A 56,156-nucleotide genomic window follows, 5' to 3' on the forward strand; every position below is an offset into this window, starting at 1 on the left:
GACGCAATAATGCAGGATGCCGTCGACGTCGTAGATCGGGTCTTCGTGCGTGGTGGCATGGCTGGTTTCGAAGCACCCGCCCTGGTCGATGGCGATGTCGACCAGCACGGCGCCCGGCTTCATGGTCGAAAGCTGCGCGCGCGAGACCAGCTTGGGGGCGGACGCGCCGGGGATCAGCACGGCGCCGATCACGAGGTCGGCTTCCTTGACGGCTTCAGCGAGGCTGTGGGCGGTGGAATACATGGTCTTCACCGAGCCGCGGAACTGTTCGTCCAGTTCGGCGAGGCGGTTATTGTCGCGGTCGAAGATGGTGACATCGGCGCGCATGCCGACCGCGATTTCCGCCGCGTGGGTGCCGGAGACGCCGCCGCCGATAATGATGACTTTCGATGGAGCCACGCCGGGCACGCCGCCGAGCAGGATGCCGCGTCCGCGCGTCGTGCGCATCAGGGCCCAGGCCGCGACCTGCATCGACATGCGGCCAGCCACCTGGCTCATCGGGCGGAGCAGCGGCAGGCCGCCGTCATCGTCGGTCACGGTCTCGTAGGCGATGGCGAGGCAGCCGGACTTCATCAGGCCGGCGGCCTGGACGGGGTCTGGCGCCAGGTGGAGGTAGGTGAAGAGGGTGTGGGCGGGGGTGAGGCGCGCCGTTTCTTCGGGCTGGGGCTCCTTGACCTTCACGATCAGTTCGCTGGCAGCGAAGACGATATCGGCATCGGGCAGGATTTTTGCGCCGACAAGGGTGTACGCCTCGTTCGGGAAGCCCGACCCGAGCCCGGCGCCGGACTGGACGTTGACCTCGTGGCCGGCGCGCGTGAGTTCGCTGACGCTTTCCGGTGTCAGACCGACACGGGATTCCTGTTTCTTGATTTCCGTTGGAACGCCTATGCGCATGATCGCTCTCCTCGCGGCAAGGAATGCCTATAAACCCGGGATACGCGAAATTCCAGCCTGTGTCAGGCAGCTTCCCCGACAATCTCGTCGACGTCGATTTTTTCCTCGCCGCTGGAGGCGTCGCCAATGGCGAAGCGTTCGGCTTCTTCTTCCATCCACTCGCGGACTTCGGGTTCGGGCACGTCGAGCGTCAACAGGATGTCGGCAACCATTTCGATTCCCTTGGGCTGGCCGCCCGCGAGGTGGGCGCGCACGCCGATATCGAGATAGCGTTCCAGATCGAGGCGATTGTCGACGGCGACGAAGCGCTGGAGGTCCGGGAAGCGGCGCGTGATGGTCGGGGTGACCTCCCGGGAGACTTCGTAACGCGCGAAGCCGAGCACGACGGCGCGTGCATTGCTGCCGCCGACGGCCTCGACCAGTTTCATGTTGGACGCGTCGCCAAAGGACACCTTGTAGCCATCGGCGACCGCCGCGAGGAAGCGGTCCGGGTCTCCCTCAAGGGCGATATAGGGGATGTGGTGGTCGACGAGGGCGTCAATGGCCAGGCGACCGGCGGACGACATGCCGATGACGATGACCGGGCGGTCGGTGACGCCGGCGGGGGCCGTCTCGACGGCTGTCTTGCTGCGCTCGGCGAGGCGGCGCGAGAGGCGCACGCCGAGGCCTGCCCAGCTGGGCGCGAGCGCCAGCGACAGGGCGACCGCGGCGACAATGCTGCTCATCAGGCCGGACGAGATGCCGGCCACGATGGCGCCGAGCGACAGGACGACGAGGGTGAATTCCGAGCCCTGCGCCAGCAGGAAGGCCATCTGCGTGGCGCCCGGGACGCTCCAGCTGTTGACGCGGGCGGCGACGTATCCGAGCGCCGTCTTGACCACGAGGATGCCGACTGCGCCGAGAAGGACCAGCCCGAGGTGGGACATCAGGGCGGGCACGTCGATGGAGAGCCCGACGCTGATGAAGAAGAAGGACAGCAGCAGGCCGCGGAACGGGCCCATCTCGGTCTGCACCTGGTGGCGGAATGGCGTGCCCGATACGGCGAGGCCGGCCAGGAAGGCGCCCAGCGTCAGCGACAGGCCGATCACCGCCGTGGCACAGGCAGCCGCCAGGACCAGCAGCAGGGTGAAGGCCGTGAAAGCCTCGTCATTGCGGGTGGCGACAAGGGTGCGGAAGACCGGGTTGATCAGGTACTTGCCGACCAGCAGGGCAGCGCCGAAGGCAATCACCGTCTGCACCAGCGACAGGCCAAGGGCGACCGCCAGGGGCACATCCCCGCCACCCAGCAGGAGATCGGAGACCAGGCCCGCGAGGCCCTGTGCCCCGACCTCTTCGCTGCCGAGGGAGCTGGCAAAGATCATCAGGAAGATGGCGACGATGTCCTGGAAGATCAGGACATGCGTGGCCGAACGGCCGATCGGGCAGGAATTCTGCTCCCGCTCGGTCAGGATCCGCGCCACGACGGCCGTGGAGGACAGGCCGAGGCTGAGACCGACAGCGATGGCGATGGGCCAGTCGACCCCGCTCATGGCGAGGGCGGCGGCGCTGATCAGGCCGGTCAGGAACAGGTGCAGCGGCGCCAGGCGCAGGAGATCGCGGCGGCTCTCGTTCAGCTCACGCAGCGAGACGTGCATGCCGATGTCGAACAGGAGGAAGACGACGCCGAGTTCGGCCAGCAGGTGGGTGGCGCTGCTGATCTCGATCAGGCCAAGGACGCCGGGGCCGATCAGGATGCCGACCAGCAGGTAGCCGACGATCGGGCTGAGGCGCATGGCCTTGGACGCCAGCGCAGCCGACGCGCCGAAGCCGAGAAGTGTGATTGCGGGAATCAGGGCTTCGACGGGCGTCAGTTCTGCGGCCATGCGTGGTCTGAGTCTCCCGGGGGGCTGAATTGTCCGTATCGCTTAAATCTAGGGTGATTGCGGCAAAATTACAAAGGCCGCCAAATCCATTTCGGATTGGCGGCCTTCACGGTGCTGTGCATGGAGGAGGGCAATCACGTCCACGCCCAGTCCGGGTGGAGATAATTTCGGCCTAGAGGCTTTTCGAGAGGGTCAGGACGACCCGTTCGTCGGCAATGTCGACGTCATCGACATCGGTGCCCCAATAGCGCAGGTCGACATCAATGCCGATCGGGAGGCTGTAGGTGCCGCCGAGCGACCAGTTGGTATAGTCGCCACCGCCGTCGAAGCTGTAATTGCCGACGCTCACGTCAGCCGCGAAGGCCTCGGTGAAGCCGTAGCTTGCGGTACCCTGGACATAGACGCTTTCATTGTCGGGATCCCAGAAGACCGCGCCGCCGACGCCCACGCCGCCTTCGAATTCGTAGCCGAGTGCGGCTTGCAGCTCGACGAAGTCGAGGTCTTCATCGTCGGCATCCGGATAGGCGTAATAGATGACGCCGACGTCCCAGGTCACGCCATTGGCAAACTCGCTGGCGATGCCGCCGTAGAAGTCAGCTTCCAGGTTGGTGTCCGAGCTGTCCCCGAAATCCACGTTCGACGCCCATGTGCCGGCGTAGAAGATGCCGTTCGAATAGTCGAAACCGCCCGAAATGGCCGGGTCCTCGTTCGTTTGCGAAATCCCGCGCCAGACATAGTCGCTGGTAAGCGCGACATTGCCTGACCATTCGCCTTCAGCCGCAGCCGTGCCGGCGACCGCAAGGAGTGCAGCCAGGGCGACCCCCGCTCGTGATACCTTGAGTTTCATTGTGTATACCCCGCTTGAATTCCACTCCCCGATGGAGCGCAAGACCGAGGGTTGCCCGGGTTGCGGGCCGGGCAGAAACAAAAATCACAGGGTCAACTGACTGAGGGCCGAACGCCAGCCTTTTGGGCACGCTTGCCGGGGTGTTGCCCGCGCTTTGTGCGGCTTCAACAAAACTCAGCGGGCGACAAGCGGTGCGTAACCAAGGTGCATGCCGGCGTCCACGAGCAGCGTCTCGCCGGTGACATGGCGCGAGGCGTCGGTCAGGAAAAACACGGCAGAATCGGCGACATCGTCCGGTCCGCTGGCCACGTTCAGTGGCACGGATGCCGCGACGCCCGCCTCCATGCGCGCGTACTGGTCAGCGTCCATCGTGTCCTTGAACCAGCGCGTGCCGATGAAGCCGGGACAGATGGCGTTGACCCGGATGGCCGGTGCCAGCGCGCGGGCGAGCGACAGCGTCATCGTGTTGAGCGCGCCCTTCGTTGCCGCATAGGCGACCGAGGAGCCGATGCCGGTGACACCGGCAATCGACGAGACATTGAGCACGGCGGCGGCCCGGCCCGACTGGGCATGGCTGGCGACGAGCAGGTCGCGGCAGGCCTGCATCACCAGGAAAGGGCCGACGACGTTGACGGCATAGGTGGCGAGGAAATCGTCGCGGGAGAGTGCATTCAGGTCTGAATGGTCGCGGGCGTGGCGCGTGATCCCGGCATTGTTGACGAGAATATCCAGCCGGCCGTGCGTGGCGGCGGCCTCGGCCAGCGTTGCGCACCCGGCTTCGGTCGAGACGTCCGCCTGGACAAGGCGGGCCTGCGCACCGAGCGCCTGGCAGTCGCTGACAGTGACTTCGGCATCTTCGACCGAGCGGCTGCAATTGATGATCACGTCGGCGCCACGTTCAGCCAGCTTCAGCGCGATCGAGCGGCCAAGGCCGGTTGCCGAACCTGTGACGAGGGCGATCCGCCCGGAAAGGTCGCGTTGGTCTGCCATGTGATGATGTCTCCTGTCCCGAATGCCTTGAAGAAGCTTGCCCTGACGTAAAGTCAAGCAGCGGGCAGGTTCAAATTGGATGCGGTTTTGTCAACCATGCGGAAACTGTTGTGGAATAAACAGGATGCGCAAGAAGAGGTTGAGCGCATGGATCAGGGGTTCGAAGGCCTTATCGCGCAGATCACGAGCGTCGTGAAGGTGTCGGAGAGCGACGCCCAGCGGCTTGGCGCGGAGCTTTACCGGGCTGGCGTACGTTGCCTGAGCGACGCCGATGGCCTGTTTGCGATCAACCGCACGCTGGCCGGCACGAACGTGATCTGGGACCGCCTGTTCGTCGCCGCGATCAAGGACCACGTCCTGTCGAATACCGAACCGAAGCACTGGGTGAGCGACGAGGATGCCATGTGGCTGATCGATCACGTCTCGCGTGACGGCGAAGCGCCGCTTGCCTCGGAAGTCGACCTGCTGCTCCAGGTGATCCGCTATGCTGAAGGGGCGTCCGAACGGCTCGGCCGGTTCGTCCTGCAGGCGGCCTGCGCGCGCATCACTGCGGCTGGCGCGGCGTCGCGCGAAGATGTCGAACGTGTCCGCCGGGCCCTCATTGTGCCGGCCACCGACCAACCCATGTGGGTGACAGGAAGCGAAGCGGAGATTCTGGTGCAGACCAATGATTCCGTTGCCTTCGCGCTGAATGATCCCTCGTGGAACGACCTGTTCGCACGCGCCATATCGAATCACCTTGTTGCGCGGGCGCATCCCGACCCTGCCGCAGCGCAGCGCCTGCTGGCCCGTGAAACCTGTCTTGGCGACCTCCGGCCGGAGCCGGGCACGTTCTTCGAGGCGTTGACACCGGCGTTTGATGAAGGTGCCTGGTTCGAGGCGATCAGCCGGAATTCCATCAAGGCGGCCTTTGCGCGGCGCACGGCGCAGCGCTGGGCGAATGGCGACATCGATCTCGCAGAAGACGGTGAGGCCGACTGGTTCCTCCGCCGTGTCGGCCCGGACGCGAATATCAGCCTGGCAGAGCGGACGCTGATCGATTTCCTGAAGGTGGAGGCCCCCGGCCTGACACAGGGGCTGGCAGCGGCGACCTGATCAGGTCCGCCGGGCCACGAAGGCGCGGGTGCCGCCGACGGCCAGCGCCACAAGCACGACCCCGCCGATCAGCAGCGTTGTCGCATTGGCGCCGAGCACCTCGAAATATTGCGTATACCCGTGGATCGCCAGGAAGACGATCGATGTGACCGACAGGAAGCCGCCGCGGCGCGCACGGAAAATCACGGCGACCAGGAACGCGGCCCAACCGAGACTGAAGACGGCTTCGGGCACCTGCAGCGCCGACTCGCGCCAGTCGTGACGATCCGACCAGTCGCGTGGCGCCAGCCAGTGCTCGCCGAGGCGGTCGCCCCAGAGCGAGCCGACCCAGAAGGCGAAATTCACCATGAACACGGCTGTGCGGGCGGCAACCGTCGTCACGAGGGCGCAGGCCGCTGCGATCCTGGGGCGCAGGGCATAGATCGCGCCTGCGAGCGCACCGAACACGATGATCGTGAAGGTCGGTTCCTCGACAAAAATGGCATAGCTGGCGTGCCAGTAGCCTGTGCCGGAGCCGAGCGTTGCGCCAAGGGCGAGGACGGCCGGCGCGGCCAGGAAGGCTGACCGGAACCACAATGCGGCGGCGCCCAGCGCCGCGGCGATGGCGAGCGCGGGATAGGCGCTGTCGACCTCGCGGAATTCCCAGCCGATCCAGCCGGCAATCCCCATTGCGCCCATGATTGCGAGGCCCGCGCCGAGGACTTTCAGCGACGCATCCCCGTCGATCCGGCGCAGCGTCTCGGCGCCGGCGAGTGCCAGCAGCGCCAGGACGAGGCCCGTGGCGGCATTGGGAACGAGTGCAATGGTGCCGGCGGCAACCGCCAGCGCACCGAAGATCAGAAGGATATTCACCAGCAGGCTGCCCTTGTGGTCCGGCAGGGCCAGGGCCTTCAGGCGCCGGGCCTCGTCCGGGGAAATCTGGCCGGACCGGGTGAGGGCTTCAAGGTCGAGTCGGATGGCAGGCATGGCTGGGCTCGCAATTTGAATGTGAGCGCTCATTAACATAATCGGGTGGCGGTGGCAAGCGGCTTGACGTTTCGGTAGTGTAGACAAGCGGGCGAAGGCCGCTTAACTGCGGGGCCACAATGATTTGCCAGCCAGGCCAGGGGTGAGATGTTCAAGAAAATTCTGATTGCCAACCGGGGCGAAATTGCCGTCCGCGTCATCAAGACTTGCCGCCGTCTCGGCGTGAAAACGGTGGTTGTCTATTCCGACGCCGATGCAGGCTCGATGGCCGTCGAAATGGCCGACGAGACGGTCTATATCGGCGGGTCAGCCGCTTCTGAATCCTACCTCGTTGCCGACAAGATCATCGATGCGGTCAAGCAGACCGGCGCCGAGGCGATCCATCCGGGGTTCGGCTTCCTGTCCGAGAACCCCGCCTTCGCCAAACGGCTGGAAAAGGAAGGCATTGGCTGGATCGGCCCGAACGCGCACGCCATCGAGGCGATGGGCGACAAGATCAGTTCCAAGAAACTCGCCGCCGAAGCCGGCGTCTCGACCGTGCCGGGCCACATGGGCCTGATCGAGAGCACGAAAGAGGCGGTGAAGATTTCGAAGGAGATCGGCTATCCGGTGATGATCAAGGCCTCGGCCGGCGGTGGCGGCAAGGGCATCCGCGTGGCGGCCAATGACAAGGAAGTCGAAGAGGGCTTCCCGGCGGTGAAGGCCGAGGCGAAATCCTCGTTCGGCGACGACCGCGTGTTCATCGAGAAGTTCATCCTCGATCCGCGCCACATCGAGATCCAGGTGCTGGGCGACAAGCATGGCAATTGCGTCTACCTGTTCGAGCGCGAGTGCTCGATCCAGCGCCGCAACCAGAAGGTCATCGAGGAAGCGCCTTCGCCGCTGCTCGACCCCGAGACGCGCAAGAAGATGGGCGAACAGGCCGTGGCGCTGTCCAAGGCCGTCAACTATGACAGCGCCGGCACGGTCGAGTTCGTCGTGTCGGGCAAGGACAAGGGGTTCTACTTCCTCGAGATGAATACCCGCCTGCAGGTGGAGCACCCGGTCACGGAGATGATTTCGGGGGTCGACCTGGTCGAGCAGATGCTGCTGTCGGCCTATGGCGAGAAACTGAAGATCAGGCAGTCGGACCTCAAGATCAATGGCTGGGCCGTGGAGACCCGTGTGTATGCGGAAGATCCGTATCGGAACTTCCTGCCCTCGATCGGGCGCCTCAAGCGCTTCAGCCCGCCCGCCGAAGGAAAGCTCGGCAACGGCACGGTCCGCATGGACAGCGGCGTGCGCGAAGGCGACGAGATTTCGATGTTCTACGATCCGATGATTGCCAAGCTGATCACGCACGGCAAGGATCGCGACACGGCGCTGGACACCCAGGCCGCCGCGCTCGACCGGTTCTACATCGAAGGCATCCAGGACAACATCCCGTTCATCGCTGCCGTGATGGACGAGAAGCGGTTCCGCTCCGGCAACATTACCACGGCCTATATCAAGGACGAGTTCCCTGACGGCTTCCGCGGTGTCGAACCCACGAAGTTGCAGGAAACCCAGCTGATCGCGTCTGCGGCCTATGTCCACGGGTTCGTCTCGCGCCGCGCCCAGATGGTGTCGGGTCGCATGTCGCCGGTGCCGACCGCCCGTGAGGACTGGGTCGTGATACTGGGAGACAACCATCACCCGGTGCATCTTGAACTCGGCGAGGATGGTGACGCGCATATCACCATCAATGGCGGCAAGCCGCACGCGCTGGTCACCGACTGGCATCCCGGCCAGCACCTTGTCGAAGGCGTGTTGGACGGCAAGCCATTCGCAGTGAAGTTTGCCGACCGCACGGAAGGGTACCTGTTCCGCCATCGCGGCGTCGCCCTGCGGGCGCTCGTCTGTACACCGCAGGTTGCCGACCTGCATGCGCGCCTGCCGGTAAAGGAAAAGCCGGACACGTCGAAACTGGTCATCTCGCCGATGCCGGGCCTTGTCGTGTCGATGGACGTCGTCCTTGGCCAGGAAGTGCAGGAAGGCGAAGCGGTCTGCGTCGTCGAGGCGATGAAGATGCAGAACATCATCCGTGCAGATGCGACCGGAACGGTGAAGGCAATCAATGTAAAGGCCGGCGAAAGCGTTGCGGCCGACGCGATCATGGTCGAGTTCGCCTGAAGCCCGGTTTCCACTGGAAGCGCTGCGCAAACACAGCTATCGTCCCCGGACTGGAAACTCAGGGAGGACAGCATGAATCTATTTCTCAGCCCGAACGGGCGTATCGACCAGCCGACTTACTGGCGCGGGGTGATGATCCTGTTTGCGATCAGCGCATTGCTAAGTATTATTTCCGCCTACGTATCGCCAATCCTCGGCATGCTGGGCATCGTCTTCGTCTGGCCTTGGATCGCGATCCACGTGAAGCGGTTCCATGATGCAGACATGACAGGCTGGATCACGATCGCGATGGTTGTGCTCGCGATCGTGGTATCGATCGTCCTGAGCATGATCCTGCCGGCGCTGTTCGGCGTGAACATGGCTGAGATGCAGGCGCAAATGGTCAGTGACATGGAAGATATTTCGTCGAGCAATGATCCGAGGGCGATGATGGCCTTCACGATGGAGCACACGAAAAAGATGTCGCAAGCCCAGTTGCTGCCGAACATCGTGACGACGGCCCTGGTGACCGGCATTGTCGGGTTCGTGATGAGCCTGTTCAAGTCGACGCCCGGCCCGAACCAGTATGGTGAACCGATGGGTGCTGGCGCCGGAACGGCCACATTCGAGTGAATCCGAACGCGATGGCCGTTTGATCCTATCAAAGGAGCCGGAGGCGGTCCTCCGGCTCTTTTTTCTTGCATGGTTTTATCGTTTATTGATAAGGACCGCATAACACGCCAAACAAGGCAGCGCTTGTGCGCGGCCGCAGGAGATTTCGCCCGATGGACATCAAGACTGTCCTGTTCAATCCGAATGGACGTATTGGCCCGCGCGAGTTCGGCCAGGGCCTGATCCTGTTGACGGGTGCGATGATGATCATCCAGATTCTCCTGGCGCTGGTGTCGCCCGCTTTCGGGGTGCTGCAATGGGCGATTGTGTTTTCCTATGTCTGCGTCTTCGGCAAGCGGCTGCATGATGCCGGGCAGAGCGCATGGCTGTATCTTGCCTTCCTGGTGGGATATTTCGTTGTCTCGACCGTTTTCAGCGCCCTGCTGATGCCGATCCTGTCGCCCGACGCGCTGGCGATGCGGGGCGATTTCGAGAAGCTGGCCGAAGCTGGCGATTTCGCTGCGGCCTTCGAGGAAATCGCGAAGAATGCCGCAGAGCTTGCCCGCGAGTCCGTGGTCACGACGCTGGTGTCGTTCCTGCTGGCCAGCGGCACGCTTGGCCTGATCGCCGGGCGCCTGCCATCCGATCCTTCCACCAACCGCTACGGTCCCCCGCCGAACGGGCCGGACCAGGCCAACACCTATTCCTGACGCCCCTGCCGAGGACATGCCCGAGATGCACGACACGCATACGCTGATTGACCCGCACCGCCCCTGGATTGCCGACAAGCGCGATGATCCGGGCGAGATGAAGTGGCTCGAAACCCTGTTCAATCCGTTCGGCGAGACGACCAAGCTGCATTTCAGCCGGGCCTGGACATTCATGTTCCTCGGCCGCGTCCTCCTTTACATCGTGCCGACCGTCGTGGTCGCCATACTCGGCATTGCGGGCTTCCAGACCGCAGCCCTGAACGAGCCGGTCAAGCTGGGCGCCATTCCCGTGCCGGCGATGCTGCTGCCATTTGTCGTGTTCGTCCTGGTCACCGAGTTCACGTCCTTCGTGGCGCACATGCGCCGCTTTGCCGAGGCGCGCCGGTCGACCCTGCTGGCGGCCGTGGTGCTGGTTCCCTTGCTGCTCGGGCTTGGCGCCTTTGCAGGCGGCGCTGCCCTTGGCATCGGGCAGCACGAGGCCATGGCGGCCAAGGCGGCTGCCGAGCGCGAGATTGCTTCAGACCCGGTCAAGGCCGAAGCGGCCCGCAAGGAAGCCGAGGCGGCAGCGAAAGCGAACCCCGACGCAAAGGCAGCCCCACAGCGCCATGGGCCACCGTCAGAGCCGCAGACTGCGATGGAGATGGCGCTTGGCACGGGACTCGGCATGGCGATCCCGATCTGGATGCTGGCGTCGTTCTGCGTGATGCTGTGGACGCTGCTCTACGTGGCGCGGATTCCGAATGGCGGCGTCGGCACGTTCCGCACCGGCAGCGACATTCCTGAAGAACAGATCGAGGGCCGGCCCTATCAGGCGGTCTGAAGCGGGCAGGGCACGGGCTCAAGCGAACTGGCGAAAACCTGCTCGAAGGCGTCCCTGAGGGCAATGTCGGCGTCCGCCAGGCTCGCCGGTACGCCCAGGTCAACCAGGCTGGTCACGCCATAGCGCGGGTCGGCGATGCCGCAGGGCGTGATTCCGGAGAAGTGCTCCAGGTCAGGCTCCACGTTCAGCGAAATGCCGTGATAGCTGACCCAGCGCTTCAGGCGCACGCCGATCGCGGCGATCTTGTCCTCGCGCAGCGGCCCGCCAGCCCGGGTCCGGTCAACCCATACGCCGACGCGGCCATCACGGGTGCCTGCCTCGACATTGAACGCCGCCAGCGCGGCGATGATCCAGGCCTCGAGATTCTGCACGAAAGCCCGCACGTCACGCCCGCGGGCACCGACATTCAGCATGACATACGCCACCCGCTGGCCGGGGCCGTGATAGGTGTACTGGCCGCCCCGCCCGGCATCGAACACGGGAAAGCGGCCCGGATCCTTGAGGTCTTCAGGCTTGGCGGACGTGCCGGAGGTGTAGAGCGGCGGGTGCTCGAGGAACCAGACCATTTCGCGGGCGCTGCCCTCGTGGATCGCCCGTGCGCGGGCCTCCATGACGGCAACGGCTGCCGCGTAGGGCACGGGGGCATCGGATACGGCCCAGTCGATGGCGGGAAGTTTCTGCATTGCAAGTGGCATATAGGCGGTAATCGGGGCTTCACAAAGGTTTGCGCGCGCCTTATACGGCCCGTCTGCCTCTATGAGACCAGTGTGCGGTCATGGCGGAATTGGTAGACGCGCAGCGTTGAGGTCGCTGTGGGGCAACCCGTGGAGGTTCGAGTCCTCTTGACCGCACCAGGGTATTTTCTCTGCCCGGCTCAGTGGCCTGAAAACAAACGATATTTTACGCAGGGCTTGGGCTGTGCGGGTCTGGTATCCGCATGCGGGACCGAGCGGTCGCGCCGCGTGATGCGGGAGGCGCAATGCATTCCTGCGCCAGTCCGCCGCGTTCAAGCGATTCCAGGTATCCGGCCGTCAGGCGCCAGCCGCTGCGACAAATCTCGAGGATTTCACCGCATCCATTCGCCGTTCGCCCGATATGACGGCGATCGCTTGTTGGGATGTTGGCCGGTGCCGCGTGGCGCCCGGGGGATCAGCCCGCTTCCTAGAGGCCTGTCACGGGATCCATGATGCCGGGCAGTCGGAGCCCTTTCTCGCGGGCGCAGGCGAGCGCGTCTTCGTATCCCGCATCGGCGTGGCGCATGACGCCGGATGCCGGATCGTTCCACAGCACGCGCTCGATGCGGCGGGCCGCGTCTTCCGTGCCGTCAGCGACGATGACCATGCCGGCATGCTGGGAATAGCCCATGCCGACCCCGCCACCATGATGCAGGCTGACCCATGTCGCGCCGGACGCGGTGTTGAGAAGCGCATTCAGGAGCGGCCAGTCGGAGACAGCGCTGGAGCCGTCCTTCATGGCTTCGGTTTCGCGGTTGGGGCTGGCAACCGATCCGCTGTCGAGGTGATCCCGGCCGATCACGACAGGGGCGCTCAATTCGCCGCTGGCGACCATGTCGTTGAAGGCCAGGCCCAGCCGGTGACGGTCGCCCAGGCCGACCCAGCAGATGCGGGCCGGCAGGCCCTGGAAGGCAATCCGGTCGCGGGCCATGTCGAGCCACCGGTGCAGGTGGGTGTCGTCCGGCATCAGCTCCTTCACCTTCTGGTCCGTCTTGTAGATGTCTTCCGGATCGCCCGACAACGCGACCCAGCGAAACGGCCCCACGCCCCGGCAGAATAGCGGGCGGATATAGGCGGGAACGAAGCCCGGAAAATCAAAGGCGTTTTCGAGGCCCGCATTGAAGGCGACCTGTCGGATATTGTTGCCATAGTCGAGTGTCGGGACGCCCGCGTTCCAGAAATCCAGCATGGCCTGGACCTGTATTTTCATCGAGGCGCAGGCGGCGCGTTCGACAGCTTTCGGATCGCTTTCCTGCTTCTCCTTCCATTCGCCTATGGTCCAACCGATGGGCAGGTAGCCGTTGATGGGATCGTGGGCAGAGGTCTGGTCCGTGACAAGGTCCGGGCGAATACCGCGGCGGACCAGTTCGGGAAAGATGTCTGCCGCGTTGCCGCAAAGGCCGACGGATTTGGCCTCGCCCGCCGCAGTCCACGTCTCGATCAGGGCGAGCGCTTCGTCGAGACTGTCGGTTTTCTCATCGAGATACTTTGTGCGCAGGCGGAAATCGATGCTGTCCGGGTTGCATTCGACGGCGAGGCAGCAGGCCCCTGCCATGGCAGCTGCGAGAGGTTGGGCGCCGCCCATGCCGCCGAGGCCGCCAGTGAGGATCCACTTGCCCTTCAGGTTGCCATCATAGTGCTGGCGCCCGGCCTCCACGAATGTTTCATACGTGCCCTGAACAATCCCCTGCGTACCGATATAGATCCATGAGCCGGCCGTCATCTGGCCGTACATCATCAGGCCTTTCTTATCGAGTTCGTTGAAATGGTCCCAGGTCGCCCAGTGTGGCACGAGGTTGGAATTGGCAATCAGGACGCGCGGGGCATCCTTGTGCGTACGAAAGACGCCGACGGGCTTGCCGGACTGGACCAGAAGGGTCTCCTCGTCTGTCAGCGTCTTGAGAGTTTCTGTAATCCTGTCGAAGTCTGCCCATGTGCGCGCTGCCCGGCCGATCCCGCCATAGACGACAAGCTCGTCCGGGTTTTCTGCCACGTCGCGGTCCAGGTTGTTCTGGATCATCCGGAAGGGCGCTTCGGTGCTCCAGGACAGGCAGTTGAGGTCCGGGCCTGTCGGGCTCTTGATGTCGCGTCGGTTCTTCAGGGGCTTGTCCATGTCAGATCTCCGTCATGAGGCTTGATTTCACCGTGTCTTCGACGGCGGTCAGGATGGTGCCCAGCAGCTGTCGCAGGGTGTTCGCGCGGCTCGCGTCATAGGCAAAGGGCGGCGCTTCCGATGCGAGATAGCAGCGCTGGGCCAGTTCCATCTGGATGGCGTGCACGCCGTCTTCCGGGCGGCCATAGTGGCGCGTTGTCCAGCCGCCCTTGAAGCGGCCATTCACGACGTGGCTGTATGTGGGCGATTGAGCGCAGGCGGCTGTGACGGCGGACGTGATGGCAGGGGCGCAGGTCTGTCCGCCATTGTTGCCGATATTCAGGTCTGGCAGCTGGTTGTCGAACAGGTGGGGGATTCTGGATCGGATGGAGTGGCAGTCATAAAGGACGGCCAGGCCGTGATCGGCTTTTACACGGGCGATCTCGGCTTCCAGCGCTGCGTGATAGGCGCGGTGGTATGATTCGAGGCGATGCGCGATGTCTGCTTCTGTCGGATTGGTGTGCCAGATGAGTTCGTTGTCAAACGTGCTGGTGGGCACGAGTTCGGTGGTGTTCTGGCCGGGATAGAGACTGGTGCCGCTGGGGTCGCGATTGGCATCAATCACGTAGCGGCTGAAATTGGCCCGTACGATCGTGACATTGGCCAGCAGGCCGTCATAGAGCCGTGGCACGTGCCAGTCGGTATCGCGCAATTGCTGGCCAAGGTCATTGAGCCGGGCGAAGATATCGTCCGGAACATGGGTTCCCGAATGAGGCTGGCCCAGAATGATCGGCCCTGTGCCGCGGATGACGGTGACCGGGTTCATGCCATCAGTCCGATTGAAGACACTCCACCGTTCACCTCACTGAGCGCTCCGCTGTCGTGGACAAGGCGCGCGAGGGCCTGGATGTCGGCGCTGACCATGCGGTCGTCATCGAGCGCGGCGCAGTGTTGCCGGATAGTGCTGATCACGCTTGTCAGGCGCTCGCTGGTTTTCAGGGGGGCGCGCAGTTCGATGCCCTGCGCACCGCACATGGCTTCAATGCCGAGAATGCCGGCCAGATTGGCGTTCATCTCGAGCAGGCGGCGCGCAGCGTGACAGGCCATGGAAACATGATCTTCCTGATTGGCTGACGTTGGCGTGGAATCGACCGAGCGCGGATTCGAGAGCGACTTGTTCTCGCTCATCAGGGCCGCGGACGTGACTTCGGCGATCATCAGTCCGGATTTGAGGCCCGGGTCGGGCGCAAGGAAGGCCGGGAGGCCAAAGCTGAGAGCGGGGTCAACCAGCATGGCAATCCGTCGCTGGGCAATGCTGCCGATCTCGGAAATGGCGATGGCGGTCTGGTCGGCTGCGAGGGCAACCGGTTCGGCATGGAAGTTCCCGCCCGAGACGATTTCGCCATTCGACAGGACGAGGGGATTGTCGGTCGCGGCGTTGGCCTCGATCTGCAAGGTCGCGCCGACCTGACGGAACTGATCGAGGCAGGCGCCGATAACCTGCGGGGCGCATCTCAGGCAGTACGGGTCCTGGACCCGCTCGTCGCCGCTCATGTGGCTCTCGCGGATCTCGGATCCCTGAAGGAGTTCGCGCAGGCGACGGGCACTGTCGATCTGTCCGCGATGCCCGCGCAGTTGATGGATTTCGTCGCTGAACGGTGCGCTGGACCCCATGGCGGCGTCTATGGAAAGCGCCGCCGTTGTGAGGGACGATACCGCCAGGCGCCAGGCTCCGAACAATCCGGCGAGCGCGAGTGCAGTTGATACCTGCGTGCCATTGAGCAGCGCGAGCCCTTCCTTGGCCTGCAGGTCGATGGGCGCGATGCCTTCAGCCTGCAGTGCCTTTCCCGAAGGCATTCGCTCACCGCGATACAGCACGTCACCTTCACCAATCAGGCTGGCGGCCATATGGGCGAGCGGGGCGAGGTCGCCGGATGCACCGACTGACCCCTTGGCCGGGATGACGGGCAATATGCCGGCTTTTGCCATGTCCTGGATCAGGTGAATGAGTTCGGGGCGAACGCCCGATGCGCCGCGTCCGAGGGAAATGCATTTGAGGGCCATGACCAGGTGGACGACATTGGCAGGGAGCGGATCACCGACACCCGCACAATGCGAGCGCACAAGGTTTTTCTGGAGCGCCGCAAGCTTGTCGTCGCTGATGCGGATCGAGGCGAGCTTTCCGAACCCGGTGTTCACGCCGTAGATGGCATCGCCGCCCTTGATCCGGTCGGCCAGCGTGGCGGCCGATTCCGCGACACGCGCATAGGCGGACTGATCGAGCTGGAAAGCACCGCCCTGCCGGTAGATCGCTTCGAGATCGCCGAACGAAACGTGGCCGGGATTCAGTGAAATCGTCATGTTGAAATCCCGTGCGAGAGGCGTTTGTAGAGCGGAGAGCCGCCCATCCAGTATGAAAGTTCCGAAGGGTGCCCGGCATCCCAGACTGCCAGTTCTGCCCGGGCGCCGACTGCAATCTCGCCATACTCGCCAGCCAGCCCCAGCGCCCTGGCCGCACAGCGTGTCGCGCCGGCGAGTGCCTCTTCAGGCGTCAGCGTAAACTCGGTGCAGGCCATGTTCATGGCTGTCAGGATGGATGAGATGGGCGAACTGCCCGGATTGCAGTCGGTTGCAATGGCGATATCGACCCCATGGTGGCGCAGGGCGTCGATCGGTGGCAGCCGGGTTTCCTTCAGCGTGTAGAACGCGCCGGGAAGCAGCACGGCAACCGTGCCGGCAGCGGCAAAGGCCTCGACGTCCGTGTCGGCGAGGTATTCCAGGTGGTCGGCCGAGAGCGCCGAATAGCGGGCGGCCAACAGCGCGCCTTTCTGATCCGAGAGCTGCTCGGCGTGAAGTTTGACCGGGAGGCCCAGTGAGGACGCGGCCTTGAAGACACGTTCGATCTGGGCAGGCGTGAACGCGATGTTTTCGCAGAAGCCATCGACGGCATCGACAAGGCCTTCGGCGGCCGCCTGGCCAAGGCCGGGGACTGCGATCTCGTCAATGTAGGCGTCCGGCCGGCCCGCATATTCAACGGGGATTGCGTGCGCTGCGAGCCATGTTGTCATGATCTTGACGGGGCGCAGCGTTTCCAGGTGACGGGCGACACGCAGCATGCGCATTTCGTCTTCAATTGTCAGTCCGTAGCCGGATTTTATTTCAACAACGGCAACGCCTTCCCGGAGCAAGGCGTCGAGGCGGCGCAATGACTGTTCGACGAGTGCGTCAAAAGTGGCGGTACGCGTTGCCGTGACGGTCGACACGATTCCGCCGCCACTGCGCGCGATCTCTTCATAACTGGCGCCACGCAAGCGCTGTTCGAATTCGCGGGCGCGGTTGCCGCCGAAGACCAGGTGCGTGTGACAGTCGATGAGGGCGGGCGTCACGAGGCGACCCCCGAGGCGCTCCGCCGTGGCATGCCGAGTCTCCGGCGGCCTGTGCGCCAATTCGCCTGCCCAGATGATACGGCCATTCCGCACGGCGAAGGCGGCATCAGAGACAAGGCCGTAGTCTGGCACCCCCTTTTTCATCGAGGCCAGGGTGCAGTCAGAGAAAAATCTGGTTTGCGTCATCGTTCTTGCACAACAGCCATAATTCGATATGTTGTATGCACATAATAATCTTGGACGCAAGCCGGATGCCGATCAGAATAGCTGCGAAACAGATGCTGACCGCTGATGGCTGGCGGCAGGATGCGATGCTGGAAATCGGCGATGACGGCCTGATTTCAGCGATATCCGATGCGGGCCCAACTGCAGACCAGACAATTGGAATCCTGCTTCCCGCGCTGTCGAATGTGCACAGTCACAGTTTCCAGAGAGCGATGGCGGGACTGGCCGAAACGCGCGGGCCGACGGCGACCGATGACTTCTGGACGTGGCGGAAGGTCATGTACCGGTTCCTCGACATCCTCTTGCCGGACGATATCGAGGTGATCGCGGCGCAGGTTCAGATGGAGATGCTGGAAGCGGGCTTCGCTGCCCAGGCGGAGTTTCATTACCTTCACCATGCGCCGGGAGGGCAGGCCTATGCGCAAGTTGAGGAAACCTCTCTTCGCCATATGGAGGCTGCCCGGCTGACCGGAATCGGATTCACGCACTTGCCTGTGCTGTACATGCAGGGCGGCCTGGACGGGCGTGCGCTTGAGGGCGGGCAGTTGCGCTTCGGGTGTGACCTCGACGCATTCCAGGATTTGCATTCGCGGCTGGCCCGGCACTTCGCACAGGTGCCGGATGATCATGTGCTGGGTGTAGCGCCGCATTCCCTGCGTGCGGTTTCGCGCGAAGGGTTGAGCGCGGTGGTGACGCTGGCGCTGGGCAGGCCGGTGCACATCCATGCGGCAGAGCAGGTCGGTGAAGTCGAGGAAGTGCTGGAGGCGCTGGGCGCGCGCCCTGTCCGGTGGCTTCTGGACAACATGCCGGTGGACGAGCGCTGGTGCTTCATTCACGCGACACAGATGGACCCGTCCGAAACGGTGGATCTCGCGCGGTCGGGCGCCGTCGCCGGCCTGTGTCCGATCACCGAAGCCAATCTGGGCGACGGCATATTCGACGGGGCGCGGTTTTTCCAGGCGGGCGGCCGGTTCGGGATCGGTTCCGACTCGAACGTGCGGATCGCGCTGGCAGAAGAGCTGCGCATGCTGGAAGTGTCGCAAAGGCTGCGCGACAGGCGGCGGGTGATCCTGACCGATGCCGCCACGCCGTCGAACGGGCGGTACCTCTATGAGCGCGCGGCACGCGGCTCGGCGCAGGCGATCGGTCGCGACGGGGGGCGCATCGAGGTCGGTGCGCTGGCGGACCTGGTGGCGCTCCATGACGACCATCATGCGGTCTGCGGGCTCAAGCAGGACGCGGTGCTGGATGCGTGGGTCTTTGCCGGATCGGAAGATGTCGTCAGCGACGTGTGGGCGGCCGGGCGCCACATGGTCAGCGGCGGGAAGCATGTTCACCGCGAGAAAATCGCGCGCGCCTTTGCGCAGACGATTTTCCGTTTGAGAGGGGCCCTATGAGCAGCCATTCACACCATACGATTCGCCAGGCCATTCTCGATCGAATTCAGACCGGTGAGTGGGCGCTGGGCGAGCTTATCCCGGGCGAGGCCATGCTGGCGGACGAGTATGGCTGTGCCCGCACGACGATCAATCGCGCGCTGCAGGGGCTGGCGAACGATGGCGTTGTCATCCGGAAGCGCAAGGGGGGCACGCGCGTGTGCGACATGCCGGTCCGCCAGGCGAAGTTCAATATTCCGGTCGTGCGCGAGCAGGTCGAGGCGCTTGGCAGCGTGTATCGCCATCAGGTCACCCGGAGGGTCGAGAAGGCCCCGCCGACCGCCGTGCAAAAGCGGCTGGGCCTGGCGCCGGGAACCAAGTCGCTGCAGCTCGATACGGTCCATCTCGCGGACGACCGGCCATTCGCCTTCGAAACCCGCTGGGTGAACACGCGCGCGGTCCCCGCCATTCTCGATGCGCCGCTTGACGAGATCAGCGCCAATGAGTGGCTGGTGCAGACGGTGCCGTTTTCGTCAGGCGATGTCGTGTTCTGTGCCGTGAACGCCGGCAAGGATGTGGCAGAGGCACTCGGGGCGCGTGAAGGCGCAGCGGTTTTCGTGATCGATCGGACAACGTCACTTGCCGGCGAGTTCATTACGACGATGCAGCTGTACTATCGTGAAGGCTATCAGCTGCACTCGCAATTGTAGTGCGCGGGATGCAGCGCGAGGCCGGTGCATCGCCCCGCCGACACGCACTAGGCGAATGGGATGTTATGCCCGACGCCTGGCATCTGCTGGCCTGTGGAAATCAAAGGGGTGTTCGCGTGATTGTGACCGCAGCCCAGCAACTACCCAGGAATTGAAGAGAACAACGCCGCGTGTTTTCCACACATTTGCGGCGTGAAGCCACGTGCAGGAGCCATGATTGCACGGAAAATAATCGTCAAAACTATTGACAAAAACGTATCCGGCAATCATCGCTATTCCGAAGACAATGCTCAACCGCGGGGATAGAATGACGCATCAAAGTCATAGCAGCCCAATTCTAGGCGTTCATCATGGCGCTTTCAGGTGCAGGGATGCCGAGCAGACTCGCTGGTTCTATGAAGACGTACTTGGATTGAAAACTGAAGGTGCGGTCATGATCGAGACCGTACCGGGGACGGGAGAGATTGACCCTTACCTGCATATATTTTTCCGCATGAAGAATGGTGAATATATTGCCTTCTTCGATGCGCCCGGATCGGCGGATCCAGATTGGTTCAAGCGGAAGCCGAGCTTCGACATGCATTGGGCCTTTGAGGTCGCAGACGAAGCCGAGATGCTGGAAATGCAGGACCGGATAAACAAGCATGGCGTATCGGCGCTCGGCCCTGTGGACCACGGCTTCGTCAAGTCGATCTACATGTACGATCCCAATGGAATCCAGATCGAGGTGACGTGCCGCGCTCCAGACCACGACAAGATCTTCGAAGATGAGCGGGCGTCTCTGGGCGAAGCGCTTCGCGAATGGTCAGAGCGGACCCGCGAGGTCAAGAACCAGAAGTTTGGAGCGGATGCCGTGAACAAGCGCGGGCGCGTGCGTCCTTAACCCTTGTCCCATGTCAACGAGAACTTCAGGAGCCGGTCGATGGATCGAGAGGGCGCCCTTGCGGGATTAAAAGTCATTGAACTGGGGCAACTCATAGCAGGGCCCTTCTGCGGCCAGCTGCTGGGCGACATGGGCGCAGACGTGGTCAAGGTTGAGGCCCCCGGTGGGGGTGATCCAATGCGCAATTGGGGCAGCGGGGAGCACAAGGTCTGGTGGGACGTGATTGCGCGCAACAAGCGCTCTGTCACAGCAGATCTTCGGCGTGCGGAAGGCCAGGACCTGGTGCGCAAGCTTGTGGCAGAGGCCGACATTGTCATCGAAAACTTTCGGCCAGGAAAGCTGGAGTCCTGGGGATTGGGCCCCGAGCAGCTTCTGGAGGGGAATCCCCGGCTCATCATAGTGCGAATGTCCGGCTATGGTCAGACGGGCCCCTATGCATCACGGCCCGGATTTGGTGGTGTCGCCGAAGCGATGGGGGGATGGCGCGCGATCGTTGGCGAACCCGACCGGCCGCCCAGCCGGATGGGAGTGTCGATCGGCGACACGTTGGGAGCGACATTCGGGTGCATGGGTGTATTGGCAGCCCTGCATGCGAGAACTCGCACGGGGCGCGGTCAGATAATTGATGTCGCGCTTTATGAGTGCGTCCTGCAGGTGATGGAGAGCCAGATCGCGGAGTATGATGTGTCGGGCCTTGTTCGCCAAAGGTCCGGGTCCATACTTCCCGGGATTGCGCCGTCCAATGTCTATCCTTGTCGTGATGGAGAATACATGATTGCAGCCAATGCCGACGGCATATTTGCGCGATTGTGCGACACGATGGGACAGCCGGAACTCGCCCGGGATCCGAGGTTCGCCGATCATGTGTCGCGTGGACGCCACCAGTCGGACCTGGATGGAATCGTCTCAGCATGGACGGGGCAGTTCCTGATCGCCGAGCTTGAGGAGAAGATGATCGACAACGCAATTCCTGCCGGTCGCGTTTATTCCCCCGCCGACATTGTATCTGATCCTCACATCGCAGCGCGGCAAGCCGTGGTATCGGTTCCACACGCCGTACATGGCTCGATAAAGATGCAGAACTGCGTTCCCGTCCTGTCCGACACACCGAGCCGGATTCGGCGTTCGGCACCAACCAGGCCCGGCCAACATAATGCAGAAATATATACGGAGCTTGGAATTGACGCATCGGATCTTCGCACGCTGGAGGCAGGCGGGGTCATTTGAAAAGGGTGCGGCGGGGAACTGTTTTGGACCCGCAACTCGTCCACGAACTGAGGGCCCGATCGCAGCGGGTTTGATTGGCTGATTGATAGAAGGCAGGCGAAATGCGAATTACACAGGCCTTGGTCAGGGCAGCAACAGTGAGGTCGGAAGGGGTCGCCACCATCGATGGCGAACGCACTCATTCCTGGGATGATATCCTGCAGCGCGTGTCCCGGATTGCCGGCGCGCTTCGCACAATCGGCGTTGCCAAGGGCGACCGCGTCGCAATTCTGTCCAACAATAGTGACCGATTTTTCCAGGCCTACTTCGCCATTCCGTGGGCAGGCGGCGTGATGGTCCCGCTCAATACGAGATTGGCAGTTGCCGAACTTGATTTCCAGCTGCGTGATGCGGGTGTTGGCCTGCTTCTTTACGGCCGCGATTTTGACGAGACGGCCCGCAGGCTCAAGGCCGCAGGCGCGGTGACGCATCTCTTGCCGATGGATGAAGAACAGAAGGGCAGTTTGCCTTATGCGGCCCTGAATGGTGATCGGATGGATGAGTGCGTTGCAGAGCGCGCGAGTCTGGCGGGCATATTCTATACAGGTGGCACCACAGGTTTGCCCAAAGGGGTCATGCTGAGCCACGATAACCTGTGCACGACAGCCATGAATCTCATGGCGGTCATTCCATTCGATGAGTCTTGCGTCAATTTGCATGCGTCTCCCATGTTCCACCTTGCAGACATCGGCATCCTGTTCTGCACCCTGTCGGGCGGCACGCATGTCTTTGTGCAGAGATTTGACGGACAGAATCTTCTGGGGGCGATGGCAGAGCATGGCGTGACACATTGCTTCACGGTTCCGGCGATCATCGACCAGATGGTGCAATCACCGCTCGTGGACACGCTTGACCTGAGCGCGCTGCGTCTTTTGGGCTATGGTGGCTCGGCGATGCCGGTCAGCAAGTATGTTGAGGCGCGGGCGCGTTTCCCGGCCGTCGATTTTATCCAGGGCTTTGGTCAGACCGAGATGCCGGCAGCGACATTCCTGTCCCCACGCGCGCATCGAGATGCGCCGGATCATGTTCTGGCGTCAGTCGGAAAGGTCTGTCCCGGCTACGAAATCCGGGTCGTCGACAAAACAGGTGCGGAAGTTCCTCGCGGGGTCACAGGCGAGATCGTGGGGCGCGGAGACAATGTCATGATGGGCTATTGGAACCGTCCCGAAGAGACCGCACAGGTCAAGCGCGCCGGTTGGCTGCACACGGGCGACGCCGGGTACATGGACGAGGCCGGTTATATTTATATAACCGACCGCCTGAAGGACATGATCATCACCGGGGCGGAAAACGTGTACTCGCAGGAAGTAGAGAATGCGCTGAATTGGCACCCGGACATTGCGGAGGCAGCTGTGATCGGCGTGCCGGACGAAAAATGGGGAGAGCGTGTCCACGCCGTGATCGTGCTGCGTGAAGGAAAGAATGCGCCGACCGCGAAAGAAGTGGCGGATTTCTGCCGGCAACACATTGCAGGCTACAAATGCCCGAAGAGTATAGAAATTCGTTCCGAGCCCCTGCCAAGGAGCGCGGCGGGCAAGATTTTGAAAGGACCGCTTCGCGACATCTATTCTGCTCGCACCGAACGCACCACCTGACCTCCTGCAGATTGCGATCCTGATCCGCTTGGCAATCGCGGCGAACTTACGGTAAAGACAGGGCCCAGCTACGAGGTGGCCCCATGAATAACCCCTATCTCATCGTCGGTCTGCTAGAGGCGTTCGAATGGTTCGATGAAAGTCTCCAGCTGAGCCTGCGTGATCTGGGGTGGCCACAACTCACCCGTCCTGAATCCATGGTGATGATGCATGTCCAGATGGACATTGTCAGGCCGACCGATATTGCCAGGAGCCTTCGCCTGACCCGCCAGGCCGTGCACCACACCATCGCGTCCCTGGTCGACAGGGGTGTTTTCGAGTTGGTCGACGACCCCGACGATGGCCGCATCCGGATCGTGCAACTGACAGCCATGGGAACTGCGATGCGCGGCGATGCCCAGAAAATCGTCGACAGGCTGACCAGCATCCTCACGACCCGTATCGGAAAGGCCAATATGGCCAAGCTTCGGGCCGCGCTTGACCAGGAATGGGGGGCTCCGGTTGTTGCTGGCGTCGGCACAGGTCCGTCCAGGACTTTCGCGGCGCTTCTTTTGAAATCCGCCCCCAAGCGGAGCCGTGCACCGAACCGCTCGTCGAGCCAGCGGGACGCCCCGACAAAGAGAGCACAAAAGAACGTAAAATAACTTTACGAAAGATTTGCGCCGTCTAAGCTGTCGGAAAGTCCTGTGGAGGGACGATCTGGGGGGGACGGGGATGGATCATCGCACGAAGTCGACTGCTTACTCGTATTACGTGCTCGGCGTGCTCCTGGCAGCCTACATCATCGCGTTCATGGACAGGATTGCGCTCAGTCTTGCTGTGGACCCAATCAGGAGCGATCTCGGCCTGTCCGAGGTACAGATCAGCCTGCTGATCGGGCTGGCCTTCGTCATGTTGTACACGACGGCCGGCATCGTTCTCGGCCGTCTTGCTGACACCGGGAACCGGCCGCTTCTCATCATTGTCGGAATGATATTATGGTGCGCGGCAACATCGGCCTCGGGCCTGGCGACCGGATTCGGCACGCTTTTGCTGGCGCGCATTCTGGTCGGCCTTGGTGAGGCAACACTGTCACCGACATCCTACTCGCTCATCTCGAGCTATTTTCCCCCGGCGCAACTGGCGCTCGCGACAAGCATCTACACTTTGGGCATCACACTTGGCAGCGGATTGGCGACATATGTCGTTGGGATGGTCGTGGCGCATTCGGACGCGCTGAACATATTCAGCCTGCCCGATAGTACAGGCGGGTGGCGCGCAGGGTTTGTCCTGATAGGCTTGCTCGGACTGCCTTTCATCCTGTTGGTTTTCACGATTCGTGAGCCGCGCCGGACGGGTGAAAACAACGAAGGGGTGGCGCCCAGCCTGCCAGCCGTCGCCGCCCACATCCGCGAGAATATCGGCGCCTATGGGTTCATCCTGAGCGGTTATGCGATCATGTCCATGGCCGCGATTGGTGCGGTTTTTTGGGGCCCAACCTATTTCATGCGCGTGCACGGCATGGCGCAGTCAGAGGTCGGAATCTTGTTCGGCGTAGGGATGGGATTGTGCGGCACGGCAGGCCTGCTGGCGGGGGGCTGGCTCGCTGATCGCCTCTTCACTCGTTCTGTGATCGATGCGGCGCCTCGCATTGTCATGGCATCGCTTGCCATGCAGATTCCGTTTTTTGCTCTGGTCTACCTGTCTTCAGATGGGGTGATGGCGGCCAGCATGCTGGTTCCGGGACTATTCGTCATGCTTTTCCAGGGCGGGTTGCAGGGAGCGACAATTCAATTGCTCGCGCCCCGCCGGATGCGGGGCCTGATTGTCGCGATCTATTTCATGATGGCCAATATTGTCGGCATGGCGATTGGGCCTTTCCTGACGGCTTTTCTGACCGAAAAAGTCTTTGGTGATCCGCTCAAGATCGGGGCGTCCCTTGCCGTCGTCACAACTGCGAGTTCTCTTGTCGCGATTGCGCTCATCTGGAAGGGGCTGCCAGCCTTTCGCAGATTGGCAGCTCAGACCAATGCGGGACAGTTCCAGGCACCTGTGGGTTCCACGAACCAGGCCTGAAACACCGAAGAGATCGTATCGGTCAGGGGCATGTCCGGCGTTCCGCTGCGTGCAGCGATGGCGTCAACAGCTTCCCCGATGTCGGGCAGGTCGAACTGGTAGATGGCCAAGTGACGGAACGGGCCCTTGGCACCGCTTGCCAAGGCGTAGCGGCGCCCCGCGTAGCACCCTGGCAGGCGCAGGCCGTCAGGAAAGTGCTGGTCCCAATACCAGGAATCAAACGCCTCATCCTGGCCGGGCTTCGCATTGGTCAACGCCAAAAGGAGGTGAGTGTAGCGGCGTTCGTCCGGAGAGCCCTCCCATGACCGGCGAGGGATGAACGGGCCTGCTCCCAGGCTTGCTCCCGGCAATGAGGAAATAGGAGCCGTGTCGCCTTCAATCGTGAGCGCAGCTCGGGCATGGGGATAGGGGCGTGCGGCCCTTTGCGAATCGCAGAGATCAAAAAGGCGGGCGTTCTCGACCAGTCCATGCGTTGCATCTGGAGCGTCGCTGAAGAAGTGAACCGCGATTGCGGACTCGATGGTTCTCATAAGTCGGCTCCAGTTTATTTTGTCATAGAATTTGACATTTTATGATGGTGTGAGCATCCTCGTGTCAACTCCGCAAATAGACAGAGATCGAGAGGAAACCATGAATCATACCGATATGAACACAGTGGCCGACAGCTTTTTTGCGGCTGTCGAAGCCGGGGACATTGCTGCAATCAAGTCCATGTACGATCCGGACATTCGGATCTGGCATTCGCGCGATGAGGCGAATACCGACATGGCCCAGAGCATGGAACTGCTCAGCATGTTCTTCGACCGTGTATCCGACCGAAAGTATGAAGTGCGTGCCCGTCATTTCTACGAAGGCGGGTTCATGCAGGAGCATGTGGTGCACGGGTCGATGCAGGACGGATCAAAGCTGAACTTGCCGGTGTGTTTCGTTTGTAGCCTGAGCCCGGCGGGCAAGATCCTGCGGATCGCTGAATATTGCGATTCTGCCAAGTCGCCGCTCAAGGGCGTTGCTCAACACGATGCCTAAACGTCAAAAAATTTGACAACAAAACTCCTTCTGGTATCCCTTCTGAACCAACGGAAGATTGGGGCATAAAGGGAGGAACAAAATGGACGTTCGTATGGACTGGCTGTCCGCAACGGTTTCCTTCATGAAATGGGACCTCGCGCGCGTCCGCCCGAACCTTACCGATGAGCGTTCTTCGAGTTATGTCCTCGGCACACCCTTCGCTGCCAATAGTGAAAACATTTCGGTCGGTCCCCTGCGGGTGACCGGAATCCAGCTGAAGGTCCGAAATTGAGCGCTGAACCTCCCGGCGTATCAGTGGTCACAGGTGGCTCATCCGGCATCGGAGCGGCCATCTGTGATCGCTTGTTATTGCGTGGAGACCGGGTGTTCAATATCGACATACTGCCGCCTGACCAAGGCGGAGCCGGAGAGTATATTCCCTGTGACATCACGGATGATGGCGCTGCTGCCGAACTGATCTCGGTGATTGGCGAACGCGCGGGATACATCACGACGCTGGTGAACAATGCCGGGGGCGCCGGCAGCCTCGCATCGCTCTCCGACATGACGACGTCCGGCTGGAGCGACACGATGGAGTTGTTGGTCTGTGCGCCCCGCCGCTTGATGACGCTCATGCTGCCGATGCTGAAGCGGGCAGGGGGCGGCTCGATCGTCAACATCGCTTCCGTGTGTGGCCTGCAACCCGGCTGGGGTGGGGCAGCCTATTCAGTTGCCAAGGCCGCACTCATCCACCTGACATCTGTGGGCGCCGCCGAACTCGCGGCTGACAATATCCGCGTGAATGCGATTTCGCCTGGTTTCATTCCGACGCCGCTCTTCGGCCGGACGCGTGGGCAGGCGCGCCAGGACAGCCTGGTATTACAGGACGCCATTGCGGCGCAGGCGCACGCGGCACAGCCCGTCTCTCGTAGTGGCCAGCCCGACGACATCGCTGGCGCTGTCGCCTATCTCTCGGATTCGGAGGCTGCCTTCATCACGGGGATCAATCTCATCGTGGATGGAGGGCTGTCCCTCGCCCCCGCCCATATGTGGGATCCACACTCACAGTCGCCTGTCCTGCGCGCCATCGCCGCGGCGGGTGAGACCCTCGCAGAAAGTCGCATGCCCACGAAACCTGCGGACGGCAAGCCGGCTGTTCTGGATCGTTCGCTTCAGCAATCCGCCAAGGAGAAAAATGCCAGATGACCCGATACGAACGCATTCCGTACCTGATCGTCTTCAACGAGGACACCGCCTTCAAGGATACCTATGGCGGCGCGCACGGCACCGTCGTGCTTGAAGCCCATTTGCTGAAGCCGCCGGTGCCGTCCGACACGGTCGTTATCATGATGCACCCGATCGGTGGCGGCGCGTGGTTGCCCTTGACCGGCGCACTGGCTCGGGCCGGCATCCACGTGATCTACTGCAACAGCCGCTATCGCGGTAATGACAGTGCCCTGATTATGGAGAAGTGTGCGCTGGACCTCGGTGCGGCGGTGCGCGATGCCAAGGAGAGGCTTGGCTATTCCCGCGTGGTTTTGGGAGGTTGGAGTGGTGGCGGCGCGCTATCGCTGTTCTACCAGGCTGAAGCGCAAAACCCGACAGTGACCAGAACGCCGGCGGGCGACGAGATCGACCTGACACAGGCGGGCCTCATCCCGGCAGACGGGATCGCCTTGCTCGCGGCGCACCTGTCAAGAAACCTCACGCTCACCGAATGGATCGACCCATCCGTTGTTGATGAATCGCATCCGTTCGAACGTGACAGGGAGCTCAATATCTACGATCCCGGGAATCCCAACCAGCCTCCTTATTCTGCAGATTTTGTCGCGCGCTATCGCGCCGCGCAGATCGCCCGAAATCGCCGTATCACGGAAAATGTGAAGGCTGAGCTGGCCAACCTGAAAGCACAGGGCCGAGAGCATGATGAGCGGGCCTTTGTCGTTCATGGCACAATGGCAGATCCTCGCTTTCTCGACCCTCAACTCGAGCCGAGCGACCGACCGCCAAACTGGTGCATGCTGGGTGACCCGCGCCTGGCGAATGACGGGCCAACAGGTTTGGCCCGATTTTCCACCCTGCGAAGCTGGCTGTCCCAGTGGTCCTATGACGACTCCCATGCTGACGGGCTCAAATGTGCCGCACGCGTGAGCGTGCCGATGTTCGTGCTGGAGAACAGTGCTGACGATGCATGCACACCGAGCCATGCGGCGCGCCTCATGGCTGCGGCGGTAAATTGCGAGCAGACGCATTATCTCGTGCAGGGTGCCAGCCATTACTACGCCGGGGAAAGGGACAAGGCGGACGAAGCAGCCGGGTCCGTCTTCAGTTGGCTCGCGAAAACATTCCCCGGCAGCGTGAACGCATAGTGTCGCAGAAAGTACCAGATATGGCTGACTACCACCTCTATAGTGCTGACATTTCGCCCTTTGCCCAGAGGGTGGTGATGCAGCTTGAATTCAAGCAAATTCCGTTTACGGAGAGCGTGCCGCCCGGCGGCCTGAAATCCGAGGCGTTTGCCGCGATCAGCCGGATCGGAAAGATACCGGTCCTTCAGGTTGGCTCCGTCCATCTTCCGGAATCGGAAGTGATCTCGGAGTTCCTGGAGCAGACGCACCCAGACCCGTCTCTTCTCCCGGATGATCCCATGGAGCGGGCGAATTGCCGATTGATCGCGCGGATAGCCGACCTCTACATCATGGAGGCGATGGTGCCGTTGTTCGCAAACTTGTCGCGGGCGACCCGTAACCAGGAACATGTAGACCGAGCGCTTTCCGTTCTGGACCGCGGGCTTGGTTATCTGGAGCCCTGGATCAACCCGGCAGTGCATGCGGTAGGTGGCCGACTGACCTTGGCAGACCTCGCCGTTGCTCCAATTCTACGTTACGCAGCCGAATATCCGCCGATATTCGGGATGACGACTCCCTTCGGTGAACGCCCAAATGTTTCATCGTATTATGATCGCTGCCGGGAACATGCTCTTATCGACAGCGGACTGAGCCGGATCGAAGCCGGATGGCAAGCGCTCAGGCGCAAACCCCAGTAACTTGCGCAAAATGGAAAATATTATGTCCCGAAAAATCCTTGTACTGTATTATTCGGCCTTTGGTCATGTGGAGACCCTTGCCAAGGCCGTTGCGCAAGGCGCCCGGAGCGTGGAGGGCTGCGAGGTCGATCTCAAGCGCGTTCCCGAAATAGTGCCGGAGGCAGTCGCCACTGCAAGTGGCTACAAGTTGGACCAGGATGCGCCGATCGCTGACCCGTCAGAACTGGCTGCTTATGATGCCATCGTGTTCGGTGCACCGACGCGGTTTGGTAACGTGCCCGCCCAAATGCGGAATTTCATGGACCAGACCGGCCCGCTTTGGAAGGCGGGGAGCCTGATCGACAAGATCGGCTCCGTCTTCACGTCTACCGGCACGGGCGCGGGCAATGAATCAACCATCCTGTCGTTCTGGCCGACTCTTGCGCATCACGGCATGATTATCGTCGGTTTGTCTTATGCCAGTACCGGGCTCTACCAAATCGACGAAATGCGCGGTGGGTCGCCGTATGGTGCAGGAACTGTTGCGGGCAATGGATCGCGTACACCCAGTCAGGTCGAACTCGGCCTGGCGCGTGATCAGGGGCAGCGCGTCGCCCAACTTGCCGTCCGCCTGGCGCCTGAGGACAAATAGCCTCCGGCCGGGTGTGATCATCTCAATCGACTCATGGACACGCGTGGTGGGCGATCAGCCTCCGATCCATGCGGAAACCCCTGGTCCATGACTCAGCTTGGACAGGCATCGTCCGGAACGGGGCTGGCCTTACGGATTTGTGCCAGTCCCGGCTTGGTGCTTGAGGTATCCGACAATATCGCGCCGCAGCTGTGCGTCGCCGATCGGGGGTGACGCCATCGTCGTGCCAGAAATGAACGTGGATGGGTTGGCGATGAACTTGTTCAAATTCGTGGCATCCCAGGACAGCGGCGATCCGGCCATGTTTGCTGAATAGCTGAAGTTCGCCTGACGTCCGAGCAAGCGGCCGAAAATATTGTCGAGACCTGGACCGATAGCTGCCCCCGGAATATCGTCTCCAACGCTATGGCAGCCGGAGCAGCGTTCGATGAATGCCTGCAGCCCCCGCACAGGATCGCCGGGCGTTACGTCGATTTCATTGCCATCTGCGTCGAGCCAGATTCTGTCTGCGCGCCAGGCGCCTTCCAGCTTTTTGGCGACATGCGCCAGCTCCGAAGCGGCCGGCTCTCCCGGTTGCAGTCGCAAAAGGCGTCCATTTTCGTTGTCGGTAAGCAGATAGATGTGGTCGTCGGGTCCGGTCTTGACGTCGCGGATCCGTTCTCCAAAGCCTGTCAGCAGCCGCTCCTGCAGCACCACCCGTCCGTCTCGCATTCGGATGCGCTCCAGCTGCTTCGCGGTGAGTTGCCCGACGAAGAAATCCCCGGTCCAATCTGGATAGACGTGGCCATCATGGCGAGTGATTCCGGCTGGCGTAACCGATGGCGTCCAGACCTGGATCGGGTCAGTGATGCCTGGCTGCGTTTGCGCTGGGGCATCGAGCCCATTATTGCCGTAGGCAAAGCCCCAACTCGTCTTCGCCCAGCCGTAATTTTTACCCGGTTCGAGTTGGTTGAGTTCGTCTCCCCCCCTCGGGCCTGCTTCCGTCTCGAAAATTTTGCCTGATGTGCGGTCTTGATACAGGCCCAATGCAACGCGATGACCGAGAGTCCATATTTCGGGAGCAGCATCGGATTGTTGAGCGAAAGGATTATTGGCGGGCACCGACCCGTCACGATTGATACGCAGCGTCTTGCCGAGATGACTGGAGAGCTTTTGCGCATTGCCGTGCCGTTCGTCCGCAATCCCAAGCAGCAGAGTTCCGTCGTTGAGAAGAATCATGCGGGTTGCGATGATTCCGACGCCAGAGCCTCCATGTGCCTGGTTTGCGTTGAAGATGCGTTCGACGTTCCGAAGAACCGTCCCCCTCAGTTCGGCCCGATACACCGCTGGCCTGCGACTTTCGAGGTTGCCTTCGGTAATGTACAAGTAGATTAGATGCGTGTTCTTGAAGTCAGGGTCGACGACGATATCGCGCAACCCATTCCAGACGCCGGGATAACTCTCGGGTACTCCCGTGACCGCGTCTATCGTGTGGCTGGACTTTGCGACCCTCTGGAGCGTTCCGTCCTGGCAGGTGACCAGCATGGTGCCATCGGGCAGCCAGGCCATCGAGCTGGGGAACTTGAAACCGTCCGCCAATTCCTCGATCCAGAATCCCGTCGGCTCGGAATGTGAGGCTGTCTCTAGCGCATCTGCCTGGCCAGGCTCGGCGTTTGCCTGCACTTGGTAAGTGGAGGTTGCGGCAATCGCCGCCAGGACGGAACCAGACGCCAGAAATTTCGCGGCTAGGCGGGGGCGGAAAATCTGTAAGGCGACGATTAGAAATTGACTCTTCAGCATCTGCAGGTCCTCACTCGATCCGTTGACGGTTGGCGCGCCCAGTATGGCGTTTCGACTTCAAACTGCCGACCGCACCGTACGCGCGCAAGCAGGAAACGATGCAGAGCGACGCTTATCCGAAATGTGATTTAAAGGGCCTTTTCCGGCACACCCATTCGGTGCGAGAATTGCGGCCTCGTGCCAGCCGACGTCCGTTTGAATGTGTACAGATCGACGCATCGGAACTTCACTACCAACTCGCCTGCGTGATCCGGTCGTGATTCATGCGGCAGCCATTCCGAACAACCCAGCTACCGCGACGATCAAGGGTGGGGGCAAGCAATTGCCGGGCGATGCCGGTGTTGGAAACCGCCTGCGTGGGGAAGATTCAGGATACCTCCGCCCTAAAATTGAATGCATATTGATCTCCGCTCGTCTTCTGCTCCGTCATTTTCCTTGGCGGCGCCGTCATCTGAATTCGTTGTAAATTCGCACAAAATGTGCCATCTATAAGCATAGAAAATACGTTTCTTGAGTGTGTGCGATTGCCATAGAGCCATGCTTGGCCTGAAATATTGCATACAATCAGGCAGATGTGACAAGCCGAGGAAGGGAAGGAAATGGTTGGAAGGATTGGCACTGGGGCACCCGTGCGCTCTCCGTCACGTCGGATGACGGCTGCCTCCACGAAGAGGCCCACTGCGTGTCATTTGATCGAGATTCCGCGCGAACCAATTCCACCCAGCTTGGTCAAGTCTGCTGCGAGAGTCATGCAGATTTTTGACTTTTTCGACGAGGTCGGACGCGAAGCGAAGGCAAGTGAGATCGGAGGGCGCCTCAACTTTCCCCAGTCATCAACCTCCGTCCTTCTGAACTCGCTCGTCGAAATGGGGTTCCTGGACTATGAAGAGCGTACCCGGACGTTCTTGCCCTCTCCACGAATTGCGTTGTTGGGGAGCCGGCTGGGTGCCGGGCCGATGCGCGATGGACGGGTCATTCGTATCATGGAGGCGCTTGCGGACCGGACCGGCGAAACGATCATTCTAGCGATCCGAAATGGCCCCTACGCCCTCGACGTGAAAGTCATCCAGGGCAAGCAACCCAACGCGATCATTATCCCGCAAGGGCAGCGTCGGTTGGCGGTACGATCTGCTGCGGGACTGGCGCTCCTGAAGGACGAGCCGGACGCATTGATCGCGGCGCTATGTCGTAGAGCCAATGCTGAATCGAATGATGATACGCGCATCGATTTGAACCAGGTTCGTGCCGATCTCGAATACACGCGAACTTACGGATATTTCTTCTCCCGCGAATTGGCGGTGGGCGGCGTGGGGGCGATCGCTGTGCCCTTGCAGACTGGCCTTGACGGAGGGAGCCGGAAATTCGCAATCGCAGTTTCAGGGCAGGTTCAGGAGATCGCGCTAAGGGAGGCGGACATCGTGAAAGCGATCAAGGATGAAATCACAAGTGGTCTGCTTCCTGAGCAATCGCCCGGTGTTTGAAGCCGTTTCGGCTTTGGTTGGGAAGCTGAGGCATGACAAGGCGAGTTGGGCCTGACGCGTTGCTTGCGAAGCTGCAGGGGGCGGGAGCTCGCCTCGCGCGTGATGAGAGAGCCGGCGTGGATGTGCCTGAGAAGCGCAATCCCGAGACGTCGCCTCTCCAGGCCGCTTTGACAATCGCTGGATAGGGTGGCGGCATTTAGACCGGTACACGAGCCATGAAAAACGGGCACCCATCTGTGTCGATGGGTGCCCGCTGATGCGCACGTCAGATAGGGTTCAGCGCCGCAAGGTTAGCTGGACGCCCACCACTCTGGGCTTGTCGAGAGCATAGCTCTCGCTCGTTGCATTGAAGGGCGTGCCTAGCGCGTGGCTGGCTGTCAGCTCGTTGGTCAGGTTTTGACCGATAAGTGCGACCTCCCAGTCTTCACCCACGCCTCCAATGCCGATCCGGGCGTCGATTTTGGTGAAACCGGATTGGTATGAGGCAGGGGCAAGCGTGTCATCAAGGAAGATTCCCGAGCGGTAGCTTGCCGAAATTCTGCCTGTCAGATTGAGGTTCTCAGATATGGGTCTATCAAGATCGAGCGCCGCCGTTGCCGACCATTCGGGGGCTCTGGGAACGCGTGTCCCGCCGATGTTTTCCAGGCAAGGGCCCGGGAGGCGGTTTGGATCATAGAGACAGTTCGCGCCTGGGAAATCGTCATACTTGATATCCAGGTAAGCGGCCGAGCCTCTGAAGGTAAGCGACTCATTCAGGCGGGCCATCAATTCCGCCTCCACGCCGCGCGACGTGGCGTCAGCCGCATTTCGGGTGATTGCTGCGTTGGCGATGGGGTCCCATGCGGCAACCTGTAGATTTTTGTAGTCGGTCTGGAATACAGCCAGGTTCAGCTGGGCCCGGCGATCGAAGAGGTCGAGCTTCGCGCCGGCTTCGAGTGAGGACGAGGTTTCGTCCGAATACACGAATCCGTCCTGTGTCACGACGGAAGATGCCGAGACGAAGCCGCCCGCTTTTGAGCCCTTTGCATAAGAGAGATAGAACATGCTTGGGCCGGTCAGGTACTGAAGCTGGACCGAAGGGTCGAATGCTTCTTCCTCGATCTCGCCGACCAGGTCGGTTTCGAGCCAGGTGCCTGGAACAACACCCGCGCTGGTGCGATCATAGAAGCCATTCTTTTTCTCGAACGTTCCCCTGAGGCCGCCTGTGATCTTCCAGTTTTCAGAAAAGTCGTAGGCTGCTTGGCCATAGACAGAGACCGACGTCGTCTGCTGATCCATTATCCGGAACGATGTGCCGTCGAATGGACCGAAAGTGATGAAGGATCGCGTGATAATCTCATCACTTTCGGCGCGGTGGAAATAAGCACCGGCGATCCAGGTAAATGCATTGTCCACGGGTGAGGTCACCCGAATTTCCTGCGAAGCTTGCCAGAAGCTCTCGCCGAATTGCGATTTGAAGAAAGGATCTGGTGACCAGTCGCTATCCAGTTGCTTCAAGTATTCGAAGCTCGAATAACCAGAGATCGTCGTAAGGGTGTAGCCGTCCCCAAATTCGAAATTGCCAGTCAGCCCGAAATTCGCGCCATTCCCGTCATCAAACTCATCGAGCCCTGGTGTCGTGGCTCTCGTAAGTGACCTTTCGGTGCCGAAAGGAAAGCTGGACATATAGTCGCCATCGGTCTGGTAATCGAACAGGTGTCCGCGGAAAATGATCTCGCTGGCATCATTCGGTTGATAGGCAAGAGTCACGCGCCCCTGAACATTTTCTCGTTTCGGGTTCTGCTTGTCACCATTGGAGGTGTTCCGTATCCAGCCGTCTCGGTTGGAATATCCAAGAGCGATCCTGCCCGCCAACTTGTCGGTGAGGCCCCCGGATACGACACCCGTCAGGTCAAACCCTTCGTCCCCGTCGAAGTACCCCGTGCTCCTTAGCATCCCTTCGAATTCACTTGTCGGCACATTCGTCGTGATGTTGACCGCACCAGAGGAGGTGTTCTTGCCGAAGAGCGCTCCTTGCGGACCGCGCAGCACTTCGATCCGTCCGACATCAAGGAAGTCGGTTGAGGTCTGCCGCCCGCGTCCCATGTACAAGCCGTCCATGAACAGCCCGACCGACGGCTCGAAGGCGAGATTGCTTGGGCCGGAGCCAATGCCACGGATGTACATGGAGGGGGTGCCCGGCGATGGCTGAATCGTCAGGTTCGGAACATAATTCGTCATCTGTTCCAGATTTGCGACACCGTTCGCCGCCAGTTCTGCTCCGGACTGAACATTCGCCGAGATGGGAACGTCCTTCAGTCGCTCCTCGCGCTTTCGCGCAGTAACGACGACCTCTTCGAGCTGCAAGGAAGCCTGTTGCGGCTCTGCTTCATTGTCCGAGGCGTTCGAAGATGTTTGGGCATGGGTTGGCAAGGACCAGCCGGCCATCAAGGCTCCGATAGCGACTCCCGCAAGCCAGATTTTGTTCGTATTCATACACTCTCCTCCCGTTTTCGGCCTTTGGCGTTTCGCGCTGACCGTATTTTGACGTAACCGTTGGTGAGTCTAATCGCACGATGCAGATTGTCAATAAATTTGACAATTATTCTGTGACTGGAACGTGTTTCTGTTTCAGGCCGGCCATCGGCGACTTTGCGGAATCGAAGTATTCTGAAATCCGCTTGAAAAGTCCTTGGTCATCGAGATGCGCGATGAGCAGAACGGGAAGACGCATCGCGGAGCCGTCCGGCATGATGCCGTGAACGACATGCTCCTGGACGAAGCCGCCATCAAAGATGTGGCGGCGTACGATCTCGAAGCGTCGGTCCTTTACCCGCGCCTTGAACATTTCCTGCATCTCGCGGTTTTGCTGGACATCGGTGTCGGCTTCGTCGCGCGAGTGCCAGATGCGCGCATCAGGGCCGTAGCAGGACACGAACGTTTCAATGTCACCTGCTTCGACGGCCCCGAAGAACCTGTCCGCAAGCTTGTCAATTTGCGCCTTCGAAAACGTCATGAACTTGCCTCGGTATTTGCGGGTGTGTGATCCTGGCGAAGGCCCCTGAGCGGCGACTTGTTCGAATCGCAGTATTCCGCGATGCGGCGGATCAGTCCGTTCTCATCGACGTGACAAAGGAAGCCGACGGGCAATTTGAACCTGGAGCCATCTTGCATCACGCCATGGACGACATGCTCCTGAACGAAACCACCGTCGAAATATTCCCGGCGAAGGATTTCGTACTTTCGCTCGGACACGCGTTCAAAAAAGACGCTCAGGAGTTCCTTGCTCTGCGCGATGTCGGTGTCGGCCTCATCGCGCGAGTGCCAGATGCGCACGTCCGGATGATAGTTCGCGACAAGAGCGTCGAGATCTCCGCTCTCAACCGCCGCGAAAAATTGATCCGCGATGTGTTCGATTTGTTCTTTTTTCATGCTGTCCCTTCCTTCGGTGTTTTGCCGTCGCCCAGCTAAGCCATGATCGCCAATCGAGATTCCGATATTGCTTTAAAACGTCCCGCCCACGCTGAATCCCACCCAGCCCGGGACGCTAAATGATATGCAATTTATTTTGAAAGGATACAGTTTTGCACGACAAATCACGTATATGTGCCAAATCAACCCTTGGTGCGATGTGATTGGATGCAAAATGCGTTTTTGAGAAAATGTTCCATGACGCGTTTCTGCTGGCTGACTGGCAGAAGGGCCGCAGAGTATTGGGGCGAAGGGCGGAGCAATCTAACCGCAGCGTTCAAGGGACTTGGTCGGGCGTTTGACTTCGCCGAGGACCATATCCTTGTTGGCTGGCTTTTCGGGATGCTGCGCCTGAGCGACGAAGCGCCCTTGGTCTTGTGGGTTACAGGACCTGCACTTCACGTAACACCCGCAAGCCGTTGGCGCCGATGATCCGGGAGATGTCTGCCTCCTGGAGGCCGCGCTTTCCCAGTCGGGAAATCACATCGGGAAACTGTCTGTAATTATCCCAGACCGGCATGAAGTTGGCATCCATGTCGGTGCCGATGGCGACATGCTCGATGCCGACCAGATCAACGAGTTCGAATATCCGGTCGATAAAGCCATCGAGATCCGTGATGCCGATCCCGGCCGGCCAGGCGCCGACAACGCCGCCTGTTGCCGTCACCGCTTTTGCAAGGTCGGGGCTGATGAAGCGGGCAGATTGAAGGTCTGGTGTCTGGATATGGGCATGCGAACAGATCACTGGCTTGTCCGAGGCCTCGATCATGCCGAAAGCCGTCGCCTCTGAAGCATGCGAAATATCCACAATGATGCCGGTGCGGTTCATCGCCTTGATGCAGGCCTGGCCAGACGGCGTCAGGCCGCCGTGAGTCGGAGACGCCGTTATCGTGTCGCCAAGTTCGTTACTGTGATAGTGCACCGGCGTGATGCATCGAACGCCATCAGCATGCGCTTCCGCAACGCGGCTGGCGCTGCCTTCCAGAAAATCACCGCCCTCTACCCCCAGCATGGCGCCAACCGCGCCGCTTTTGTGGATGCGCACGAGGTCATCCGCATCCAGAATACGCTCGACCAAGCCATGCGCCACCATCGCGTCCAGGCTCGCCAATTGCGTCGCGTAACTCGCGCGTGCTTCGCCGGGATGGAATTGTCTCTTTGCAACGAGCGCGTAACCATCCTGATCGAGCACCTGCAGATCGGCGACGGCGCAGAAGACCGCCGCGCTCATTCCTCCTGCCGCCATATCGGCAACAGCGGTTTCCTCACTGGGGCCGGCCGAAATGAATGCTTCCACGGCAGGCGACAGGTTCTGCGCGCCACGAACGAAAGATCGGCCAGGGTGTGCGTGCAGATCAAAAGACGGGTGACGCGCGAGCAGGCGCCTTGCGGCGTCCTCGGTTTCCACGGGGCGCATTCCTCCCATGCACCCAGCCACAGTCACACTGGCGGCCGCGCCGGCAAGGAAATGACGTCTGGTTGGCATGAACTGACTCCTCAGGTTTGGTGAAGGACCGGGTTAAGGCAAAGAAACAGACGATCGGGCGCCGGCTGGCGATCCCGCGATTTCGACAAGACCCTACTATCAGGCGCTAAAGTTGGTCAGTAAACTGGCTGGGCCGAAGTTCTGCATGTTTGGTGCCTTGCGCAACCTTGTGGCCGTCACGGCGTTTGCTCCCGATCAGCACACGAGGTGGACGGATGAGCGATGTTCTGGGCTACGTGGCCATGGCGACGGGGATCGTTGCCGCCGTACTGGTGTCGGCCAACCTGTCGCGCCGGATTACCGGCTACGCATTTGTCGTGTTCACACTGTCTTCGCTGGTCTGGGTCGCGGTCGGGTTCCTGAAGGGGCAGCCGCCGCTGTTGATCCAGAACATCGTGCTGACGGGCGTCAACCTGTTCGGTATTTATCGCTGGCTTATCGTGAAGGCGCCGACTGGCAGCTGATCAGGAGAACCGGCTGGGAGAACCGGGTCCGCTTGAGCCCGATGCGGTGGGTGAGGCAGGTCCACATACAGGCAAAGCCCGCAAACACCAGCGCGCAGGCGGCCTGCAGATTGCCGGACGCGGCGATGCGGCACACGTTCGCCCAGTCGCTCGGGCGACGGCGCAGGGCCTTTGGCAGAAACTGGAGGTAGGTGGCGTTGATGCGGGTCATGACTGGAGAACTGGCTGCACAGGAAAAAGTTCCCGCAGGTGGGCCGCGGAGCTGCGCAATCCCTGGGTCGGGCCCGGAGAGTGTTGGAACACGCGTCCGGTTCGGCGGTTGGTTGGGCGGGGGGCAGACACAAACCAAGACAGGAGAAACCCCATGAACACCATGACCCACGCGCCCAACTCACTGATCAGTTCCGACCGTGTTGAAGGCACCAATGTCTACAATGGCGAGGGTGAGAAACTCGGCTCGGTCGATTGCGTCATGCTCGACAAGGCCAAAGGCAATGTTGCCTATGCCGTGATGTCATTCGGCGGCTTCCTCGGCCTCGGCGAGAAGCGCCACCCGCTGCCCTGGCAGACCCTCAATTATGACGAGGGCAAGGAAGGCTATGTCGTCAACATGACCAAGGAGGAGCTGAAATCCGCTCCGACCCTGGACGTGAACGAGTATGATCGCCTGGCCGACCGCACCTATGGCGCCTCGGTGTTTTCCTATTACGGCCAGACGCCCTACTGGACGCCCATCGCATAGGGTGATTGCATATCGGACAAGCCGGTGCCTTCGGGTGCCGGCTTTCCACATCACCCCTGCAACCCGAAGGAGTGCCCGGCACATGACACAGATTTCGACGGAAAGCCTGGAAGGCCGCCTGCTGGCCCAGCGCCAGGTGCTGGCCGCGCTGATGGCGGGCCTCGCCCGGCAAGACGGGGCCGCCGGGCTCTGGGTGAAAGGCTTTCTCGATAGCGACCACCAGGTTGCCGATTCGAACGAGGATCCCGGCGCGGTGCCGGACCCGGCCTTCGCGGTCGAATTCATCATCGCCGAGGAAAAACAGCTGCTCGCCTCGGAGACCCGCCGGATCCTCGAGGCGGCCAGCCGAACCTGACGTTTCAGCCGGCGTCTGCCACCTGGAAATGCTGCAGCATGTCGCGGGCCGCCGCATCGTCCGGCGCAAGCCGGGCAATCGCGCGATTGAAGTATGCCACATGGCGCTGTTCCGCCCGGAGAATATCGCCGGCGTCTGACACCGCTAACGTCTCCGCTTGCCGAAACGGGCCAACCCCGGCAAGAACAGCGTCATGACGGACACCGCCCCACAGGCACCCCCGGCGCCCGACGCCGCAGAGATCGATGCCGCCCTCGTGGCGGACATCATCGATGCCGTTGCAGAGCGCGACACGAGGTGGCTGGCCCGGACCCTGCAGCGCATGCACCCGGCCGACGCGGCGGATGCACTTGAACAGCTGCCCTATGACACGTTCGAAAAGGCCGTCGAACTGCTCGGTGGCGAACTGCCGCCCGACATCCTGATCGAACTGCGCGACGCCTATCGTGAAGGCGCGGTTGACGTCCTTCCGGACGCCGCCGTTGCCACTGCGCTGGACGAGCTGGATTCCGATGACGCGACGACCATCCTCGAAGATCTCGAAGATGCCCGCCGCGAACGCATCCTTGAAGACCTCGCACCGGTCGAACGGGCCCAGCTCGAACGCGGCCTGGCCTACGAGGAAGAGACCGCCGGCCGTCTCATGCAGACGGAATTCGTGGCGCTGCCCGAATTCTGGAGTGTCGGCCATGCCATCGACCATGCCCGGGCCCTCGGTGACGAATTGCCGGAAGTGTTCTACGAGGTCTACGTCACCGATCCGGGCCACAGGCTGATCGGTGTCGTCGCGCTCGCGACCCTGCTGCGCACACCGCGCGACGTGCTGCTGTCCGACATCATGGAAGACCCCATGTCGGACATCACCACCGACATGGACCAGGAAGAGGTCGCCTACGAATTCCAGAAATACTCGCTGGCGTCGGCGCCGGTGAAGGACAGCGCCGGGCGGCTGGTCGGCATGATCACCGGCGATGACATGGTCGATGTCATCCAGTCGGAGAACACCGAAGACCTGCTGTCACTGCTCAACGTGCGGTCGGCGGACGGTTCCGACACGGTATGGGACACGGTCAAGGCGCGCGCCCCCTGGCTGGGCGTCAACCTGTTCTCCGCCTTCATTGCTTCGGGGATCATTTCCATCTTCCAGGGCACGATCGAAAAGATCGTTGCGCTGGCCGTCCTGATGCCAGTCGTGGCGGCGCTGGGCGGCAATGCCGGCAGCCAGGGCCTCGCCGTGACGGTGCGGGCGATTGCCGAACGCCACCTCGATGGCGGCGCGGCCCGGCGCGCGGTGTTTCGTGAGGTCGCCAGCGGCCTTGTCAACGGCCTGATCTTTGCCGTGGGTGTCGGGGTGATCGCGCTGATCTGGTTCCGCCAGGTTGACCTGGCGCTGGTCATTGCGGCGTCAATGCTCGCCACCTTCATCTGGGCCGGCTTCTCCGGAATCCTTGTTCCCCTCGGCCTGAAGCGCCTCGGCGCCGACCCGGCGGTGGCCTCGTCAGTATTCGTTCTGACATTGACCGACGTGATGGCATTCTTCAGCTTTCTCGGGCTCGCGTCGCTGGTTCTCCTGTAAACAGGGCGATTTTGGGCTGAATTTCGCGAGTCAGGCGAACGGGCGCGCCATTTGCAGTGTGCTCCGCTAGTAAAAGTCCAATTGTATCAATACGGGAGCCATCTGGATGGCCCGGCCCATGCGAACATCCCGGAACGGTCTCGAACTCATCAAGAGTTTCGAGGGTTTTCGCGCACGCGCGGCCCGGCTGCCGAATGGCCGCTGGATCATCGGATACAGCCATACGGCAACAGCGCGCAGGGGGCTGACCGTCAGCGCCGGCGACGCCGAACTGATCCTGCGCCATCATGACCTCCTGCCGGTTGAGCACCTGATCGCGGACCGCGTTCTGGCCCCGCTGAGCCAGAACGAGTTCGATGCGCTTGTCTCGTTTGTGTTCAATATCGGCGTTATGGCCTTCGTCGCATCGGATGTCCTAGCCCACCTGAACACCGGCGACCGGCTCCACGCCGCTGACGCCATGACCCTCTGGCGCAAGGGCAAGGTCGACAATGAACTGCGCGTGATCGACGCGCTGGTACGCCGTCGCGCCGCCGAGAAGGCGCTGTTCCTGGAGCATCCGTCAGGCCGGGCGGCCGTGGCCACCGCCCTCGTGACGCCCCAGCTTGACCTGGCCGCCGCCGTGATGCCGCCCCGTGAGCGCCCGGTCGTGGTCGAGACCCGCCTTGACGGCGACCTTGCACGCGCTGTCGAGGCTGAAACACCCGAAGCGCCCGGAACCTCGCCGCAGGCTGCTGCGCGCGCGGTGAACGAACGCCTGACCCGTATTCTGGGTGAGAATGCCCGGCTGGCCTCCGGACGGACCACACAAGCTGCCAATGACACGGCCGACAATGACGGGCCAAGCATTGCCGAGATCACACGCGCTGTGTCCGCGCTCGCCGACCCCAACGGGACATCTGCCCCCTCTTCGGTGATCGATGTTGCCAAGGGCCCGCCGGAAGGCATCGAGCGCCGCCGGGCGCCGCGTGCGCCGGGCGGGGCCGATTTCGGCACGCCGCTGAATTTCGATGACGCTGCCCGTTCTGCCGGGCGGAGCGCGCTGGTTGACGACCTGGCCCCGGTCTCGATCAGCCAGGACGAGATCGACCGCACATTGGCGGAGAATGATGCCTTCCACGATGACACCATCTATGAAGTGATGCGCGAGGGCTGGCCATTCGCGCTGCTCGCCGGAATCGGCTTCATCGGCTTCCTGACCGGCATCCAGCGTTTCTTCGATGCGGCACACACGCTGGTCGAGCGGACGTCCGATATCTATATCGGCCCGCTGCTTTCGCTCGGCAGCGCTGTCATCCTCGTGATTTCAGCCTACTACCTGATGCGTGTCCTCGCCCGGCGAACCTGACTCGTCCCGGTGGATTTTGCGCTGACAGGCCGGGCAGGCCCTGCTAATCAGGCAGCATGATTGCGAACACATATCCCAGCCTGAACTTCGATCTCGGCGAAACCGCCGACATGATCCGTGAAACCGTGGCCAGCTTTGCCCAGAACGAGATCGCGCCGCGCGCGGCAGAGATCGACCGCACCGACACCTTCCCGCGAGACCTGTTGCCCAAGATGGGCGAACTGGGCCTGCTCGGCATCACGGTCGAGGAGGAATGGGGCGGCACCGGTCTCGGCTATCTCGAGCATGTCGTGGCGATGGAGGAAATCTCCCGCGCGTCTGCCTCGGTCGGCCTGTCCTACGGCGCGCACTCGAACCTCTGCGTCAACCAGCTGCGCCGCTGGGGCAACGACAACCAGAAGACCCGCTACCTGCCGAAGCTGATGTCCGGCGAGCATCTCGGCGCCCTCGCGATGAGCGAGAGCGGCGCGGGGTCCGACGTCGTGTCCATGAAGCTGCGCGCAGACAAGAAGGGCGACCGTTATGTCCTCAACGGCACCAAGATGTGGATCACCAACGCGCCGGATGCCGACACGCTGGTCGTCTATGCCAAGACCGACCCGCAAGGTGGCTCCAAGGGCATCACCGCCTTCCTGATCGAGCGCGGCTTCAAGGGTTTCTCGGTGGCCCAAAAGCTCGACAAGCTCGGCATGCGCGGGTCGGAAACCGGCGAGCTCGTGTTCGACAATTGCGAAGTGCCGGAAGAGAACGTGATGGGTCCGGTGGGCGCCGGGGCCCGCATCCTGATGAGCGGTCTCGACTATGAGCGCGCGGTTCTCTCGGCCGGCCCCACGGGCATCATGCAGTCCTGCATGGACGTCGTTCTGCCCTATATTCACGACCGCAAGCAGTTCGGCCAGTCGATCGGCGAATTCCAGCTCGTCCAGGGCAAGCTGGCCGACATGTACGTCCAGATGAATGCGGCCAAGGCCTATGTCTATGCCGTCGCCAAGGCCTGCGACCGGGGCGAGACGGCCCGCAAGGATGCGGCCGGGGCGATCCTCTACGCGGCGGAAACCGCCACCAAGCTGGCGCTGGACGCCATCCAGCTGCTCGGCGGCAACGGCTACATCAACGAATACCCGACCGGCCGCCTGCTGCGCGACGCCAAGCTCTACGAGATTGGCGCGGGCACAAGCGAAATCCGCCGCTGGCTGATCGGGCGTGAACTGTTCGGCGAGACTGCCTGACGAGACAATCCGGCAGCCAAGACGCCTAGCCGTGGCGGCGGCGTTCTTCGGGAGCGACCTTGAGGTTCAGGCAATCGGCGATCACTGCGATCAGTGATCGCATGTCGATTGGCTTGGCGACGTAGCCGCTGAACCCTTTTGCGATGAACTTTTCCCGATCGCCGCGCATGGAATCTGCGGTCAGGGCGACCACCGGGATATCGGCATTCATCCCGTCACTGGCGCGCAGGCGTTCAAAGGCCTTCTGGCCATCCAGCCCGGGCATGTGAACGTCCATCAGCACAAGGTCGTAGCGACTTTTTTCCAGTTTTTCGAGCGCAATCAGCCCGTTTGCGGCTTCGTCGGGTTCGAGCTGGTTCTGCTCCAGGAACGTCCAGGCCACCCGGCGGTTGATTTCATTGTCATCCACAATGAGGATTCTTGGAAGGCGGACCTTGGGTGCCGTGGTCTCGGTGGCTTTGCCGCGATCGACGCCGGAGATTGCCTTGACGTCGCCGGTGCCCACTGCCTGGCTGGCGGGTTCAGCATCGAATTTCAGTGTAAAGACTGTGCCGCGTCCGGGTTGGCTTACGACGGAAATGTCACCGCCCATCATGCGGGCGAGCTGGCGGGCGATTGGCAGGCCAAGGCCACTGCCGCCATACTTGCGGGTAGTCGACCCGTCTGCCTGTGCAAAGGGCTCGAAAATGCGGTCCATCTTGTCTTCGGGAATGCCGCAGCCGGTATCCGACACGTGAACGGTGACCCGGATCCGGCCGTCCTGCTTGGGCCGTGCCGTGGCCGCGATCAGCACATTGCCCTTGGCCGTGAACTTGATGGCATTGGACACCAGGTTGCTGACGCACTGGCGCACGCGTACCGGGTCTATCTTCAGGCGCGACGGGACACTCGGGTCAACGAACAGGTCGAGGCCGATGCCCTTTTCCGCAGCAATTGACGCATAGAGCTTGCGCGTGCCGTCCAGCCGGTGGCGCAGGTCCGTATCAATGGTGGAAATATCGAGCCGGCCGGCTTCGATCTTGGAAAGGTCGAGGATGTCGTTCAGGATCGACAGCAGATTCTGGCCGGACTCCAGGATGATGTCGACCTGCTCGCTCTGGTCCTCACGGAGGTCGGCGTGCGACAGGACTTGCGCCATGCCGAGGATGCCGTTCAGCGGTGTACGGATCTCGTGGCTCATATTGGCCAGGAATTCCGACTTCAGGTTGGTTGCGTGCTCGGCCTTGCGCAGTGCGATCTCGAGTTCGCGGGCAGTCTCGCGCTCCTCGCGAACGTCACGGGCGTGCGAGATGAAGATGTGTTCCCCTCGCGCTTCGGACCAGGCGCAGGACAGCGCACTGGACACCAGCAGTTCCCGGCCGTCCTTGGTCAACACGTTACGGTCCTGAATGTCCTGCTTGATCGTGCCCTTGAACAGCTGCCGGCCGACTTTCATGGCCATGGCCTGATCTTCCGGACACAGGATGACGGCAGTGCTTTTCCCGTGCAGCTCGCCGGGTTCATACCCAAGCAGTTTGTGGAGCGCATCGTTGGCATAGATGATTTCGCTGGTTTCAGTGCTCAGCGTAATCCCCTGCACGGCGTGGTTGAATGCGGTGCGGAACAATTCGTAGGAATCGCGTGCCGCGTCCCGCTCATGGGCGATTTCCGTGACTTCGGCCGAACAGACGATGCAATTGTCGCCGCGCGGCAGGATGGAATAGCGCACCACGGTGCCCTGCAGATGCTTGAGGCGCCCGTCGGGAGTCGGCCGCCGGCCGGTATTTGATATTTCCTGGCGGGTGCCAGATTCAATGCAGCGCACGGATGCCGCGAATATGTCTGAACTTCCATAGGCAGGGTCCAACTCGCATGCGCGCATGCCGACCATCGTTCCACCTTCAGGGAAGATGGTCCGCTCGGCGGTTTCATTGGCAGCAACCCACTCGAAATCGATGATCCTCCCCTCGGAATTCCGGATGGGGCTGAGCTCAACAATAGCAAATGGTAACAGGTCCAGGACTGCTGCATCCATGGCGAATTTCCTCCAAGCCGGCCTGCGCGTCTTGGGGCGCACTTCCGGCTGCGCGATCTTGTGGTGATGTCGGTTAATGGAATGTTGAGATTCGCGCTGACGTAGACGTCAGGCAGGGCAACATTTTTCAAGGATATCACTGGTTTCCAGCGCCTTGATCGCCGCGTTGTAACCCGCTTCGACGGTGGCGTCGTAAGCTTCCCAGTCGCGCAGCTGGGTGTCGATCAGATCCGGCAGGATCAGGAGGTCGGTCATATCCCATCCGAATGTGCGGTCCGAACGGATGGTTGCGGTGCGCATCAGCAGGCCCGCGATTGGCGGCGCGGCCGAAAAGCCGTGTCCGAGCACCCAGCGGAAGAATCCCGGCGGGTTGATGAATTCTTCCACGTTCAGGCCTTCGGGCTGGCGGGTCACGTCGCACCCGACGACATAGCCGCGATGCATGTCCCGCATCACGTCGACCGGGAAATTGTTCAGCACGGCACCGTCCACCAGAACATCATGGCCATCCACCACCGGCGGCAGGATGCCGGGCAGGGAGATTGTCGCCCGCAGGGCTTCGCGCAGCAGGCCGGTCCGGTGCAACCGCAGCGTGCCGGAGGTAAGGTTCGTCGATGTCGCGAAGAACGGGATGTCCAGGTCGCACATTTCCGATTCGCCGAAATGTTCCTTCAGGCGGGCATTCACGCGCAGGCCCTTCACCATGCCCACGACCGGCAGCGTATAGTCGCCGAGCGGGTTGGTCTCGACAAAGGCCTTTCGGATGCGCCGGTCGATCTCGTCATCGTCCCAGCCCATTGCAACGCAGGCTGCGATGACTGCCCCCATGGACGACCCGCCCGCGAAATCGATGGGGACGCCTTTCTCCCGCAGGGCGCGGATCATGCCGATATGCGAGTAGGCCCGCGCGCCGCCGCCCGACATGACGACGCCCACCGACCGCCCGCACATGACCCGGGCCAGGCGGTCGCAGCTGACGCCCTGCACGCCTGTCCAGTGGAACACGCGGCTGGCACCGGACGCTTCCAGCCATTCGACCGGCCGTGCCGCCCGCCGCTCATTGCCATGGTGCAGCAACACCACGTCGACCAGCTTGAGCGCGTGGGCGGGCGAATCATTGTCTGCCATCAGCGGGTTTGACGGGCGTGCGTCGGCGCGCCCGACCACCCAGATCCGGTCGGCCTGGCGCGACGCCAGCCGATACCAGGAATTGTTGCCGATCGTGGCCACCAGGATCACCACGTCATGGGTCAGTTCGAGGTGATCAAAGAAGGTCGACGGTTTCTCGTCGCCCATCGCCTGGTCGACGATGGCGGTCGTCTTGCCGAGGACCTTGAGCGAATCGCGCAACGCCCGGGCACGCAGGCCGAGGTCGATGGTCGGAGAGGTCCCGACCAGGGTAAACACCTTTGGCGCGGCCTGTGTCGAACGCTGGCCGGCCCGTCCGAGGCGTTTCAGGATGACCCTGATCATCGCTTCCAGCAGTTCCGGCTCGGCCTTGACCATGCGCTGCCAGCCCTTGCGCGAGATCGCGATCACTTCGGAATCGCGGATCGCATAGACAGACCCGGTATGGGGGGCATTTTCCGGTGCGCCGTCTTCGTCGACGTCAATTCCGCCCAGGAACAGCCCCATCTCGCCAACCGGTTCGCCGGTACGGATATGGCCAATGAACTCGTTATGGCCGTCGCCACTCTTGCGGAAAGCGCCCAGCGTGCCGGACAGGACGAAAAAGATCGAATCAGCCGGCTCGTCCGCCTCGAACAGGATGCCGCCGGCTGGCAGGGAAAACCAGCGTGCTTCCTTGCCGGCGGCCTTCATGGCGCGGGCAGGTACATCCTTCAGGAACGGGATGTTCTTCAGGGTTGGCAGGACGTCCAGGCTCATGGGTTTGAACATGCCCATTCAGCGCACCTCTTTCAAAGGAAATCCCTCTGTTGTGTGTTTCAATTTCGGTTGACCGCTGCGTGACACGGCCTCCGGCCCTCGCTAAGCAAGTTTCAGGCCCATGAGGGAGGCACCATGCCAATACTGAAATCGAGTCTGGACGTCGCAAGTGAGGGCTTTGCCCGTAACCGCGCCGCAATGCAGGCCTTGCTGGACGAACTGGCAGCAAAGACTGCAGAGGCCGCCCTTGGCGGGCCCGAATCGTCCCGCGTGCGGCATACCGGCCGCGGCAAGCTTCTGCCGCGTGAGCGGGTCGAGCGGCTGGTCGATCCGGGGAGCGCTTTTCTCGAAATCGGCGCACTGGCCGCCGATGGCATGTATGACGGCGAGGCGCCGGGCGCGGGCCTGATCACCGGCATCGGCCGGGTCGAGGGCCGCGAGTGCATGATCGTCTGCAATGATGCGACGGTCAAAGGCGGCACCTATTACCCGATCACGGTGAAGAAGCACCTGCGCGCACAGGAGATCGCGCTCGAGAATCACCTGCCTTGCATCTATCTTGTGGACTCAGGTGGCGCAAACCTGCCGCACCAGTCCGAGATTTTCCCTGACCGGGAGCATTTCGGCCGCATCTTCTACAATCAGGCCCAGATGAGCGCGAAGGGCATCCCCCAGATCGCCGCGGTCATGGGCAGCTGCACCGCCGGCGGCGCCTACGTGCCCGCGATGAGCGACGAGACCATCATCGTGCGCAAGCAGGGCACGATCTTCCTCGGCGGTCCGCCGCTGGTGAAGGCGGCCACCGGCGAGGTGATCTCTGCGGAAGACCTGGGCGGCGCCGATGTGCACGCTCGCCAGTCCGGCGTGGCAGACCATTACGCGGCGCACGATTCCCACGCGCTCGCCATCGTGCGCTCGATCATCCGCACGCTCGCCACGCCGAAGCCCCAACCCTTCGCCCTGACAGAGCCCGCTGAGCCGCTCTACGACGCATCCGAACTGCACGGCCTCGTCCCGCCCGACCTGAAAGAGACCTATGACGCCCGTGAAGTCATCGCGCGCCTCGTCGACGGGTCGGAATTCCACGAGTTCAAGAAGCTCTATGGCGAAACCCTCGTCTGCGGCTTTGCCCGGCTCTACGGCATGCCGGTCGCGATCCTAGCGAACAATGGCATCCTGTTCTCCGAGAGCGCCCAGAAGGCGGCCCATTTCATCGAACTGGCCGACCAGCGCCGCATCCCGCTGGTCTTCCTGCAGAACATTACCGGCTTCATGGTCGGCTCGAAATACGAGGCCGGCGGCATCGCCAAGGACGGCGCCAAGATGGTCACCGCCGTTGCCACGGCCAGCGTGCCCAAGTTCACCGTGGTGACGGGTGGCAGCTTCGGGGCAGGGAATTACGGCATGTGCGGGCGGGCCTATTCGCCCCGCTTCCTCTTCATGTGGCCGAATGCGCGCATCTCGGTCATGGGCGGCGAACAGGCCGCCTCCGTGCTCGCCACGGTCAAGCGCGAGGGCATCGAGCGCAAGGGCGGCGAGTGGGCAGCGCAGGAAGAAGAGGCCTTTAAACAGCCGATCCGCGATCTCTACGAGGAAGAGGGCAATCCCTATTTCTCCACCGCGCGCCTCTGGGACGACGGCATCATCGACCCCGCCGACACACGCCGCGTCCTCGGCCTTGCCCTCTCCGCCAGCCTCAACGCCCCGTTCCCGGAACGCGGTTTCGGTGTGTTCAGGATGTAGGTAAGTCGTGAATCAGTGTATGCGAAGACATGTCTGAACCTGTCGATGTCCTAGTGGCTGCCAACGCCGTAATCAGAGTAGCCAAGGTTGCTGGCCTCGATATTACTCATTTGAAATTACAGAAAATTTTGTATTTTGCCTACGCAATTTTCCTGGTCGAGGAAAATGAACGGTTGCTTGATGCAGAGTTTGAGGCGTGGCAATACGGACCTGTCATCAGAGAGCTTTATGCAGAGCTAAAGCCACGAGGAGCGTCCGAACTGGTCGATCCAATTCGAGTGGTCGACCCCGCGACGGGAGTGCCACTGCAAGAAGAAGCTGAAATTGATGAGAAAAGACTCGCCTTTTTGCAGCGAATCACTTTGTTCTATGGAAAATTGACGTCGGGTCAACTGGTAAGCAAGTCGCATGCTACAGGAGGCCCTTGGAGCGTCACCGTTGAGGAAGCTGAGCGTGAACTCAACGTAGGCATGATAATTTCGGACGAGACGATCCGGAAGTACTACCGGCAGCAATGGCTTGGTGCCAATCTAGATACGAACACAGAGCAGAAAAAATTCGAAGATGATCACGACACCCCGATTGCCACGCGAGGATTTCGCTAATTATTCTCCGCTTGCGGAGCTCTTCCAAAGGCAAGCGCTGAGCCGACATTCGACTTTTGTGCCCGACTGGACGCTGTCTCCGTTTCGGGATGCGCTCTTTGATATCTTCAACGTTCAAAACGGAATGTTCGAATTTGCCCAGATGCCATGGGAGCATGTGCGAAAGTCAATAAAGCTCCGCTGCGCGAAATACCCGAACAGTGAACAATTGAATGTCGGGGTTGCTGAAGGTGCTTGGAACTGGGCCCAAGAAAATATGGCAATCGGAAAGGCGCATGATGCCGAGGCGGTGCCGCTGGGAGGGGGATGGTTCCTCAACTACTGGCACGGTTTCTACGTCGTCATCGACGGCGAGGTTTTGTTACCTTTTTTTGACGCTCGCAAAGGTGCCAGCAGGGTTTCCCTTGAAGGTGCAAAACTCATTTGTTCGATCAATAGTCACTATATTGCAAGAGGTCGTTTTCGCCATGCGACCCCAGTGGTTGTTCAATTCCCAGAGCGGAGAGGCCAACGTAAAGCAAAAGTCATCCGGTTCGACAAATCGGAATTGATGAGGCGCGATTCTTTTGAGCCTATGCTTTTGCGAACAGCGGAGATGTGGCGTGAAATCGTTCAGAGCCGTGGTCCTGGAGTCGCGCGAGAAGATCCTCGTCAGTCTGGCTTCGGTTTTTAGAGCTTGAATTTCAGCGGGGCCGACGTACCGGCATCCGGATGCGATCATTACATCTGGTTCGTGAACCGTTTTTCACGCCCAATTAACGGCGTCCTGACGTATGTTCTGCTTCAACCCGTACAGGTGGCAGCAACGGGGAGGTCAGGCGCGGATGGCAATGCGAACGAGTTTCCTGATGGCGGCGGCGATGATGACCGCGCTGATCGGCCATGCCGGCGAAATGCCGGACTTCTCCCAATTCGATATCGATGATGATGGTCTGATCACGGAGGATGAATATGTCTCCTACCAGACCGGTTCGCGCCGGGCGACCGAATCGGAGGCCATCGCCAAGTTCACCAAGCTGGACCTCGATCTCAATCACACCGTGACAGAGAATGAACTCGCCCGCGCCGTTGATGCTTGGCGCGGCACAGACGACAGCGAATCCGTGTCGGCCATTGAATTGGCTGATAGTCAGTAACGCGCATGACACGGGGAATGGGAGGGCCTGCCGGCTGGCGGGCCCTCTTTCTTTGGTTGCCTTGCCACATGCCTAGGGGGAGTCCCGTATTGGGCCGCACCGCCTGGTCTGGCAAAAATCGTGGCAGGGGCAGGTCTCGACCCGGAGTGTGACATGACCAGAATCTGCATCATTGACGGCCACCCGGACCCGGCGCCGCGTCACCTCATCCACGCGCTCTGCGATGCCTATGCCGAGGGTGCGGGCGAGGAAGAGCATGAGGTCACACGGATTGATGTGGCCAGACTTGCGTTCCCGCTCATGCAGACGGCGGAGGAGTTTGCCAGCCCGCCACCTGAACCGATCCTGGCCGAGCGCGAGAAGATTGCTGCGGCCGACCACCTGTTCATCGCCTTTCCGCTCTGGCTGGGCGGCATGCCGGCGAAACTGCGCGCCTTCTTCGAACAGGCCGCGCGGGCAGAATTCTTTCTCGCCACCGGGGACAGCGAACACCAGTGGCCCATGAAGATGATGAAGGGCAAATCGGCCCGGACGGTCATCACCATGGGCATGCCGGGCCTTGTCTACCGGTTCGCCATGGATGCCGGTGCCCTGCGGGCGCTGGAGCGGGGTGTCCTTGGCATTTCCGGCTTCAGCCCGCTGCACCATACAATCCTTGGCGGTGCCGGCGAGGTTGACGCCGCCAGGTTCGAGCGCTGGTGCACCGATATGCGCATCCTTGGCCGCGAAGCCGCCTGAGCGCGCTCCCGTTCGCCAAACACTTGCGATAATTGACGTTTTCCCTATTCGCTACACGCCAGCATCTCTGGCATAGTACGCCGGAACCGAACACGCTCTCACACGTCAGGACACCGTATGATCGACAATGTCTATGAAACCATCCGCCTTGAAGCCACGCCCGGGGGCCTCGTTGTCATCACCCTCAACCGGCCGGATGTGCACAATGCCTTCAATGCCGTCCTGATCGAGGAACTGACCGACGCCTTCGACACGATCGCCGACCAGGAAACGATCCGGATGATGATCCTGCGCGGCAATGGCCCGTCCTTCTCCGCCGGGGCAGACCTCAACTGGATGAAGCGGGCCGCCGAGCTGCACACGAAAGAGGACAACGAGCACGACGCGCAAAAGCTCGCCGCGATGCTCCTGTCACTCTATGAGATGCCTCAGATGACGCTGGCTCTCGTGCACGGCGCAGCGATGGGCGGCGGCGCCGGGCTGGTGGCCTGTTGCGACGTCGCGGTGGCCATGAAGGGTACGAAGTTCCGTTTCTCCGAGGTCCGCCTCGGTCTGACCCCGGCCACGATCAGCCCCTATGTCATCGACGCCATCGGCCCGCGCCGGGCCCGCGCCCTGTTCGTGACCGCCGAGACCTTCGATGCCGAATATGCCGAGCGCATGGGCCTCGTGCACTATGTCGTCGATGACCAGGCCGCCATGACGGCAATGGAAGAGCATCTGGCCACGCTCGTGTTTGCTGCCGCGCCGGGCGCGATCGCAGATGCCAAGAAGCTCGTCTCGGATGTCACCGGCGAGGTCATCGACAAGGACCTTGGCCACGACACGGCGCGCCGCATTGCGGCCCGGCGGGCCTCCGACGAGGGCAAGGAAGGCATCGCGGCCTTCCTTGAGAAGCGCAAGCCTAGTTGGGGTGGGTGACGGCGTCGTCGGCGCCCGGAATCCTGCCGACAGGAATGCCAAGGTCAGTCAGGAAACTGAGCGTCGCCTCCACCGGGTTTATCCCCGTCATCTGTTCGATCTGGGTCTGGAAGAAGTAGGCCAGCACCGCGATGAGAATCACGTAGATCACGAACTGCATCAGGGATTTCAGCAAGAAGGCGCCCGCGCTGCCTGCGACAAGGCCGACGCCGCCAAGCACCAGCGCGCCGGTGATTGGCGACAGGTTGCTGACATCAGCTGCCTGCGTAAAGCCGATATAGCCGCCAACCGCAGCGCCGACGACGCCCGCAAGACCGCTTACCTGAACTCCGGATGCATAGGCCATTTCGACTCCCCTCGATTGACTGTGGTTAATCCTTACGACAAGCCGCATGCGTAACAAAGCCGGAATTTCACCCCGGGAACGACCCGTTCCGGTCTCAAACCTGCCCCGATACAGGCCGATTGAAGCGCCATGACACCGCCGCTCCCCCCGCCGCCATCCACCCCCTTGCAGCGCCGTCTGCACCTATGGCGGGCTGCGCTTCACGCCCGCTGGGTGACGGGTCCGTGGACCCAGGGCGCCTTCGAATTCCTTGCCTTCGGCATAAAGCAGGCCTGGGCCTGCCTGTTCGGCGGCGCCATGCTGGGCCTCCTGATGCTGACCTTCCTGTTCTACCCGGACAATGCCCCGGTCTCGCGATACGATTTCCTCGTCCTCGCGGCGGTGGCTATCCAGGCCGCCATGCTGCTCTCCGGACTCGAGACGTGGGAAGAGGCGCGGATCATCCTCGTCTTCCATCTGGTCGGCACCGTGATGGAGCTGTTCAAGACCGCCCATGGCAGCTGGATCTATCCCGAGGACAGCTATCTGCGCATTGGCGCCGTGCCGCTGTTTTCAGGCTTCATGTACGCGGCCGTCGGATCCTACCTCGCCCGCGTCTGGCGCATTTTCGCCTTCCGCTTCACCCACTTTCCGCCGCTCTGGCTGCAGGGCATGCTGGCCGTGACTGTCTATGTGAACTTCTTTGCCCATCACTGGCTGCCGGACATTCGCGTCGTGCTGTTTGCTGCGACGCTGCTCATCTATGGCCGCTGCTGGGTTTTCTTCCGTCCGGACGTCGCATATCGCAGCATGCCCCTGGTGGTCGGCTTCCTGCTGGTTGCGCTGTTCATCTGGTTTGCGGAAAACCTCGGCACCTTTGCCCGCGCCTGGGCCTATCCCGGGCAGGAGGACGGCTGGGAAATCGTCTCCCTTGCCAAGCTCGGGTCGTGGTATCTCCTGATGATCATCAGTTTCGTGCTGGTCGCCACGGTACACCGAGCGCGCGCCGACAGGGCTATCGGCTAGCATCCACGCACGGTTCGTAGAACTTGCCGGGATCGAAGTAGAGCGTCACGAGCAGGCCTTTCAGCGCATTGGCATCAAGGCCAACCGCTTCGGCGCCGGCATAGAATGCGTCATCGGTTTCCTTCGGACTGCCCTGGTAATAGGCGGCCCAGAGCCGCATCAAGCGGTCGCGACCATCCGCCGCCTCGATCCAGTGCGAGACTTCCGCCTTCGCGCACTTGCAGAACGGCCTGGCCTTCTTTTTCGCGACGCCTCGGTCGGTCACGTCGACCACGCACTGCTTTTCCCAGGCCCTGGCGACGGATTTCTCGCTTTTCGGTGTGGCGGCAGCGGTGCCTGCGGCAAGCAGGGCGGCAGCGAAAATCAGGGCGGGCAGTCGGAGCATGGCGCGTTCCTTCGGTCAGGTCCGTGATTGCGGCGAGCCTAGGCAGCGTCCTGCTGCGGCGCAACTTGTCTTTTCAGGCAAAATCGGCTCTTGCTGCGGCCATGATCAAAAGCCTACTCATCGCCAATCGGGGCGAAATCGCCTGCCGCATCATGGCCACCTGCCGTGACCTAGGCATTCGCACCATCGCCGTCTATTCCGATGCTGACGCCGCCGCGAAACACGTTCGCGAGGCCGACGAGGCCGTGCATATCGGCCCGGCCCCTGCTGCCGACAGCTATCTGCGGGCCGATCGCATCCTCGCCGCCGCCAAGGCGGCCGGTGCGGACGCTATCCATCCCGGCTACGGCTTCCTCTCGGAGAATGCCGAATTCGCCGAGGATGTTCGCAATGCCGGCCTTGTCTGGGTCGGCCCGCCGCCCGGGGCGATTCGCTCGATGGGCCTGAAGGATGAAGCCAAGCGCATTGCGGAAGAGGCGGGCGTGCCCGTGCTGCCCGGCTATCGCGGCGAGGCGCAGGACCTGAAGACACTGACAGCAGCCGCAAAGGACGTGGGCTACCCATTGCTCATCAAGGCGATCGCTGGCGGTGGCGGGCGCGGCATTCGCCTCGTCACCAAGGCCTCCGCGCTGAAGGACGAACTTGAAAGCGCGGTCCGTGAAGCGACCAACGCATTCGGCGATGGCCGCGTCATGCTGGAAAAACTGGTCGAACAACCCCGTCATATCGAAGTCCAGGTCTTCGGTGACAGCCACGGCAACGTGGTCCACCTGTTCGAGCGCGACTGCTCGCTCCAGCGTCGCCGCCAGAAAGTGCTGGAAGAGGCCCCCGCACCCGGCATGCCGGATGACGTGCGCGCCGCCATGACGGATGCCGCCGTGAAACTGGCCGCCGCCGTCAAGTACGAAGGGGCAGGGACGGTGGAGTTCATCGTCGATGGCAGCCGCCCGCTCAGCGTCGACAGCTTCTGGTTCCTCGAAATGAACACTCGGCTGCAGGTCGAACACCCTGTCACCGAGATGGTCACCGGAACAGATCTCGTCGAATGGCAGCTGCACGTCGCCAGCGGCGGCGAACTGCCTCTCGCGCAGGACGAGATCACGCTTCGCGGGCATGCCATCGAAGCGCGCATCTGCGCCGAAGACCCGTCCGAAGGCTTCCGCCCCGGCGCGGGCCTGATCCTCGAATTCGGCCTTCTGGAGCCGATTGATGGTGAACTCATCCGCTGGGACACCGGCTTTGAAACCGGAGATCGCGTGCCCTCTGCTTACGATTCCATGATCGCCAAGCTGATCGTCTCGGGCGACGACCGGGATGAGGCCGTCGACCGCCTGATCGACACGCTTGCCCACACGCAGCTTGTCGGCGTGCCATCGAATGCCGGTTTCCTGCGCCGCTGCGCCATGTCGGATGCCTTCCGGGACGCGACCCATCATGTGAACTGGATTGCCGAGCAGGGTGACGCGCTCACCGCTGCGCCGGACGAACACGAACTGGCCTCGATCCTCGCCGTCAGCGACATCCAGCTCGACG

At 61.7% G+C, this 56,156-nt stretch carries 55 protein-coding genes and 1 tRNA gene (1 of these 56 running past the window's edge); 34 read left to right on the forward strand and 22 right to left on the reverse strand.

What is annotated here, in order from left to right:
- The 4 genes from ald to HJO_RS14995 all read right to left on the reverse strand — a co-directional run.
- Positions 1–894: alanine dehydrogenase (ald, locus tag HJO_RS14980; RefSeq protein ID WP_035618490.1), on the reverse strand; the 894-nt coding region annotated here is incomplete at its 3' end.
- Between the two features lie 62 nt (positions 895–956).
- Complete coding sequence (locus tag HJO_RS14985) at positions 957–2,756, reverse strand: cation:proton antiporter domain-containing protein (protein WP_051618672.1); 1,800 nt, start codon at positions 2,754–2,756, stop codon at positions 957–959.
- A gap of 172 nt (positions 2,757–2,928) precedes the next feature.
- Positions 2,929–3,603 carry a TorF family putative porin gene (locus HJO_RS14990; protein ID WP_035618491.1) on the reverse strand — a complete coding sequence of 225 codons (675 nt, stop codon included), beginning with the start codon at positions 3,601–3,603 and terminating at the stop codon, positions 2,929–2,931.
- A 174-nt stretch (positions 3,604–3,777) separates the two neighbouring features.
- The gene (locus HJO_RS14995) at positions 3,778–4,593 is read right to left on the reverse strand and encodes an SDR family NAD(P)-dependent oxidoreductase (RefSeq protein ID WP_051618673.1); all 816 of its coding nucleotides are present in this window, start codon (positions 4,591–4,593) and stop codon (positions 3,778–3,780) included.
- A 147-nt stretch (positions 4,594–4,740) separates the two neighbouring features.
- Here HJO_RS14995 and HJO_RS15000 point away from each other — a divergent pair, with 147 nt between their 5' ends.
- The gene (locus HJO_RS15000) at positions 4,741–5,688 is read left to right on the forward strand and encodes a hypothetical protein (RefSeq protein ID WP_156945723.1); all 948 of its coding nucleotides are present in this window, start codon (positions 4,741–4,743) and stop codon (positions 5,686–5,688) included.
- Here the strand turns inward: HJO_RS15000 and HJO_RS15005 are convergent, their stop codons facing one another.
- Complete coding sequence (locus HJO_RS15005; RefSeq protein WP_035618498.1) at positions 5,689–6,654, reverse strand: hypothetical protein; 966 nt, start codon at positions 6,652–6,654, stop codon at positions 5,689–5,691.
- A gap of 147 nt (positions 6,655–6,801) precedes the next feature.
- On the opposite strand from HJO_RS15005, the gene HJO_RS15010 reads away from it, so the two are divergent.
- From HJO_RS15010 to HJO_RS15025, 4 genes are all read left to right on the forward strand, one after another.
- Entirely contained in the window at positions 6,802–8,805 is a 2,004-nt protein-coding gene (locus tag HJO_RS15010; RefSeq protein ID WP_035618499.1) for an acetyl-CoA carboxylase biotin carboxylase subunit, read from the forward strand.
- Positions 8,806–8,877: 72 nt separating this feature from the next.
- Positions 8,878–9,417: a DUF805 domain-containing protein gene (locus HJO_RS15015; protein ID WP_084142069.1), complete on the forward strand. Its 540-nt coding sequence runs from the start codon at positions 8,878–8,880 to the stop codon at positions 9,415–9,417.
- A 152-nt stretch (positions 9,418–9,569) separates the two neighbouring features.
- Positions 9,570–10,106, forward strand: a complete 537-nt coding sequence (locus HJO_RS15020) for a DUF805 domain-containing protein (RefSeq protein ID WP_035618512.1) — start codon at positions 9,570–9,572, stop codon at positions 10,104–10,106.
- Between the two features lie 25 nt (positions 10,107–10,131).
- Entirely contained in the window at positions 10,132–10,926 is a 795-nt protein-coding gene (locus HJO_RS15025) for a hypothetical protein (RefSeq protein WP_156945726.1), read from the forward strand.
- Here HJO_RS15025 and lipB read toward each other — a convergent pair.
- Entirely contained in the window at positions 10,914–11,609 is a 696-nt protein-coding gene (gene lipB / locus HJO_RS15030) for a lipoyl(octanoyl) transferase LipB (RefSeq protein ID WP_035618519.1), read from the reverse strand. The two genes, HJO_RS15025 and lipB, sit on opposite strands and share 13 nt — an antisense overlap.
- Positions 11,610–11,695: 86 nt before the next feature.
- On the opposite strand from lipB, the gene HJO_RS15035 reads away from it, so the two are divergent.
- Positions 11,696–11,780 (forward strand) — tRNA-Leu (locus HJO_RS15035).
- Between the two features lie 307 nt (positions 11,781–12,087).
- On the opposite strand, the gene hutU is transcribed toward HJO_RS15035, so the two are convergent.
- Genes hutU through hutI form a run of 4 tightly spaced genes read right to left on the reverse strand, consistent with a single transcriptional unit; the run spans position 12,088 to position 17,324 of the window.
- Positions 12,088–13,773: a urocanate hydratase gene (gene hutU, locus HJO_RS15040; RefSeq protein WP_035618522.1), complete on the reverse strand. Its 1,686-nt coding sequence runs from the start codon at positions 13,771–13,773 to the stop codon at positions 12,088–12,090.
- Between the two features lies 1 nt (position 13,774).
- Complete coding sequence (hutG, locus tag HJO_RS15045) at positions 13,775–14,578, reverse strand: N-formylglutamate deformylase (RefSeq protein WP_035618524.1); 804 nt, start codon at positions 14,576–14,578, stop codon at positions 13,775–13,777.
- Entirely contained in the window at positions 14,575–16,113 is a 1,539-nt protein-coding gene (hutH, locus tag HJO_RS15050) for a histidine ammonia-lyase (protein WP_035618527.1), read from the reverse strand. The genes hutG and hutH overlap by 4 nt, the downstream gene beginning before the upstream one ends.
- On the reverse strand, positions 16,110–17,324 hold the full coding sequence (hutI, locus tag HJO_RS15055; protein ID WP_035618530.1) for an imidazolonepropionase: 1,215 nt from the start codon (positions 17,322–17,324) through the stop codon (positions 16,110–16,112). The genes hutH and hutI overlap by 4 nt, the downstream gene beginning before the upstream one ends.
- A gap of 65 nt (positions 17,325–17,389) precedes the next feature.
- Here hutI and HJO_RS15060 point away from each other — a divergent pair, with 65 nt between their 5' ends.
- The 7 genes from HJO_RS15060 (at position 17,390) to HJO_RS15090 (ending at position 25,248) form a co-directional block, all read left to right on the forward strand.
- Complete coding sequence (locus HJO_RS15060) at positions 17,390–18,760, forward strand: formimidoylglutamate deiminase (RefSeq protein WP_035618538.1); 1,371 nt, start codon at positions 17,390–17,392, stop codon at positions 18,758–18,760.
- On the forward strand, positions 18,757–19,449 hold the full coding sequence (locus tag HJO_RS15065) for a GntR family transcriptional regulator (protein ID WP_035618541.1): 693 nt from the start codon (positions 18,757–18,759) through the stop codon (positions 19,447–19,449). Before HJO_RS15060 ends, HJO_RS15065 begins: the two co-directional genes overlap by 4 nt.
- 307 nt (positions 19,450–19,756) lie before the next feature.
- Positions 19,757–20,332, forward strand: coding sequence for a VOC family protein (locus HJO_RS15070; RefSeq protein ID WP_051618674.1), 576 nt, complete (start codon positions 19,757–19,759; stop codon positions 20,330–20,332).
- Positions 20,333–20,371: 39 nt separating this feature from the next.
- Positions 20,372–21,559, forward strand: a complete 1,188-nt coding sequence (locus HJO_RS15075; protein WP_035618544.1) for a CaiB/BaiF CoA transferase family protein — start codon at positions 20,372–20,374, stop codon at positions 21,557–21,559.
- Between the two features lie 101 nt (positions 21,560–21,660).
- Positions 21,661–23,193, forward strand: coding sequence for a class I adenylate-forming enzyme family protein (locus HJO_RS15080; RefSeq protein WP_035618548.1), 1,533 nt, complete (start codon positions 21,661–21,663; stop codon positions 23,191–23,193).
- Between the two features lie 83 nt (positions 23,194–23,276).
- Complete coding sequence (locus HJO_RS15085) at positions 23,277–23,837, forward strand: MarR family winged helix-turn-helix transcriptional regulator (RefSeq protein ID WP_051618675.1); 561 nt, start codon at positions 23,277–23,279, stop codon at positions 23,835–23,837.
- Between the two features lie 70 nt (positions 23,838–23,907).
- On the forward strand, positions 23,908–25,248 hold the full coding sequence (locus HJO_RS15090) for a spinster family MFS transporter (protein ID WP_035618551.1): 1,341 nt from the start codon (positions 23,908–23,910) through the stop codon (positions 25,246–25,248).
- Here HJO_RS15090 and HJO_RS18460 read toward each other — a convergent pair.
- Positions 25,194–25,778 carry a hypothetical protein gene (locus HJO_RS18460; protein WP_156945729.1) on the reverse strand — a complete coding sequence of 195 codons (585 nt, stop codon included), beginning with the start codon at positions 25,776–25,778 and terminating at the stop codon, positions 25,194–25,196. The genes HJO_RS15090 and HJO_RS18460 overlap by 55 nt on opposite strands.
- Positions 25,779–25,878: 100 nt before the next feature.
- Here HJO_RS18460 and HJO_RS15095 point away from each other — a divergent pair, with 100 nt between their 5' ends.
- From HJO_RS15095 to wrbA, 6 genes are all read left to right on the forward strand, one after another.
- Positions 25,879–26,274 carry a nuclear transport factor 2 family protein gene (locus HJO_RS15095; protein ID WP_084142071.1) on the forward strand — a complete coding sequence of 132 codons (396 nt, stop codon included), beginning with the start codon at positions 25,879–25,881 and terminating at the stop codon, positions 26,272–26,274.
- Between the two features lie 82 nt (positions 26,275–26,356).
- Complete coding sequence (locus tag HJO_RS15100) at positions 26,357–26,548, forward strand: hypothetical protein (protein WP_156945732.1); 192 nt, start codon at positions 26,357–26,359, stop codon at positions 26,546–26,548.
- Positions 26,545–27,462: an SDR family NAD(P)-dependent oxidoreductase gene (locus HJO_RS15105; RefSeq protein ID WP_084142073.1), complete on the forward strand. Its 918-nt coding sequence runs from the start codon at positions 26,545–26,547 to the stop codon at positions 27,460–27,462. Before HJO_RS15100 ends, HJO_RS15105 begins: the two co-directional genes overlap by 4 nt.
- Positions 27,459–28,625 carry an alpha/beta hydrolase gene (locus HJO_RS15110; RefSeq protein ID WP_051618677.1) on the forward strand — a complete coding sequence of 389 codons (1,167 nt, stop codon included), beginning with the start codon at positions 27,459–27,461 and terminating at the stop codon, positions 28,623–28,625. Before HJO_RS15105 ends, HJO_RS15110 begins: the two co-directional genes overlap by 4 nt.
- A gap of 20 nt (positions 28,626–28,645) precedes the next feature.
- Positions 28,646–29,302 (forward strand): glutathione S-transferase family protein, encoded by a 657-nt coding sequence (locus HJO_RS17910; protein ID WP_156945735.1) that lies wholly within the window; start codon positions 28,646–28,648, stop codon positions 29,300–29,302.
- Positions 29,303–29,324: 22 nt separating this feature from the next.
- Positions 29,325–29,933: an NAD(P)H:quinone oxidoreductase gene (gene wrbA, locus HJO_RS15120; RefSeq protein ID WP_035618722.1), complete on the forward strand. Its 609-nt coding sequence runs from the start codon at positions 29,325–29,327 to the stop codon at positions 29,931–29,933.
- A 129-nt stretch (positions 29,934–30,062) separates the two neighbouring features.
- Here wrbA and HJO_RS15125 read toward each other — a convergent pair whose 3' ends face one another.
- Positions 30,063–31,712, reverse strand: a complete 1,650-nt coding sequence (locus HJO_RS15125; protein ID WP_084142074.1) for a PQQ-dependent sugar dehydrogenase — start codon at positions 31,710–31,712, stop codon at positions 30,063–30,065.
- 650 nt (positions 31,713–32,362) lie between these two features.
- Here HJO_RS15125 and HJO_RS15130 point away from each other — a divergent pair.
- Positions 32,363–33,193: an IclR family transcriptional regulator gene (locus tag HJO_RS15130; protein ID WP_035618562.1), complete on the forward strand. Its 831-nt coding sequence runs from the start codon at positions 32,363–32,365 to the stop codon at positions 33,191–33,193.
- A gap of 276 nt (positions 33,194–33,469) precedes the next feature.
- Here HJO_RS15130 and HJO_RS15135 read toward each other — a convergent pair whose 3' ends face one another.
- The 4 genes from HJO_RS15135 to HJO_RS15150 all read right to left on the reverse strand — a co-directional run bounded on the left by HJO_RS15135 (position 33,470) and on the right by HJO_RS15150 (position 38,129).
- On the reverse strand, positions 33,470–35,668 hold the full coding sequence (locus HJO_RS15135; protein ID WP_084142077.1) for a TonB-dependent receptor: 2,199 nt from the start codon (positions 35,666–35,668) through the stop codon (positions 33,470–33,472).
- A gap of 106 nt (positions 35,669–35,774) precedes the next feature.
- Positions 35,775–36,188: a nuclear transport factor 2 family protein gene (locus tag HJO_RS15140; RefSeq protein ID WP_051618681.1), complete on the reverse strand. Its 414-nt coding sequence runs from the start codon at positions 36,186–36,188 to the stop codon at positions 35,775–35,777.
- On the reverse strand, positions 36,185–36,604 hold the full coding sequence (locus tag HJO_RS15145; RefSeq protein ID WP_051618682.1) for a nuclear transport factor 2 family protein: 420 nt from the start codon (positions 36,602–36,604) through the stop codon (positions 36,185–36,187). The genes HJO_RS15140 and HJO_RS15145 overlap by 4 nt, the downstream gene beginning before the upstream one ends.
- Before the next feature lie 421 nt (positions 36,605–37,025).
- The gene (locus HJO_RS15150) at positions 37,026–38,129 is read right to left on the reverse strand and encodes a dipeptidase (protein ID WP_084142079.1); all 1,104 of its coding nucleotides are present in this window, start codon (positions 38,127–38,129) and stop codon (positions 37,026–37,028) included.
- A gap of 215 nt (positions 38,130–38,344) precedes the next feature.
- On the opposite strand from HJO_RS15150, the gene HJO_RS15155 reads away from it, so the two are divergent.
- Complete coding sequence (locus HJO_RS15155) at positions 38,345–38,593, forward strand: hypothetical protein (RefSeq protein ID WP_051618683.1); 249 nt, start codon at positions 38,345–38,347, stop codon at positions 38,591–38,593.
- On the opposite strand, the gene HJO_RS15160 is transcribed toward HJO_RS15155, so the two are convergent.
- On the reverse strand, positions 38,565–38,804 hold the full coding sequence (locus HJO_RS15160) for a hypothetical protein (protein ID WP_035618568.1): 240 nt from the start codon (positions 38,802–38,804) through the stop codon (positions 38,565–38,567). The genes HJO_RS15155 and HJO_RS15160 overlap by 29 nt on opposite strands.
- A gap of 153 nt (positions 38,805–38,957) precedes the next feature.
- Between HJO_RS15160 and HJO_RS15165 the strand changes: the two genes are divergently transcribed.
- On the forward strand, positions 38,958–39,335 hold the full coding sequence (locus HJO_RS15165) for a PRC-barrel domain-containing protein (protein ID WP_035618570.1): 378 nt from the start codon (positions 38,958–38,960) through the stop codon (positions 39,333–39,335).
- Positions 39,336–39,417: 82 nt separating this feature from the next.
- Entirely contained in the window at positions 39,418–39,690 is a 273-nt protein-coding gene (locus HJO_RS15170; protein ID WP_035618571.1) for a hypothetical protein, read from the forward strand.
- A 4-nt stretch (positions 39,691–39,694) separates the two neighbouring features.
- On the opposite strand, the gene HJO_RS18465 is transcribed toward HJO_RS15170, so the two are convergent.
- Positions 39,695–39,832: a hypothetical protein gene (locus HJO_RS18465; RefSeq protein ID WP_156945738.1), complete on the reverse strand. Its 138-nt coding sequence runs from the start codon at positions 39,830–39,832 to the stop codon at positions 39,695–39,697.
- A gap of 51 nt (positions 39,833–39,883) precedes the next feature.
- On the opposite strand from HJO_RS18465, the gene mgtE reads away from it, so the two are divergent.
- The 3 genes from mgtE (at position 39,884) to HJO_RS15185 (ending at position 43,843) form a co-directional block, all read left to right on the forward strand.
- Positions 39,884–41,266, forward strand: coding sequence for a magnesium transporter (gene mgtE, locus HJO_RS15175; protein WP_035618737.1), 1,383 nt, complete (start codon positions 39,884–39,886; stop codon positions 41,264–41,266).
- Between the two features lie 106 nt (positions 41,267–41,372).
- Positions 41,373–42,614 (forward strand): lysozyme, encoded by a 1,242-nt coding sequence (locus HJO_RS17915; protein ID WP_084142081.1) that lies wholly within the window; start codon positions 41,373–41,375, stop codon positions 42,612–42,614.
- Between the two features lie 56 nt (positions 42,615–42,670).
- The gene (locus HJO_RS15185) at positions 42,671–43,843 is read left to right on the forward strand and encodes an isovaleryl-CoA dehydrogenase (RefSeq protein WP_035618572.1); all 1,173 of its coding nucleotides are present in this window, start codon (positions 42,671–42,673) and stop codon (positions 43,841–43,843) included.
- Positions 43,844–43,868: 25 nt separating this feature from the next.
- On the opposite strand, the gene HJO_RS15190 is transcribed toward HJO_RS15185, so the two are convergent.
- Together HJO_RS15190 and HJO_RS15195 are read right to left on the reverse strand one after the other, a co-directional pair.
- Entirely contained in the window at positions 43,869–45,857 is a 1,989-nt protein-coding gene (locus tag HJO_RS15190) for a hybrid sensor histidine kinase/response regulator (protein WP_035618573.1), read from the reverse strand.
- A gap of 108 nt (positions 45,858–45,965) precedes the next feature.
- On the reverse strand, positions 45,966–47,762 hold the full coding sequence (locus HJO_RS15195) for a patatin-like phospholipase family protein (RefSeq protein WP_035618579.1): 1,797 nt from the start codon (positions 47,760–47,762) through the stop codon (positions 45,966–45,968).
- Between the two features lie 117 nt (positions 47,763–47,879).
- Here HJO_RS15195 and HJO_RS15200 point away from each other — a divergent pair, with 117 nt between their 5' ends.
- The 6 genes from HJO_RS15200 (at position 47,880) to HJO_RS15225 (ending at position 52,887) form a co-directional block, all read left to right on the forward strand.
- The gene (locus HJO_RS15200) at positions 47,880–49,487 is read left to right on the forward strand and encodes a carboxyl transferase domain-containing protein (protein ID WP_035618580.1); all 1,608 of its coding nucleotides are present in this window, start codon (positions 47,880–47,882) and stop codon (positions 49,485–49,487) included.
- Between the two features lie 29 nt (positions 49,488–49,516).
- Positions 49,517–50,092 (forward strand): type VI toxin-antitoxin system SocA family antitoxin, encoded by a 576-nt coding sequence (socA, locus tag HJO_RS15205; RefSeq protein WP_035618583.1) that lies wholly within the window; start codon positions 49,517–49,519, stop codon positions 50,090–50,092.
- Positions 50,052–50,765, forward strand: coding sequence for a type VI toxin-antitoxin system SocB family DNA replication inhibitor toxin (gene socB / locus HJO_RS15210; protein ID WP_156945744.1), 714 nt, complete (start codon positions 50,052–50,054; stop codon positions 50,763–50,765). The genes socA and socB overlap by 41 nt, the downstream gene beginning before the upstream one ends.
- Before the next feature lie 151 nt (positions 50,766–50,916).
- The gene (locus tag HJO_RS17920) at positions 50,917–51,228 is read left to right on the forward strand and encodes an EF-hand domain-containing protein (RefSeq protein ID WP_156945747.1); all 312 of its coding nucleotides are present in this window, start codon (positions 50,917–50,919) and stop codon (positions 51,226–51,228) included.
- A gap of 153 nt (positions 51,229–51,381) precedes the next feature.
- Positions 51,382–51,966 carry an NAD(P)H-dependent oxidoreductase gene (locus HJO_RS15220; protein WP_035618592.1) on the forward strand — a complete coding sequence of 195 codons (585 nt, stop codon included), beginning with the start codon at positions 51,382–51,384 and terminating at the stop codon, positions 51,964–51,966.
- Positions 51,967–52,083: 117 nt separating this feature from the next.
- A complete protein-coding gene (locus HJO_RS15225; RefSeq protein ID WP_035618595.1) occupies positions 52,084–52,887 on the forward strand; it encodes an enoyl-CoA hydratase-related protein in 804 nt (267 codons plus the stop codon).
- On the opposite strand, the gene HJO_RS15230 is transcribed toward HJO_RS15225, so the two are convergent.
- Entirely contained in the window at positions 52,871–53,233 is a 363-nt protein-coding gene (locus HJO_RS15230) for a hypothetical protein (protein WP_035618597.1), read from the reverse strand. The two genes, HJO_RS15225 and HJO_RS15230, sit on opposite strands and share 17 nt — an antisense overlap.
- 129 nt (positions 53,234–53,362) lie before the next feature.
- On the opposite strand from HJO_RS15230, the gene HJO_RS15235 reads away from it, so the two are divergent.
- Positions 53,363–54,238 carry a DUF817 domain-containing protein gene (locus tag HJO_RS15235; protein ID WP_084142083.1) on the forward strand — a complete coding sequence of 292 codons (876 nt, stop codon included), beginning with the start codon at positions 53,363–53,365 and terminating at the stop codon, positions 54,236–54,238.
- On the opposite strand, the gene HJO_RS15240 is transcribed toward HJO_RS15235, so the two are convergent.
- The gene (locus HJO_RS15240; RefSeq protein ID WP_035618603.1) at positions 54,228–54,623 is read right to left on the reverse strand and encodes a hypothetical protein; all 396 of its coding nucleotides are present in this window, start codon (positions 54,621–54,623) and stop codon (positions 54,228–54,230) included. The two genes, HJO_RS15235 and HJO_RS15240, sit on opposite strands and share 11 nt — an antisense overlap.
- A 101-nt stretch (positions 54,624–54,724) precedes the next feature.
- Here HJO_RS15240 and HJO_RS15245 point away from each other — a divergent pair, with 101 nt between their 5' ends.
- Positions 54,725–56,156: the 5' portion of an acetyl/propionyl/methylcrotonyl-CoA carboxylase subunit alpha gene (locus HJO_RS15245; protein WP_035618606.1), read on the forward strand. 473 nt of this gene lie beyond the right edge of the window; 1,432 of the gene's 1,905 nt are visible here — the first part of the coding sequence; the start codon lies at positions 54,725–54,727; its stop codon lies beyond the right edge, outside the window.

This window comes from Hyphomonas johnsonii MHS-2 (assembly GCF_000685275.1).
Classification (GTDB): Bacteria; Pseudomonadota; Alphaproteobacteria; order Caulobacterales; family Hyphomonadaceae; genus Hyphomonas; species Hyphomonas johnsonii.

Bases quoted from the DNA above. Each gene is read 5' to 3' on its own strand.
- HJO_RS14985 (WP_051618672.1), bottom strand. From the start codon at position 2,756: ATGGCCGCAGAACTGACGCCCGTCGAAGCCCTGATTCCCGCAATCACA.
- HJO_RS14990 (WP_035618491.1), bottom strand. From the start codon at position 3,603: ATGAAACTCAAGGTATCACGAGCGGGGGTCGCCCTGGCTGCACTCCTT.
- HJO_RS14995 (WP_051618673.1), bottom strand. From the start codon at position 4,593: ATGGCAGACCAACGCGACCTTTCCGGGCGGATCGCCCTCGTCACAGGT.
- HJO_RS15000 (WP_156945723.1), top strand. From the start codon at position 4,741: ATGGATCAGGGGTTCGAAGGCCTTATCGCGCAGATCACGAGCGTCGTG.
- HJO_RS15005 (WP_035618498.1), bottom strand. From the start codon at position 6,654: ATGCCTGCCATCCGACTCGACCTTGAAGCCCTCACCCGGTCCGGCCAG.
- HJO_RS15010 (WP_035618499.1), top strand. From the start codon at position 6,802: ATGTTCAAGAAAATTCTGATTGCCAACCGGGGCGAAATTGCCGTCCGC.
- HJO_RS15015 (WP_084142069.1), top strand. From the start codon at position 8,878: ATGAATCTATTTCTCAGCCCGAACGGGCGTATCGACCAGCCGACTTAC.
- HJO_RS15020 (WP_035618512.1), top strand. From the start codon at position 9,570: ATGGACATCAAGACTGTCCTGTTCAATCCGAATGGACGTATTGGCCCG.
- HJO_RS15025 (WP_156945726.1), top strand. From the start codon at position 10,132: ATGCACGACACGCATACGCTGATTGACCCGCACCGCCCCTGGATTGCC.
- lipB (WP_035618519.1), bottom strand. From the start codon at position 11,609: ATGCAGAAACTTCCCGCCATCGACTGGGCCGTATCCGATGCCCCCGTG.
- hutU (WP_035618522.1), bottom strand. From the start codon at position 13,773: ATGGACAAGCCCCTGAAGAACCGACGCGACATCAAGAGCCCGACAGGC.
- hutG (WP_035618524.1), bottom strand. From the start codon at position 14,578: ATGAACCCGGTCACCGTCATCCGCGGCACAGGGCCGATCATTCTGGGC.
- hutH (WP_035618527.1), bottom strand. From the start codon at position 16,113: ATGACGATTTCACTGAATCCCGGCCACGTTTCGTTCGGCGATCTCGAA.
- hutI (WP_035618530.1), bottom strand. From the start codon at position 17,324: ATGACGCAAACCAGATTTTTCTCTGACTGCACCCTGGCCTCGATGAAA.
- HJO_RS15060 (WP_035618538.1), top strand. From the start codon at position 17,390: ATGCCGATCAGAATAGCTGCGAAACAGATGCTGACCGCTGATGGCTGG.
- HJO_RS15065 (WP_035618541.1), top strand. From the start codon at position 18,757: ATGAGCAGCCATTCACACCATACGATTCGCCAGGCCATTCTCGATCGA.
- HJO_RS15070 (WP_051618674.1), top strand. From the start codon at position 19,757: ATGACGCATCAAAGTCATAGCAGCCCAATTCTAGGCGTTCATCATGGC.
- HJO_RS15075 (WP_035618544.1), top strand. From the start codon at position 20,372: ATGGATCGAGAGGGCGCCCTTGCGGGATTAAAAGTCATTGAACTGGGG.
- HJO_RS15080 (WP_035618548.1), top strand. From the start codon at position 21,661: ATGCGAATTACACAGGCCTTGGTCAGGGCAGCAACAGTGAGGTCGGAA.
- HJO_RS15085 (WP_051618675.1), top strand. From the start codon at position 23,277: ATGAATAACCCCTATCTCATCGTCGGTCTGCTAGAGGCGTTCGAATGG.
- HJO_RS15090 (WP_035618551.1), top strand. From the start codon at position 23,908: ATGGATCATCGCACGAAGTCGACTGCTTACTCGTATTACGTGCTCGGC.
- HJO_RS18460 (WP_156945729.1), bottom strand. From the start codon at position 25,778: ATGAGAACCATCGAGTCCGCAATCGCGGTTCACTTCTTCAGCGACGCT.
- HJO_RS15095 (WP_084142071.1), top strand. From the start codon at position 25,879: ATGAATCATACCGATATGAACACAGTGGCCGACAGCTTTTTTGCGGCT.
- HJO_RS15100 (WP_156945732.1), top strand. From the start codon at position 26,357: ATGGACGTTCGTATGGACTGGCTGTCCGCAACGGTTTCCTTCATGAAA.
- HJO_RS15110 (WP_051618677.1), top strand. From the start codon at position 27,459: ATGACCCGATACGAACGCATTCCGTACCTGATCGTCTTCAACGAGGAC.
- HJO_RS17910 (WP_156945735.1), top strand. From the start codon at position 28,646: ATGGCTGACTACCACCTCTATAGTGCTGACATTTCGCCCTTTGCCCAG.
- wrbA (WP_035618722.1), top strand. From the start codon at position 29,325: ATGTCCCGAAAAATCCTTGTACTGTATTATTCGGCCTTTGGTCATGTG.
- HJO_RS15125 (WP_084142074.1), bottom strand. From the start codon at position 31,712: ATGCTGAAGAGTCAATTTCTAATCGTCGCCTTACAGATTTTCCGCCCC.
- HJO_RS15130 (WP_035618562.1), top strand. From the start codon at position 32,363: ATGACGGCTGCCTCCACGAAGAGGCCCACTGCGTGTCATTTGATCGAG.
- HJO_RS15135 (WP_084142077.1), bottom strand. From the start codon at position 35,668: ATGAATACGAACAAAATCTGGCTTGCGGGAGTCGCTATCGGAGCCTTG.
- HJO_RS15140 (WP_051618681.1), bottom strand. From the start codon at position 36,188: ATGACGTTTTCGAAGGCGCAAATTGACAAGCTTGCGGACAGGTTCTTC.
- HJO_RS15145 (WP_051618682.1), bottom strand. From the start codon at position 36,604: ATGAAAAAAGAACAAATCGAACACATCGCGGATCAATTTTTCGCGGCG.
- HJO_RS15150 (WP_084142079.1), bottom strand. From the start codon at position 38,129: ATGCCAACCAGACGTCATTTCCTTGCCGGCGCGGCCGCCAGTGTGACT.
- HJO_RS15155 (WP_051618683.1), top strand. From the start codon at position 38,345: ATGAGCGATGTTCTGGGCTACGTGGCCATGGCGACGGGGATCGTTGCC.
- HJO_RS15160 (WP_035618568.1), bottom strand. From the start codon at position 38,804: ATGACCCGCATCAACGCCACCTACCTCCAGTTTCTGCCAAAGGCCCTG.
- HJO_RS15165 (WP_035618570.1), top strand. From the start codon at position 38,958: ATGAACACCATGACCCACGCGCCCAACTCACTGATCAGTTCCGACCGT.
- HJO_RS15170 (WP_035618571.1), top strand. From the start codon at position 39,418: ATGACACAGATTTCGACGGAAAGCCTGGAAGGCCGCCTGCTGGCCCAG.
- mgtE (WP_035618737.1), top strand. From the start codon at position 39,884: ATGACGGACACCGCCCCACAGGCACCCCCGGCGCCCGACGCCGCAGAG.
- HJO_RS17915 (WP_084142081.1), top strand. From the start codon at position 41,373: ATGGCCCGGCCCATGCGAACATCCCGGAACGGTCTCGAACTCATCAAG.
- HJO_RS15185 (WP_035618572.1), top strand. From the start codon at position 42,671: ATGATTGCGAACACATATCCCAGCCTGAACTTCGATCTCGGCGAAACC.
- HJO_RS15190 (WP_035618573.1), bottom strand. From the start codon at position 45,857: ATGGATGCAGCAGTCCTGGACCTGTTACCATTTGCTATTGTTGAGCTC.
- HJO_RS15195 (WP_035618579.1), bottom strand. From the start codon at position 47,762: ATGGGCATGTTCAAACCCATGAGCCTGGACGTCCTGCCAACCCTGAAG.
- HJO_RS15200 (WP_035618580.1), top strand. From the start codon at position 47,880: ATGCCAATACTGAAATCGAGTCTGGACGTCGCAAGTGAGGGCTTTGCC.
- socA (WP_035618583.1), top strand. From the start codon at position 49,517: ATGTCTGAACCTGTCGATGTCCTAGTGGCTGCCAACGCCGTAATCAGA.
- socB (WP_156945744.1), top strand. From the start codon at position 50,052: ATGATCACGACACCCCGATTGCCACGCGAGGATTTCGCTAATTATTCT.
- HJO_RS17920 (WP_156945747.1), top strand. From the start codon at position 50,917: ATGGCAATGCGAACGAGTTTCCTGATGGCGGCGGCGATGATGACCGCG.
- HJO_RS15220 (WP_035618592.1), top strand. From the start codon at position 51,382: ATGACCAGAATCTGCATCATTGACGGCCACCCGGACCCGGCGCCGCGT.
- HJO_RS15225 (WP_035618595.1), top strand. From the start codon at position 52,084: ATGATCGACAATGTCTATGAAACCATCCGCCTTGAAGCCACGCCCGGG.
- HJO_RS15230 (WP_035618597.1), bottom strand. From the start codon at position 53,233: ATGGCCTATGCATCCGGAGTTCAGGTAAGCGGTCTTGCGGGCGTCGTC.
- HJO_RS15235 (WP_084142083.1), top strand. From the start codon at position 53,363: ATGACACCGCCGCTCCCCCCGCCGCCATCCACCCCCTTGCAGCGCCGT.
- HJO_RS15240 (WP_035618603.1), bottom strand. From the start codon at position 54,623: ATGCTCCGACTGCCCGCCCTGATTTTCGCTGCCGCCCTGCTTGCCGCA.